This is a genomic window from Snodgrassella sp. ESL0323 (assembly GCF_013346865.1).
In the GTDB taxonomy this organism is placed as follows: Bacteria; Pseudomonadota; Gammaproteobacteria; order Burkholderiales; family Neisseriaceae; genus Snodgrassella; species Snodgrassella alvi.
This window is the reverse complement of record NZ_JAAEDT010000028.1, coordinates 1-57,671: the sequence shown is the minus strand read 5'-3', so window position 1 is coordinate 57,671 and position 57,671 is coordinate 1. Positions and strand designations below refer to the sequence as shown.

The 57,671-nt window shown below is 41.7% G+C and carries 46 protein-coding genes and 1 pseudogene (1 of these 47 running past the window's edge); 23 read left to right on the top strand and 24 right to left on the bottom strand.

The features are described from left to right. The 3 genes in view from atpG to GY065_RS11600 are tightly spaced (at most 33 nt apart) and all read left to right on the top strand, a layout consistent with a single transcriptional unit that may run on beyond the window. Positions 1 to 559, top strand: partial view of a F0F1 ATP synthase subunit gamma gene (atpG, locus tag GY065_RS11610; protein ID WP_025331623.1) — the 3' portion only. Its footprint begins 317 nt before the window's first position; the window shows 559 of its 876 coding nt (coding positions 318–876); the start codon falls outside the window, past its left edge; its stop codon occupies positions 557 to 559. A 33-nt stretch (positions 560 to 592) separates the two neighbouring features. Then, positions 593 to 1,990 carry a F0F1 ATP synthase subunit beta gene (gene atpD, locus GY065_RS11605; RefSeq protein WP_084548194.1) on the top strand — a complete coding sequence of 466 codons (1,398 nt, stop codon included), beginning with the start codon at positions 593 to 595 and terminating at the stop codon, positions 1,988 to 1,990. 10 nt (positions 1,991 to 2,000) lie between these two features. Continuing rightward, the gene (locus GY065_RS11600) at positions 2,001 to 2,423 is read left to right on the top strand and encodes a F0F1 ATP synthase subunit epsilon (RefSeq protein ID WP_041881260.1); all 423 of its coding nucleotides are present in this window, start codon (positions 2,001 to 2,003) and stop codon (positions 2,421 to 2,423) included. Positions 2,424 to 2,746: 323 nt separating this feature from the next. On the opposite strand, the gene GY065_RS11595 is transcribed toward GY065_RS11600, so the two are convergent. The 5 genes and pseudogenes from GY065_RS11595 to GY065_RS11575 form a co-directional block, all read right to left on the bottom strand. Beyond that, positions 2,747 to 3,490 carry an SDR family oxidoreductase gene (locus tag GY065_RS11595; protein WP_174834231.1) on the bottom strand — a complete coding sequence of 248 codons (744 nt, stop codon included), beginning with the start codon at positions 3,488 to 3,490 and terminating at the stop codon, positions 2,747 to 2,749. Positions 3,491 to 3,639: 149 nt separating this feature from the next. Next, positions 3,640 to 3,966, bottom strand: a complete 327-nt coding sequence (locus GY065_RS11590) for a carboxymuconolactone decarboxylase family protein (protein WP_194241863.1) — start codon at positions 3,964 to 3,966, stop codon at positions 3,640 to 3,642. Between the two features lie 29 nt (positions 3,967 to 3,995). Then, positions 3,996 to 4,394 (bottom strand): cupin domain-containing protein, encoded by a 399-nt coding sequence (locus GY065_RS11585; RefSeq protein ID WP_174834230.1) that lies wholly within the window; start codon positions 4,392 to 4,394, stop codon positions 3,996 to 3,998. A 321-nt stretch (positions 4,395 to 4,715) separates the two neighbouring features. Continuing rightward, positions 4,716 to 4,886: pseudogene (locus tag GY065_RS13660) on the bottom strand (hypothetical protein); the annotation flags it as partial. A 174-nt stretch (positions 4,887 to 5,060) separates the two neighbouring features. Continuing rightward, complete coding sequence (locus GY065_RS11575; RefSeq protein ID WP_174834229.1) at positions 5,061 to 6,629, bottom strand: hypothetical protein; 1,569 nt, start codon at positions 6,627 to 6,629, stop codon at positions 5,061 to 5,063. A gap of 331 nt (positions 6,630 to 6,960) precedes the next feature. Between GY065_RS11575 and GY065_RS11570 the strand changes: the two genes are divergently transcribed. The 3 genes from GY065_RS11570 (at position 6,961) to GY065_RS11560 (ending at position 8,555) form a co-directional block, all read left to right on the top strand. After that, positions 6,961 to 7,389 carry a MerR family transcriptional regulator gene (locus GY065_RS11570; protein WP_025331616.1) on the top strand — a complete coding sequence of 143 codons (429 nt, stop codon included), beginning with the start codon at positions 6,961 to 6,963 and terminating at the stop codon, positions 7,387 to 7,389. A gap of 121 nt (positions 7,390 to 7,510) precedes the next feature. Then, positions 7,511 to 8,035 carry an NAD(P)H-dependent oxidoreductase gene (locus GY065_RS11565; protein ID WP_100126116.1) on the top strand — a complete coding sequence of 175 codons (525 nt, stop codon included), beginning with the start codon at positions 7,511 to 7,513 and terminating at the stop codon, positions 8,033 to 8,035. 112 nt (positions 8,036 to 8,147) lie between these two features. Continuing rightward, on the top strand, positions 8,148 to 8,555 hold the full coding sequence (locus tag GY065_RS11560; RefSeq protein WP_174834228.1) for a GNAT family N-acetyltransferase: 408 nt from the start codon (positions 8,148 to 8,150) through the stop codon (positions 8,553 to 8,555). 269 nt (positions 8,556 to 8,824) lie between these two features. Here GY065_RS11560 and GY065_RS11555 read toward each other — a convergent pair whose 3' ends face one another. From GY065_RS11555 to gyrA, 3 genes are all read right to left on the bottom strand, one after another. Then, positions 8,825 to 9,466, bottom strand: coding sequence for a rhodanese-like domain-containing protein (locus GY065_RS11555; RefSeq protein WP_025331614.1), 642 nt, complete (start codon positions 9,464 to 9,466; stop codon positions 8,825 to 8,827). 243 nt (positions 9,467 to 9,709) lie between these two features. Next, entirely contained in the window at positions 9,710 to 9,907 is a 198-nt protein-coding gene (locus GY065_RS11550; protein WP_078475503.1) for a (2Fe-2S)-binding protein, read from the bottom strand. Positions 9,908 to 10,074: 167 nt separating this feature from the next. Beyond that, the gene (gyrA, locus tag GY065_RS11545) at positions 10,075 to 12,678 is read right to left on the bottom strand and encodes a DNA gyrase subunit A (protein WP_174834227.1); all 2,604 of its coding nucleotides are present in this window, start codon (positions 12,676 to 12,678) and stop codon (positions 10,075 to 10,077) included. Between the two features lie 420 nt (positions 12,679 to 13,098). Between gyrA and earP the strand changes: the two genes are divergently transcribed. The 5 genes from earP (at position 13,099) to GY065_RS11520 (ending at position 18,174) form a co-directional block, all read left to right on the top strand. Next, positions 13,099 to 14,295, top strand: a complete 1,197-nt coding sequence (earP, locus tag GY065_RS11540; RefSeq protein WP_244621534.1) for an elongation factor P maturation arginine rhamnosyltransferase EarP — start codon at positions 13,099 to 13,101, stop codon at positions 14,293 to 14,295. A gap of 43 nt (positions 14,296 to 14,338) precedes the next feature. Next, positions 14,339 to 14,899 (top strand): elongation factor P, encoded by a 561-nt coding sequence (efp, locus tag GY065_RS11535; protein WP_025331610.1) that lies wholly within the window; start codon positions 14,339 to 14,341, stop codon positions 14,897 to 14,899. Positions 14,900 to 15,038: 139 nt separating this feature from the next. Further along, the gene (locus GY065_RS11530) at positions 15,039 to 16,424 is read left to right on the top strand and encodes an MATE family efflux transporter (protein ID WP_174834226.1); all 1,386 of its coding nucleotides are present in this window, start codon (positions 15,039 to 15,041) and stop codon (positions 16,422 to 16,424) included. After that, a complete protein-coding gene (gene murB, locus GY065_RS11525) occupies positions 16,421 to 17,470 on the top strand; it encodes a UDP-N-acetylmuramate dehydrogenase (RefSeq protein ID WP_174834225.1) in 1,050 nt (349 codons plus the stop codon). The genes GY065_RS11530 and murB overlap by 4 nt, the downstream gene beginning before the upstream one ends. A 50-nt stretch (positions 17,471 to 17,520) precedes the next feature. After that, positions 17,521 to 18,174 (top strand): TetR/AcrR family transcriptional regulator, encoded by a 654-nt coding sequence (locus GY065_RS11520; protein WP_174834372.1) that lies wholly within the window; start codon positions 17,521 to 17,523, stop codon positions 18,172 to 18,174. Between the two features lie 279 nt (positions 18,175 to 18,453). Here GY065_RS11520 and GY065_RS11515 read toward each other — a convergent pair whose 3' ends face one another. Continuing rightward, positions 18,454 to 19,458: an MBL fold metallo-hydrolase gene (locus tag GY065_RS11515; protein WP_174834224.1), complete on the bottom strand. Its 1,005-nt coding sequence runs from the start codon at positions 19,456 to 19,458 to the stop codon at positions 18,454 to 18,456. Between the two features lie 258 nt (positions 19,459 to 19,716). On the opposite strand from GY065_RS11515, the gene GY065_RS11510 reads away from it, so the two are divergent. From GY065_RS11510 to GY065_RS11500, 3 genes are all read left to right on the top strand, one after another. After that, entirely contained in the window at positions 19,717 to 21,132 is a 1,416-nt protein-coding gene (locus GY065_RS11510) for a hypothetical protein (RefSeq protein ID WP_174834223.1), read from the top strand. Positions 21,133 to 21,442: 310 nt separating this feature from the next. Next, complete coding sequence (locus GY065_RS11505; RefSeq protein ID WP_174834222.1) at positions 21,443 to 22,084, top strand: hypothetical protein; 642 nt, start codon at positions 21,443 to 21,445, stop codon at positions 22,082 to 22,084. Positions 22,085 to 22,138: 54 nt separating this feature from the next. After that, on the top strand, positions 22,139 to 22,738 hold the full coding sequence (locus tag GY065_RS11500) for a hypothetical protein (protein ID WP_174834221.1): 600 nt from the start codon (positions 22,139 to 22,141) through the stop codon (positions 22,736 to 22,738). 492 nt (positions 22,739 to 23,230) lie between these two features. On the opposite strand, the gene GY065_RS11495 is transcribed toward GY065_RS11500, so the two are convergent. Then, positions 23,231 to 23,887, bottom strand: a complete 657-nt coding sequence (locus tag GY065_RS11495) for a PQQ-binding-like beta-propeller repeat protein (protein ID WP_100116614.1) — start codon at positions 23,885 to 23,887, stop codon at positions 23,231 to 23,233. Here GY065_RS11495 and GY065_RS11490 point away from each other — a divergent pair. Continuing rightward, positions 23,886 to 24,143: a hypothetical protein gene (locus tag GY065_RS11490; protein WP_100116615.1), complete on the top strand. Its 258-nt coding sequence runs from the start codon at positions 23,886 to 23,888 to the stop codon at positions 24,141 to 24,143. The genes GY065_RS11495 and GY065_RS11490 overlap by 2 nt on opposite strands. A gap of 639 nt (positions 24,144 to 24,782) precedes the next feature. Beyond that, complete coding sequence (gene pta, locus GY065_RS11485; RefSeq protein WP_244621533.1) at positions 24,783 to 26,480, top strand: phosphate acetyltransferase; 1,698 nt, start codon at positions 24,783 to 24,785, stop codon at positions 26,478 to 26,480. Between the two features lie 817 nt (positions 26,481 to 27,297). Here pta and GY065_RS11480 read toward each other — a convergent pair. Beyond that, a complete protein-coding gene (locus GY065_RS11480) occupies positions 27,298 to 27,570 on the bottom strand; it encodes a DUF3079 domain-containing protein (protein WP_025331601.1) in 273 nt (90 codons plus the stop codon). A 169-nt stretch (positions 27,571 to 27,739) separates the two neighbouring features. On the opposite strand from GY065_RS11480, the gene GY065_RS11475 reads away from it, so the two are divergent. From GY065_RS11475 to GY065_RS11465, 3 genes are all read left to right on the top strand, one after another. Next, complete coding sequence (locus GY065_RS11475; RefSeq protein WP_174834220.1) at positions 27,740 to 28,855, top strand: FAD-dependent oxidoreductase; 1,116 nt, start codon at positions 27,740 to 27,742, stop codon at positions 28,853 to 28,855. Then, the gene (thiS, locus tag GY065_RS11470; protein WP_037394784.1) at positions 28,855 to 29,049 is read left to right on the top strand and encodes a sulfur carrier protein ThiS; all 195 of its coding nucleotides are present in this window, start codon (positions 28,855 to 28,857) and stop codon (positions 29,047 to 29,049) included. Before GY065_RS11475 ends, thiS begins: the two co-directional genes overlap by 1 nt. Positions 29,050 to 29,415: 366 nt before the next feature. Then, a complete protein-coding gene (locus GY065_RS11465; protein WP_172350012.1) occupies positions 29,416 to 29,943 on the top strand; it encodes a DUF1440 domain-containing protein in 528 nt (175 codons plus the stop codon). A gap of 198 nt (positions 29,944 to 30,141) precedes the next feature. Here the strand turns inward: GY065_RS11465 and GY065_RS11460 are convergent, their stop codons facing one another. From GY065_RS11460 to GY065_RS11445, 4 genes are all read right to left on the bottom strand, one after another. Continuing rightward, positions 30,142 to 30,789 (bottom strand): peroxiredoxin-like family protein, encoded by a 648-nt coding sequence (locus tag GY065_RS11460; RefSeq protein WP_174834219.1) that lies wholly within the window; start codon positions 30,787 to 30,789, stop codon positions 30,142 to 30,144. Continuing rightward, entirely contained in the window at positions 30,776 to 31,282 is a 507-nt protein-coding gene (locus tag GY065_RS11455) for a MarR family winged helix-turn-helix transcriptional regulator (RefSeq protein WP_174834218.1), read from the bottom strand. Before GY065_RS11455 ends, GY065_RS11460 begins: the two co-directional genes overlap by 14 nt. A gap of 937 nt (positions 31,283 to 32,219) precedes the next feature. After that, positions 32,220 to 33,665, bottom strand: a complete 1,446-nt coding sequence (locus tag GY065_RS11450; protein WP_174834217.1) for an SH3 domain-containing protein — start codon at positions 33,663 to 33,665, stop codon at positions 32,220 to 32,222. Between the two features lie 127 nt (positions 33,666 to 33,792). Further along, the gene (locus GY065_RS11445) at positions 33,793 to 34,083 is read right to left on the bottom strand and encodes a hypothetical protein (protein WP_157784931.1); all 291 of its coding nucleotides are present in this window, start codon (positions 34,081 to 34,083) and stop codon (positions 33,793 to 33,795) included. 617 nt (positions 34,084 to 34,700) lie between these two features. Here GY065_RS11445 and GY065_RS11440 point away from each other — a divergent pair. Further along, on the top strand, positions 34,701 to 35,486 hold the full coding sequence (locus tag GY065_RS11440) for a thiazole synthase (RefSeq protein ID WP_174834216.1): 786 nt from the start codon (positions 34,701 to 34,703) through the stop codon (positions 35,484 to 35,486). A gap of 240 nt (positions 35,487 to 35,726) precedes the next feature. Here the strand turns inward: GY065_RS11440 and GY065_RS11435 are convergent, their stop codons facing one another. Further along, the gene (locus GY065_RS11435; RefSeq protein ID WP_100116630.1) at positions 35,727 to 37,127 is read right to left on the bottom strand and encodes an amino acid permease; all 1,401 of its coding nucleotides are present in this window, start codon (positions 37,125 to 37,127) and stop codon (positions 35,727 to 35,729) included. 336 nt (positions 37,128 to 37,463) lie between these two features. Here GY065_RS11435 and GY065_RS11430 point away from each other — a divergent pair, with 336 nt between their 5' ends. Then, positions 37,464 to 38,756, top strand: a complete 1,293-nt coding sequence (locus GY065_RS11430; protein WP_174834215.1) for an MFS transporter — start codon at positions 37,464 to 37,466, stop codon at positions 38,754 to 38,756. A gap of 160 nt (positions 38,757 to 38,916) precedes the next feature. Next, on the top strand, positions 38,917 to 41,562 hold the full coding sequence (gene pepN / locus GY065_RS11425; RefSeq protein WP_174834369.1) for an aminopeptidase N: 2,646 nt from the start codon (positions 38,917 to 38,919) through the stop codon (positions 41,560 to 41,562). 129 nt (positions 41,563 to 41,691) lie between these two features. Here pepN and efeB read toward each other — a convergent pair whose 3' ends face one another. From efeB to GY065_RS11410, 3 genes are read right to left on the bottom strand one after another with little or no spacing between them, the layout of a single operon-like run. Continuing rightward, positions 41,692 to 42,981, bottom strand: coding sequence for an iron uptake transporter deferrochelatase/peroxidase subunit (gene efeB / locus GY065_RS11420; protein ID WP_174834214.1), 1,290 nt, complete (start codon positions 42,979 to 42,981; stop codon positions 41,692 to 41,694). 10 nt (positions 42,982 to 42,991) lie between these two features. Next, positions 42,992 to 43,885 (bottom strand): EfeM/EfeO family lipoprotein, encoded by an 894-nt coding sequence (locus GY065_RS11415; RefSeq protein ID WP_174834213.1) that lies wholly within the window; start codon positions 43,883 to 43,885, stop codon positions 42,992 to 42,994. Continuing rightward, positions 43,872 to 44,690, bottom strand: a complete 819-nt coding sequence (locus GY065_RS11410) for an FTR1 family protein (protein WP_174834212.1) — start codon at positions 44,688 to 44,690, stop codon at positions 43,872 to 43,874. Before GY065_RS11410 ends, GY065_RS11415 begins: the two co-directional genes overlap by 14 nt. A 143-nt stretch (positions 44,691 to 44,833) precedes the next feature. On the opposite strand from GY065_RS11410, the gene GY065_RS13420 reads away from it, so the two are divergent. After that, positions 44,834 to 44,959 carry a hypothetical protein gene (locus tag GY065_RS13420; RefSeq protein WP_255518379.1) on the top strand — a complete coding sequence of 42 codons (126 nt, stop codon included), beginning with the start codon at positions 44,834 to 44,836 and terminating at the stop codon, positions 44,957 to 44,959. A 112-nt stretch (positions 44,960 to 45,071) separates the two neighbouring features. Here GY065_RS13420 and GY065_RS11405 read toward each other — a convergent pair whose 3' ends face one another. The 5 genes from GY065_RS11405 to GY065_RS11385 form a co-directional block, all read right to left on the bottom strand. After that, positions 45,072 to 45,902, bottom strand: coding sequence for an FTR1 family protein (locus GY065_RS11405; RefSeq protein ID WP_174834211.1), 831 nt, complete (start codon positions 45,900 to 45,902; stop codon positions 45,072 to 45,074). Positions 45,903 to 45,916: 14 nt separating this feature from the next. Beyond that, positions 45,917 to 46,252 (bottom strand): cupredoxin domain-containing protein, encoded by a 336-nt coding sequence (locus tag GY065_RS11400; protein WP_078475522.1) that lies wholly within the window; start codon positions 46,250 to 46,252, stop codon positions 45,917 to 45,919. Between the two features lie 107 nt (positions 46,253 to 46,359). After that, entirely contained in the window at positions 46,360 to 46,905 is a 546-nt protein-coding gene (locus GY065_RS11395) for an iron transporter (protein ID WP_025331586.1), read from the bottom strand. A gap of 585 nt (positions 46,906 to 47,490) precedes the next feature. After that, positions 47,491 to 47,847 carry a hypothetical protein gene (locus tag GY065_RS11390; RefSeq protein WP_174834210.1) on the bottom strand — a complete coding sequence of 119 codons (357 nt, stop codon included), beginning with the start codon at positions 47,845 to 47,847 and terminating at the stop codon, positions 47,491 to 47,493. A gap of 977 nt (positions 47,848 to 48,824) precedes the next feature. Further along, a complete protein-coding gene (locus GY065_RS11385; RefSeq protein ID WP_371731966.1) occupies positions 48,825 to 57,620 on the bottom strand; it encodes a YadA-like family protein in 8,796 nt (2,931 codons plus the stop codon). Positions 57,621 to 57,671 lie beyond the last annotated feature (51 nt).

The window sequence follows — 57,671 nt, the reverse complement described above, 5'->3', positions numbered from 1 at the left end:
ATGTGAGCAGAATGGTCTGGATGCAGAGATTGTGTGTCTGGGCGGTAAAGGGCTGGCAGCCTGTAACCGTGTAGGTTTAAATGTCATTGCCAGTGCTGTGGGTTTGGGTGATACACCTAAAGTAGCTACATTATTAGGTCCGTTAACGGAAATTTTCCAGCGCTATGCCGAAGGTAAACTGGATGCTATTTATCTGGTTTATGCCGGTTTTATCAATACTATGCGTCAGGAAGCACGTCTGGAAACCCTGTTGCCGATTGGTCAGAACGTTCTGGATGAAGTATCTGAAAGCAAAGAGTTCGGCTGGGAATATGTATACGAACCATCACCACAGCAGGTGCTGGAATTTTTAGTCCGCCGTTATTTAGAGTCTGTGGTTTATCAGGCCTTATCTGAAAATATGGCTGCCGAACAGGCTGCACGTATGGTAGCGATGAAAGCTGCTACTGATAATGCAAGCAATGCCATTAAAGAATTGCGTCTGATATATAACAAATCGCGTCAGGCAGCGATTACCACAGAGTTGTCAGAAATTGTGGCCGGTGCTGCTGCTGTTTAAGCGGCACAGGTCAAATAAACTTAGGATGCGATAATGAGCCAAGGCAAAATCGTACAAATCATTGGTGCGGTAGTGGACGTTGAATTTCCGCATGATTCTATCCCCAATGTGTATGACGCTCTTAAACTGGTTGATACTGATTTAACTCTGGAAGTTGAACAGTTACTGGGTGATGGTATTGTACGTACCATTCCGATGGGTACTTCTGATGGTCTGAAACGCGGTATGGCCGTAATCAATACCGGTGCTCCGATTACCGTACCGGTAGGTACAGCGACTCTGGGCCGGATTATGGATGTTTTGGGTCACCCGGTAGATGAAGCAGGTGAAATCAAAACCGATACTACCCGTTCTATTCATCAGCAGGCACCGAAATTTGATGAACTTTCCAGCTCTACTGAATTGCTGGAAACTGGCATCAAGGTGATTGATTTGCTGTGCCCGTTTGCTAAAGGCGGTAAAGTTGGTCTGTTCGGTGGTGCCGGTGTGGGTAAAACCGTAAACATGATGGAACTGATTAATAATATTGCTAAAGCACACAGTGGTTTGTCTGTGTTTGCCGGCGTTGGTGAACGTACCCGTGAAGGTAATGACTTTTATCACGAGATGAAAGATTCCAACGTACTGGATAAAGTAGCGATGGTGTATGGTCAGATGAATGAGCCACCAGGTAACCGTCTGCGTGTGGCATTAACCGGGCTGACCATGGCGGAATATTTCCGTGATGAAAAAGATGAAAATGGTAAAGGTCGCGATGTATTGCTGTTCATCGATAACATTTACCGTTACACACTGGCCGGTACTGAAGTATCTGCATTATTAGGACGTATGCCGTCTGCTGTGGGTTATCAGCCGACACTGGCTGAAGAGATGGGACGCTTACAGGAGCGTATTGCTTCCACTAAAACTGGTTCTATCACGTCTATTCAGGCCGTATATGTACCTGCGGATGACTTGACTGACCCGTCTCCGGCTACTACTTTTGCCCACTTGGATGCTACAGTCGTGCTGAGCCGTGATATTGCCTCTTTAGGTATTTATCCTGCTGTAGATCCGCTGGATTCCACTTCCCGTCAGCTTGATCCTGCTGTAATCGGTCAGGAACATTATGATGTTGCACGCGGTGTACAGACTACTCTGCAAAAATACAAAGAATTGAACGATATTATTGCAATTCTGGGTATGGATGAATTGTCTGATGAAGACAAGCTGACTGTAAACCGTGCGCGTAAAATTCAGCGCTTTTTGTCACAGCCTTTCCACGTAGCGGAAGTATTTACCGGTGCGCCGGGTAAATATGTATCTCTGCGTGATACTATTGCCGGCTTTAAGGCTATTCTGAGCGGTGAATATGATCACTTGCCAGAACAGGCTTTCTACATGGTAGGCAATATCGAAGAAGCCGCTGAAAAAGCGAAAACCCTAAACTAAGGAGCACTTGATGAGTACCATGCAAGTGGAAGTGGTGAGTAATGAAGAAAGCATCTACTCCGGAGAAGCAAGTTTTGTAGTCGTGCCTACTCTGGAAGGTGAGCTTGGTATTTATCCTCGCCATGAACCCATTATGAGCCTGGTGCGTCCTGGTGCCTTGCGTTTGACAGTGCCTGGCCAGAAAGAAGAAATTCTGGTAGCCGTATCAGGTGGTGTCCTGGAAGTACAGCCGGATAAGCTTACGCTGTTGGCGGACGTGGCCGTTCGCAGTGAAGAAATGGATCAGCAGCGTGCCGAAGAGGCTAAAAAAGCAGCAGAATCAGGTATACATGAAGCCAAAGATGATGTTTCTCTGGTAAAAGCACATGTGGCTTTAGCTGCGGCAATTGCCCAACTGAAAACGCTGGACTACTTGCGCACGCATCGAAAATAAACAACTTTGATGGCAATCAATCTATAACTATCTGATTGCCTGACTGAGATGTTGAAAAGCCCGGACAATTTGTCCGGGCTTTTTATATCTGCACAGATTCAATGGAATGTTATCAATAATGAACTCATTAGATAAATATCATTTAGTTGTTTAATGGTATTTGAATATGCTGGACATTTTATTGTATACAGGCAACTATGTTATATATGAAAAAAAGCATATATATGATCGTGATTTATCCCGTATCAGCAAATGTAATAAGAGTGTAATATCGGCTCAAACAGATGGATATTACACTCTTGTTGGTAAATCACATTCAACTTCTATGCTTGTTTAGTCGGATAAATAGTTAATTCACTAATATTGGTATCTTCAGGTTGTTCAATAGCAAAATTTACTACGCGTGCAATGGCGTCAGGGCTGATGCCTACCTGTTTATAGAGTTCAGTCATACTTTGTAAAACAGCAGTATCGGTAATGCCTTGTAAAAGCTCGGTATTAATTGCAGCCGGATATAGGGTAGTGGTGCGAATATTGGTTTGTTCGGTTGCACTTTCCTGCCGGATAACTTCCATCAGATTGCGTACAGCAAATTTGGTGGCTCCATAAACACCACAACTCATAAAGCTTTTGATACCGGCTATAGAAGAGGTGGTAATAATATGTCCCGATTTTTGTTTAGTAAAAATCGGCATCACTGCAGCTATACCGTTTAGCACACCTTTCAGATTAATATCAATCATGTCATTCCACTGCTGAGTTTGAACGGCACTGATTGGTGAGTTAGGCATGATTCCGGCGTTATTGAATATCACATCAACGCCCTGAAAATGTTTTTGTGCCAGTTCGACCAGTGTCTTCAGTTGTTCCGGTTGGCGCACATCTGTAACCTGATAAACTGCCTGACCGCCAGATTGAGTAATTTCCTGTTTCAATAATTGCAGTTGCTGTTCACGGCGTGCTGCCAGAACAACTTTAGCTCCGTTCCGAGCCAGTAAGCGGGCTGTTGCCGCACCAATACCGGATGATGCACCAGTAATAATAACAACCTTATTCTGAACACTCATATTTATTCCTTTGCATATTGTAAAATTGAACATTACCGGCAGAAAATTTAATAAACCGGCATTTACTGTCTTCAAAAAAATCAGAATAGTTTGCAAATAAGTCTTTAATCTGACAATTAATTTGTTTGATATGATGATTATTGCACAGATTACTTTTTAGTATCGTGATATATTTCTTTAGCCAGATTAAATGCTGACCATGCTTTGGGCCAGCCAACATAAAAAGCCAGATGAGTGATAATCTCAACAATTTCAATTTCAGTAATACCGTTTTGTCGTCCGATGTTTAAATGCGCGCGTAACTGCTCAAAGTTACCGGCACTGATCAGTGCGGCAATAGTAATCATACTACGCTGGTGTGCTGGTAATTGCTGTTCGCGAGACCACACCTCTCCAAATAGTACATCATCATTAAAATGTGCAAACTGGGGAGCAAAATCACCTAATAAATCATGGCCTGCTGTCTGTTTTTTCATGATTTTCTCCTATAGATTAAAAAAATCAGTTAAAGATTGTTGTAATTACTGCTGTCTACCGGTTCCAGCCATTCACTTTGACCTTTAGTAATGGCTATATGGCTGAACCAGCTGTCTTTAGTGGCACCATGCCAGTGTTTGACTCCGGCATGAATGATTACCGAATCCCCGGGATTTAGCAGTTGCGCTGGTTTATCTGCTTCCTGATACCAGCCTTGTCCTGCTGTAACAAGCAGAATCTGATAGCCATGCAGATGTTTGTGCCAGTGATTATGGCAGCCCGGCTCAAAAGTAACATTGCTTACATCGACATCTACCTGTTCATCGATAGCGGCTAAATTAGATAAATAGCTTTGGCCGATAAAATATTGTGCATAATTAATATTAATCTTGCCTTGCGGAAAGATTTGTTTGAATGCTGTAGACATGGCTAACTCCTGTTGTTATCAGTATTTAAGTATAAAACTTAAAGTTAACTTTAGCTCAAGAGTTATTTTGTATTGAACCAGAACCATCAACTTTAGATATAGTTTTAATTATGCAAAGATTAAAGTTATAAGATTGTAGATTTAGTTTTAGAAGTATAGCAGTTGTTTCAAGAATATCTATCTTCATCATAGATGTAACGAAAATATGCTTTTTAAATATATTTGGTGTCACGAATTTCTTATTCTTTGAGATTTTGTCTACTATCTTTTTTGACTATTCGGACTGATTTATTATATTGATAGGTTTGCTTAATCTTTTACTCAAAAGGCGTAGTATTCGATTTTCGAAGCAGTTGTAAGGTTTTTTTCAAATCCAACATGTAAATCCCATTTATCATTAAATGGAAGAGTCAAAAGAGAAGCCGGATTCTCAATTAATAAGTATTTAGCAAACGGATGAACATATATAAAACCCATATCATAATCACTACTTGGTAAAGGAAATCACTAAGTGAGGCTGCCAGATTCGCAGGCAAAATAATTTTGATATTATTTAGCTGCTCTAATGTAGTCAGTTCTGTTTAATACGATTTTGCCTATGTAATAACATCTCTGTTAATTAATTTTATAAAGATTGCCTTAATAATAAGGCTATTAATCATTGTTTTAAGTTAATAACGTGATGATTCTGTGTTTAGTTTTTTCATCAGGTTCAATAATTGCCAGTTCTTGAATTGCGGTTTTAATTCTTTCTGACCAAGATGATCGATCCCAAGCTTCTATAGTATTTAATGCTATATTTCGGTTTTGTATTACCGGGCTATTCAAGCCGATTAATATTAAGTCTTCTCCAATACCGGGAAAATGATTGAGTTCTTGTAAAATCAAATCTAATAAATTATGTGTGTCAATTTCTGTTTCATATTCATAGATTAATGCAGGGCCTGTTGCGATTTTAGCAAAATCATATTGTTGATTAGCTAATTGAATAACTTGCTTTATTCTCGGTAATGAATCACTTAGTAGTAAATAAGGCCACTGATCGCTATGATAATTTTTTTGATGTTCAAAATGTGCTTCCCATGCATCAAAGCCATATTGTGTATAAAGGTTTGCAGCCAGCTGAAATTGTTGCGTATTATTAGTTGTCAGCGTATTTTTAAGCAAGTCTAACCATTTATCTTGCTTAATAACCTCATTTGCTTTGTTGATTATTTGATTTTTGATTTGCGTATCCCAGTTAGGATAATAATGGTTTACTTTATTAACCACAAAATCGTGTAATAACCAAACGGTTCGTAATATTTTCAGATCCGTTAAATTTGGTAGATTGAGTAAATGAGTTAAATAATTTAGACAAACTTTAGCACCAGCAGCATAGTTATGCATATCCTGAGTGGGTCCGCCGTTTATCAGCGCTTCAATAATTTCACTTGTGGAGCTGATTAATTCACTATCAATGGTTTCAAGCGCTAAAGCTTTATCTAATTCACCTGACGTTGCACAGGTGTAAGCAAGATATTCATTCATCAAACTATTTCGATAGCCGGATCTTAGTAACCAGTCTTTTGTTGATGATGATAAGGGATATGTTACTAATCGATAAATGATATGGATACGCCCCCAACCATCAATTTTTTTTGCTAATGTCAGCAAGGCATTTTCAATATCGGTTTCAGATGATAGTGTATTTTGTAATGCGCCAGCAGAATATAATGAAAATTCTTCATGCATACCAAATAACAAAAATAATTTTGTTTGTTCGGTAGTAAAACATCCTAATATGGCAATACTGAATTTAATGATTTCACGATCCGGACTATTAAGTGCTAGCCAATAAATAAATTCGTATAATTTATCAAAATCAATAATGAGTTTGGGTATTTCCTCAGTTAAATCTTCAATATAACTTAAGGTTCGTCCTGTTTGGACTAGGGTGTAAAGTGTTTCGATATCTGATTGATTAGGTTGCGCAGTTATTTTGGCGAGTAATACTAAAATTTTTTCTACACAACTTTGTTCTGCAGAGGCACTATGATAATTTGTAATTCCATCCCTCATTCTTGCTGCCTGTTTTATTTTTCTACTATCTAAGGAGTGATCAGGCAGAATTTTGGCCGTTTCGGGAAGTTTATCCGCGTTTTGATAAGGGAGTAAAAACTGATAAATACTGGTTTTATGGTTATCCCATACCAATGGAAAGTGTTGGCAATTAATATTATTCAGATATTCCATTATTTTTCAGATTTTTAATATTTTAGAGTTTTATGTATGGTGTTAATCTCTGGTAAAAATTAAGTACAGTTACCAGTACTGTCTGATTTTGCTGTGGTGGTTTGATTATACCTTAGCAATATATTAAGCATATACTTTCCTGTATTATTAGCTAAATATCTATTTTGAATTATCTTTTTTATTCATTATCAAAATTTTATTGCTATTTTTATACAGATTGATTCTTTATTTTACGCATTAAATTGGTTTTGCCTGATTTGCTATTACTTAGTCTTTAATATGAAATGATATTTTAAGTTGTTTGAGCTTTATTTTAGTGATAGGAACAAGAATGACAGAGTCACAACAATACAGTATCCGTGCTTTTGCGGATATATTCGGATTAACGCCGGCAACTGTTCGGTATTATGAAAGTCTTGGGCTGATTTCTCCGCAGCGCTCTGTCAATCAGCGTCGTTTCTATACCGAAAAGGACGTTGACTGGATGCGTTTTATTTTGCATCTGAAAAATACCGGTATGAGTATGGAACAGCTTCAGCAGTATGTGTTGCTGCGCAGTCAGGGTGATGTAACTATTGCTGAACGGCTGGAGTTGTTGTTACAGACCCGTGATGATTTTTTGCAACAGCAGGCAAAACTGCAAAAACATCTGCAGATTTTGAATGACAAGATTGAATGGTATCAGCGACGGCAGCAGGGTCTTTTATCTGAGCAGGTGAGTTTTGCTGAATATTTAATCAGCAACGGCCATAGTCTGTAATACTGTGCTCTGTCTGGCTAAAGTGCAGGCTGTACTGTAAACTGAAATTCGGATGTGTTCGGATAAGCTAATTTTTATTTATATTTAGTAATCAAACAACCAAGGGAAATAAAATGAAAAAATACTGATTATTGTAGCGCATTCTGATATTGAACATTCTTTAGTCAATAAACGCTGGATTGAAGAAGTAAAAAAATTTCCGGAAAAAATTACGGTGCATGAGCTGTATAAGTCTTATCCGGACGGTAAGATTGATGTGGAGAAAGAGCAGGCTTTGGTAGAGGTATATGGTAGTCTGATCTGGCAATTTCCGGTTTACTGGTTTAACTGCACGCCACTAATGAAACAGTGGTTTGATGATGTTTTAACCTACGGATGGGCATATGGTTCCCGCGGGACTCAGCTTAAAGATCGAAAAATCGGTTTGGCTGTTTCTATGGGAAGTTTGGAACAGGATTATCAGGCATCTTATGATTTAACGGCAGTTCTGCGTCCGTATGAAATGACTTTACATTATGTTAAAGCAGATTATCAGGGTGCATTTTCTTTGTTTGGCGCTAATACAGATGTTTCATTAGTAACAAATACCCCGCAGGCAATCAATCAAAGTGCTGCTGATTATATTAAGTTTCTAAACACATTTTAAAGTATGCTGAACCTTGAACAGGGTTATTAGTTGGTTTCATCTGTACAAATTAGTTTTTTGCTGTATCTATATGTGAAGTTAATACTTTGTTCGTTTACTGGAGGTATTATGTATGAATAATATTGCTTACCGTTCTAATATCAAACCCGAACTCGAAGAAACGCTGAATCTTTACCGAAATTGCAGCCTGGGGGAGCGGCGTCCGATTACGGATAAATCCCGTTTCCAGTCTATGCTGAATAATGCAAATTTAATTATTACAGCATGGGACGGACAGAAGTTGGTAGGTATTGCGCGCTGTTTAACTGATTTTGTTTATATTACTTATCTGGCTGATTTGGCTGTTGATGAGCACTATCAAAAGCAGGGTATTGGTAAGCAGTTGATTCGGGAAATTCAGAAAAATACTGGAGAGAATGCCGGAATTGTTTTAATTGCTGCGCCACAGGCTGTCGATTATTATGGTCATATCGGTTTTACTGCTCATACATCTGCATGGGTTTTAAAGAAACCGTTATGATAGTAAATACAGTTCGTTGCTATTGATTATTCTTTTGTCGTGCCGGGTGCCGGACAAGCAGGTTTGGCCGATAATCACAAAATAAGTGCAGAGCTATGATTGCGGATTCCTGTTTTGCTCCTGAAGGTGATATTGGTATTTGCCTGCAAGTTAATAACTTAGTATGGTTTCAATTAACAGAGAGAAAAAAAGTAAGTACGGAACTTATTCTGACTATTCATGTGAATAGTCAGAATAGATGGGTTTAATGATTTGTGCAGGTAAATGATTTATTTAACTTCGCTACCTTCAAATTCTAATCTTTTATCGTTAACAGAAACGAGATCTGCTAATTCATAAACATTACGATAGCCATATCCGTATAGATTAATAAAGGTAGGTATATTAAGGGCTAAACTGATCTTATCACGATAAGATGGCAGTCCGTTCAGGTCTGTTGGTGTTACTGCCATTTTACTGGCAAAGTTTTCCTGGTCATCTATAAAATTATTATTGCAATAAATGAGAATGGTTGTATTTTTATCTGGAATTAACTCGTATAGGCTAATCTGGTTGTAATCGGAGAAATTCAGATGAATGGCTCCTTTCAAATGCTTTCTGTCATACATTTCTTTGGATCTGGAGTCCAAAATAATAGTTTTTGAATTTTTGGATTTGGCCAAAAATTGGTTTAAAGGAAGAAGTCTTTTAGCTCTGTATTGTTTTACTTCTTCGGCTAATTTCATGTAACCATCAAAATCTATCTTGCTGCTGACTGATTTATCCTGAGCTATAAAATAATTCGATAAACGATTAACTTCAGCCTTATTAACTTTGGTAGTGGTTTTTGCAGTAGCAGGTAATGATAATGTAATTAATATCGCTAAGCTTGATGTAAGAAAATAGTGTTTTATCTGATTATTCTTTTTCATTTATTGCTCCCTTTAAGTAAAAAACAAAACATTAAACATAATAGACAAACCAAAAGGCTTATGTGTTCTTATATGCCTATTTGTTGATTTATGTAAAATATATGGTTTTGTTGATTTGGGTAGTGCAAATAATTATAAATAAGTTATCTATATTTAGTTAAAAAATAAAAATATGAAATGGTTGATAAATAAAGAATGTAGTAAAGAAAATAGCGGTTAATTATTCGTATAAGTATCAAATTTTTATGTGTTATCCGCTTTGGTGCAATTAATCTGACGATCCTGATGGCAGGAGAGGAATGAGCTGGCTAAATCAGCACAGCAGCCACAACAAGTGGCTACACCAAGCTGAGCCTGTAAATCAGTGAGACTTGAGGCGCCTGCAGCAACAGTTTCTTTTATCTGGCGATCAGTAATGGCATTGCACAGACAAACGTACATGTTTTGTCCTTTGTGTGTGTTTGGTTTCTTTTGTGGATAAAGATGATAGTGGATTTCATTATTATTATCAAGTAGTGGATTTTATGCTGTCTGAAAGCTGATTATGTTTATACCGGTAAAAATAAAGCCGACTGGGAAAGTCGGCTTTATGCTTTTAAATGTCGGAATTAATCTTCTGGTGTCTCCAGTATATCTACTTCGTTATCGCTGTTTTCTTCTGCTTCAGCAATACGTTCCAGACTGACCAGTTTTTCACCTTCATCCAGATTAATCAGTTTAACACCGGCAGCAGCACGACCAGTGGAACGGATCTGATCGACTTTGGTACGAATCAGTACACCGCCACTGGTAATCAGCATCAGGTCGTCGCTGTCGGCTACGAGTGTAGCGGCTACTAGGTCACCATTACGTTCACCGGTATCGATGGCAATTACGCCCTGAGTACCACGGCCGGAACGACGGTAGTCATCAACAGCAGTGCGTTTACCAAAGCCGTTGGCTGTGGCGGTCAGTACCAGTTTGTCGCTATCTTCTTCAGCATCATAGGCCAGCAGGCTGATTACCTGATTATTTTCAGCCAGTTTCATGCCGCGTACGCCGCGGGCACTGCGTCCCATCGGACGAACATTGTCTTCACTGAAACGGACTGCTTTACCACCATTGGAAAACAACATGATGTCGTGTTTACCGGCAGTTTTAACCGCACCAATCAGATGGTCACCTTCATCTAATCCAAGAGCGATAATGCCAGCTGAGCGCGGACGTGAAAAATCGATTAGTGATGTTTTCTTAACGATACCCTGTTCAGTACACATAAAGACGTATTCATTTTCGCTGAATTCACGTACCGGCAGAATGGTGTTAATTTTTTCACCTTCTTCAAGCTGAATCAGGTTGTTAACCGGCCGCCCACGGCTGTTGCGGCCGCCTTCAGGCAGTTTGTATACTTTAATCCAGTGGCACTTACCCAAACTGGTGAAACACAGCAGGTAGTCGTGTGTATTGGCGATAAACAGAGTTTCAATAAAGTCTTCATCTTTGGTGGCAGTTGCCTGTTTACCACGACCGCCTCGCCGTTGTGCCTGATAGTCATCTGCCTGCTGGGTTTTGATATAGCCGCCGTGAGTCAGTGTAACCACCATGTCACGTTTCGGTATCAGGTCTTCATCGGCAATATCGCCACCAAAAGTGTTGATTTCGCTGCGACGTTCATCCCCGAATTGTTGCTGGATGGCAGTCAGCTCATCATGAATAATCTGGTTGATACGAGCCGGTTTGGCAAGAATATCTAGTAAGTCGATAATATTATCAAGAATAGTTTTGTATTCATCGACAATTTTATCCTGTTCCAAACCGGTAAGACGTTGCAGGCGCATTTCTAGAATGGCCTGTGCCTGCGCGTCGGAGAGGAAATAGCCGTCAGCACTCAGACCGGTATTTTCCGGTAAATTCTGTGGCTTGATTAATTTTGCATCAATATCGCTGCGTACGAGCATGTTTTTAACCAGATCAGGACGCCATGCCCGTGAGGTTAAAGCGATTTTGGCTTCTGAAGGGGTAGGAGATGATTTAATCAGGGCAATGATTTCATCGACATTAGACAGAGCTACTGCCAGACCTTCGAGCAGGTGACCGCGTTCCCGTGCTTTACGCAGGTTAAACATGGTACGCCGGGTAACAACTTCGCGACGGTGACGCAGAAATTCATTCAGAATCTGTTTCAGGTTCAGCAGGCGCGGCTGACCGTCTACCAGAGCCACCATATTGATGCCGAAACTGTCCTGAAGCTGAGTTAATTTATACAGCTGATTAAGAACAACTTCGGTATTTTCATTGCGTTTGAGCTCGATAACCACACGCATGCCGGATCTGTCCGACTCGTCGCGCAGGTCTGAAATACCTTCGAGAATTTTATTGCGTACCAGTTCGCCGATTTTTTCGACTAGTCTGGCTTTATTTACCTGATACGGAATTTCATCAATGATGATTGCTTCGCGTTCATCATGATGTCCGATAGGTTCGATATGGGTTTTACCACGAATAATGACGCGACCGCGACCGGTACGATAACCTTCACGCACGCCTGAAAGTCCGTAAATAATACCGCCAGTCGGAAAATCCGGGGCAGGAATCAGATCGATAAGCTCGTCAATACTGAGATTTTCATTAGCCAGCAGGGCTTTGGCACCGCCTATCACTTCGTTAATATTGTGCGGCGGAATGTTGGTAGCCATACCGACGGCAATACCGGAAGAACCATTAATCAGTAATGTCGGAATACGTGTTGGCAATACCGCTGGCTCTTGTTCTTTGCCGTCATAATTCGGGACAAAGTCAACAGTTTCCTGTTCGATATCAGCCATTAGCTCATGCGCAATTCTTGTCATGCGGATTTCGGTATACCGCATAGCAGCTGCACTGTCGCCATCAACGGAACCGAAATTACCCTGTCCGTCGACCAGCAGATAACGCATGGAAAAATCCTGCGCCAGACGTACGATAGTATCGTAAACTGCTGTATCGCCGTGTGGATGGTATTTACCAATAACATCGCCGACAATGCGCGCAGATTTTTTGTAAGGCCGGTTCCAGTCGTTATTCGCTTCGTTCATTGCATACAGCACACGACGATGAACCGGTTTTAGCCCATCGCGTACATCAGGAAGGGCACGTCCTACAATCACGCTCATGGCGTAATCCAGATAGGAACTGCGCATTTCATCTTCAAGTGATACTGCTATGGTTTCTTTGGCAAAAAGTGCATCAGACATAATGGCTTTACTACTTTAGAGAGCATGGTTTATTTTACCATAATGGTGATTAGTTTCTGATTATTTTTCATGACGCAGATGATCTGGCATAAAAAACCTTGTTGTTAAAGGGGTTAAAGATATGCCCACAATATTTGTGGATAAATCTGTGGAAAATGAAAGATGAGCAGGCATAATTGCCTATAAATCAAGACTTGCATGTGCTTGCTTAAAAAATAAGCCCGAAAATAAAATTGTTTAAAAACAATTATTTAAAAAAATAAATTGCATACGTGTGGCTATTTTTGCTTTTTATAGGGTTCAGTATGCGCTGCTTAATTCATGTGGATAAAATCAGTTTGTCAAGTTTGTTTTATGGTTGACAAAAGGATAAATAGTGAGAATGTGTGAGTAAATTGTGCTGTGTGTAAGGAAATTTTAATGCATGTTTTAAATTTACCTGAAACTATGCTGTCGGATGAGTCTATGGCAGAGGCTTGGGTATTTGTACGGGTAATTGATAATTATGGTGATGCGGGCGTAGGCTGGCGGCTAAGCTGTCTGCTGGCTGAATATATGCACATGCATGTGCGTTTGTGGATTGACGATACTGATGCACTTAATAAGTTAGTGCCGGCATCGGAACAACAGACACAGATTACTATCGAAGCATGGCAGAGCGATGCCATAATGCAGCAACAGCTGTCTGCTGCTGCCGATCCGGTACTGGTAATAGAAACGTTTGGTTGCGAGCTCCCGCCTCAGGTACTGGAGAGAATGAGTCAGTGCCGGCCATTGTGGCTGAACTGGGAGTATCTGACCGCCGAAGACTGGGCGGTAGGTTTACATGCTATGTCATCGTTGCAGCCTAATGGTCTGGAAAAATATTTCTGGTTTATGGGTATTGATGCGGACAGTGGCGGTTTGTTACGGGAACCGGATTATCTGGCTGAGCGGGAAAAATTCAGACAACAGCCGAAGCTTCAGCAAGCATTCAGGCAGGAATATGGTTTGCCGTTACAGCATACAGGGCAGTTATGGCTGGTATTTGCTTACACTTCCGGTCAGTGGGCACAATGGATGGCTATGTGGCAGCAGGCGGATACGCCGGTAACGTTGTGGCTTGCCGGCGGACAGGTCATTGAAAGTTTACGTGCGGCAAAATTAATTGCACCGGAGGAGCTACAGCAGGAAGGGGATATCTGTGAGCTGGGGAACGTGACGCTGGTACGTATTCCGTTTGTGCCACAGGCGGCCTTTGACCGTTTGCTGTGGCTGGCAGATGCGGCTATTGTGCGCGGTGAAGACAGCCTTGTCCGGGCATTATGGGCAGGATTGCCGTTTTTCTGGCATATTTACCGTCAGGATGATGATGTCCATCTGCAAAAGCTGCATGCATTCTGGTTTAAGGCGATGCAAGGCTGGCCGGCAGAGCTCAGACAGGCATTTACTGTTTTGTCGGATGATCTGAACGGAGCAGGGGCTGTGAGTTCGTTAAAACGTGAACAGGCATGGCGGTATTTGTGCGTGCATTGGCAAAATTGGGTAAAATCGGCTTATGCGTGGTCAGAAATGCTGCATGCGCAGGACAATGCGCTGGAAAAACTAGCCAGATTCAGCCATCTTCCGTTAAAATAATATACTTATTATTTACTGAACATTTTTGGAAGTTAGATTAAAGATGAAAACCGCACAAGAATTGCGCCCGGGTAATGTATTTATGGTGGGCAATGATCCGATGGTTGTGCAGAAGTCCGAATACAATAAATCCGGTCGTAATGCTGCCGTGGTAAAAATGAAACTGAAAAACCTGCTGACTGGTGCTGCTACAGAAACGGTTTATAAAGCCGATGAAAAATTTGATGTGGTAGTGCTGGATCGCAAACAGTGCACTTACAGCTATTTTGCTGATCCGATGTATGTTTTCATGGATGATGAATTCAATCAGTATGAAGTGGAAGCAGAAAACATCGGCGATGCCATCAAGTTTATTGTAGACGGCATGGAAGAAAAATGCGAAGTAACGTTCTATGACGGCCGCGCTATTTCTGTAGAACTGCCTACTATTATCGTGCGTGAAGTGGAATATACTGAACCGGCAGTAAAAGGTGACACTTCTGGCAAAGTAATGAAAAATGCACGTTTGGTAGGTGGTGCCGAGATTCAGGTAGCTGCTTATATTGAAAATGGCGATAAAGTGGAAATTGATTCACGTACTTTTGAATTCCGTAAACGCGCTTAATTGATTTTCTTGCTGGCAGGCTGTCTGAATGATTTCAGGCAGCCTGTTTTATTGTTGGCATCGCAGCAGTAAACTGCCTGATGAATGTGATGATCTACGGTATTTTGTTGTTTGTATTGTTTAATTTTGTAGGTGAAACATGTTGTTTGAACTGAATCAGCACGGCCGGGGCGAGTTGCTGGCTGAATGTCGCAGATTGCTGCGGCTGGCGTTGCCGATTCTTATTGCACAGGTAGCGCAGGTAGGTGTAGGCGTAGTCGATACTGTAATGGCCGGTCATGCCAGTGCCAACGACCTGGCCGGCGTGGCTCTGGGTTCGAATGTATTTATTACGTTGTATATTACTTTTCTGGGAGTGATGACGGCATTACAGCCAATACTGGCACAGTTATACGGTGCCGGTAAAACAACGGAAATCGGAGAACAGGGACGGCAGGGAATATGGTTCGGACTGTTTCTCGGTGTTCTGGGTATGCTGTTGCTGTGGGCAATGATTATACCAATGCAGCACTGGCTGAATATGGGTGCATATGTGGATGCAGTATTTGGTCAGTTTGTATTTTATATTGCACTGGGTATGCCGGCAGCGATGATTCACCGGGCATTTTATGCTTTTGCCTCTTCTTTAAACCGCCCCAAATCTATTATGGTGGTGAGTCTGATTGCACTATTGCTGAATATTCCGCTTAATTATATTTTTGTCTACGGAAAATTCGGAATGCCGCAGATGGGAGGAGCCGGCTGTGGTCTGGCCTCAGCTATCTGTTTCTGGCTGAATGCCATTGCACTAGGCATATATATTATACGGCAGCGGTATTTTGCACCTTTTGCTTTGTTCGCGCGCTTTGAGTGGCCGCGCTGGCGTACACAGGCTTCTTTGTTGCGTTTGGGTATTCCGATCGGAATGTCGTTTTTTCTGGAAGTGAGCCTGTTTACTTTTATTAGTTTGCTGATTGCCCGTTTCGGGGTCACTCAGGTGGCAGCGCAACAGGTAGTAATCAGTATTACTTCTTTAATTTATATGTTGCCGCAAAGTGTGGGCATTGCGCTGGCTGTATGTGTGGGTCAGGCAGTCGGAGCACGTAACTGGCAGCGTGCCCGCTTTGTTTCCGGAGTAGGGTTATGTATGGGTCTGCTTGGTGCCTGCTTTACCGGGATCATGCTGCTGCTGTTCCGGCATTTCTGGGTAGGCTTATATACAGCTGATCAGGAAGTGATTTTATTGGGCGGTACGCTGTTGATTTTTGCAGCAGTTTTCCAGTTGTCTGATGCTACACAGACAATTGCTTCCTATGCCTTGCGCGGCTATAAGCTGACTAAGATTCCGATGGTGATTCATGCATTCAGTTTCTGGGGGCTGGGTCTGGGTTTCGGCTGTCTGTTTGGTTTGTATTTCGGTATGGCGCTTTATGGTTTCTGGCTGGCTCTGGTGCTGGCATTGACAGGTGCGGCTGTGGCACTGGTGTGGTATCTGCACCGGAAAAGTGAAAAATTTATGCTGACAGATGCAGAAGGCAAATCATGATAAATGTGATTGAACATGCAGATTTACAACCGCTAAATACTTTTGCTCTGCCAGTGCGGGCACGCTGGCTGGTCACATTAACGAATACTGAACAGTTGCCGGATATTTTGGCACTGCCTCAGTTTGAACGGCAAAGTGTGCTGTGGCTGGGTGGCGGGAGTAATATTTTGTTTTGTAAGGATTATCCGGCACTTGTGGTGCGTGTGGCTAATCGTGGTATCAGGCTGGTGGCGGATGATGGTAAACAGGTTATCGTAGAAGCTGCGGCCGGTGAAAACTGGCATGAATTTGTTCAGTACACGCTGGAACAGGACTGGTGCGGCCTGGAAAATCTGAGTCTGATTCCGGGTACAGTAGGGGCGGCACCCGTACAGAATATCGGCGCTTATGGTGTTGAAGTACAATCCTGTATTGAGGCTGTACAATGTTTTGACCTTGAAAGTCAGCAACTGTGCTGGCTTAGCCGGAATGAATGCAGCTTTGCTTACCGGGACAGTGTATTTAAGCATGGCCAGCAAGGACGTTATGTCATTGTGGCGGTACGGTTTGTATTATCCCGCAGTTTTACACCACAACTGCATTATGGTGATTTAGCTCAGGTGACCACAGAGCTGGCACAGGGGCAGCCTTTAACAGCCAGTATCGTTGCACAGGCAGTTTGCCGTATCCGCCGGCAGAAGCTGCCTGATCCGCGAGTGCTTGGCAGTGCCGGCAGTTTTTTTAAAAATCCTATTGTGGCGGCTGAACTAGCAGAAAGCCTATTAAAACAATATCCGGCTTTGCCGCATTATCCACAGTCTGACGGGCAGGTAAAGCTGGCAGCAGGCTGGATGATAGACCAGTGTGGCCTGAAAGGTTATCAGCTTGGCGGTGCGGCAGTTCATGAACAGCAGGCTTTGGTGCTGGTTAATAAAAAACAGGCCAGCGCGGCCGATGTAGTTGCTCTGGCTAAATATGTTCGTAACTGTGTAGCACAGCATTTTCAGGTATTGCTCGAACCGGAACCGGTCTGGCTGCCGGAAATTTTGCCGCATGCGGCTGGTTAAGAGAATATCTGTATGCTTTGCTCGGTGATAAACTGCATAATCAGAAAGAAATTAATATGGTGAAAGAATCACGCCCCAATACGTATAACCGCATTATTGATGCCAGTCTGAAACTGTTTAATGAAGAGGGTGAACGCAACATCAGCACTAATCATATTGCTTCTTTTCTGGGTATCAGTCCGGGCAATCTTTATTATCATTTTCGTAATAAAGATGAAATTATTATGCAGTTATTCAAGCGCTACAGTGAGAAATTACTGTGTTATCTGCAGCAGGTCAGTCTGCCACAGGACACAGAAGCGATTAAGAACTATATGCTGGGTGTTTATGATGTAATGTGGCAATACCGTTTTTTATTCAGCGATTTAAATGCAATGCTTTCACGCAGTGCCGAATTATTGGGTGAACACAATAATTTCACCCGGGTTCGTGTATCACCGCTACTGCAAAGTCTCTTGCAGCAACTGACTGATATCGGTTTTATACAGACGGATGAAGTTGCTCGCAAGGAAATGGCGGTGAATATTTGGCTGATAACCAAATACTGGTGTGATTATGACAATGCCTTGTATGAACGCAAACTGACTGAAGCTTCTAAATTTCGTGGTACCCACCAGACTCTGACTCTGCTGAGACCTTATGTTACTCCTGCCTACCGGGAAGAATTCAGTCGCATGATGAATGATTTGCATAATCAGGTGTGAAAATAAAAATAAATAAAAGTTGGTTTAGCTTACACAGAATTTTAAATGCGATATTTTTACCAGTATTTCATTTGTTCAAGTTAAGAAACTATACTATTTCTGCACGCATATTTATAAAGTTGTACTGATTACTACGGCAATGAATTGGTTAGTCCGTATTTCAGATGTAGCAGACTGAAATTTAAATAAAATTAAAGATAATATTTTTTATTTTGCAATCTGTGAGTTCCGTTCGGAACGATATGCTGGGGATGAAATTTCTTATTATTATTATTTAATTTAATCAGGAATAGGGCGGCTGGCTCCCATTTTGATACTTTCAAAACGGCTGTTGTCCAGCTGCTGTTGTACACAGGCCTGAGCTAGTAGCTGTGGTGGTTCATCTATGGGTTCATCTGCCAGTTCGAATGCACCCCAGTGCATGCCAACTGCCTGACGGCATTGAAGTATTTGAAAAATCGTTACTGCCTGATAAGGATCTATGTGCTGATTATGCATAAACCAGCGGGGTGCATAAGCTCCTGTCTGGATTGCAGCCATGTCTATCGGGGCAAATCGCCCGGCAATCTGCCGGAACATCATCTCACTGAAACCTGTATCTCCGCTGAAATAGGTAGTACTTCCCGCGGCTGTCTGCATTATCCAGCCACACCACAGAGTATGATTGCGGTCAAAAATGCCGCGCTGGCTCCAGTGATGTGCCGGTACAGCATGAAACCGGATATCTTTTATTGTTATTTGTTCCCACCAATCCAGTTCAATGACATTACGTACGCCCATACGTTCCAGTTTATTTTTCAAACCTAGGGGAACAACGGCAGTTATGGACGGAAAACGTTCGGCTAACTGGCGGATACTTGCCTTATCCAGATGATCGTAATGGTTGTGTGACAGTGCGATAACATCTACTGAAGGCAGCTGGGCAATACTTGCTGCAGGCTGAGTACGGCGTTTGGGACCGGCAAATGTTACTGGTGATACCCGCTGTGAAAATACTGGATCGGTAATAATGGTACATTGCTGCAAACGTATCAGCAGTGTGGCATGGCTGATCCACCATAGCCGGTTGCCGCTCAGTGTAAAGTCCGGTTGCTGATACCAGTCGCTCGCAAAACGCTCATATCCGTTTTGCGGTGGCTTAGGCAGATGATGAATATGCCTTTCCCAGTTCCAGCGACAGACTTCCAGGGGTTTGATAACTGTAGGTTCCAGATTGCAGAAACCATAAGGCGTATGGTGACTTTTAGCCGGGTTGTAATATGGGTTTCTTTTCTTAAATAACATTATCTGTTGTCTTTAGCTGATACAGCTACGGCAATATATTATAAGTTTAAGTGCTTTAATGCTGTTTGCTGGAATTATTTTAACTTAATTATAAATCATTCAGGTAGGATATACCGAAATTGTGACGATGGGATAATGTTATGCACAGAATGAAATCAGGATAGCAGTAAAGGCATTTGTCTGTTTTGTTAACGAGTGTTAATATGCGCCTTTTGTATTTTATCATGCGCCTACTTTCGCGCCTCTGGAGATCGATAAATGAAAAAAATTTTACTGGTCTTTTTATGTCTGTTGCTGACAAGCTGTACATTACCGGTTAAACCGGAGGACAAGTTCAAAACCGGTGATTATGTAGGCGGAGTGAAAGTTTTGGCTAATAATTTCAACGCTAAGGCTAAGAAGCTTGAGCAAAAGAATAAGCCATGGAAAGAAAAGGATATTCTGTATTTGCAAGTTACCGTTGGCGGTCTGGTGGAAATGGCGCAGAAAAACATTCAGCAGTCTGCCGTTTCTGATTATGAATTACGGATTAAAAGCTATCAGCTGTTACTGGCGATAAAAACCGAGCTGGAAGATAAAAGTTACAGCCCTTATCTTGAAAAGTATTTAAGTCTGTATACAGTAGACGGTCTGAAAGAATCCCTGGCTATACAGTTCTATCAGCAGGCTAATGCAATTGTGGCTGCAAACAGTGCTGATTATTTGCGCAAGGCTAAATTATACCGCCAGGGCTATGAATATTTTAATTACAAGGATATTAAAAAGCGCGCTGATGATAATCAGAATATGTATTATAAAACTGCTGCTCAGGAATATTACACCGAAGCACAGGCTAATGTCAGAGACAAAAATTATAAACAGGCAGCAGATAATTTCCGCAAAGCTCATGATGTTTATCTGCCTTTGGGCAATTATAAGGACAGTGCCAAATTGGCCGCTATTTATGAAAAAAAATGGCGTACTGCTGAGGCGGAAGGTCACTACCAGCAGGCGCAGGGTATTGTGCGCAAAGCAAGACTATTGAGTGAATACCGGCAGGCAGCGGCATTGTTCCGTGCGGCCAGTAATGTGTACAGTCCTTATGGTAACACCTATAAGGATTCTGCCAGACAGGCAGATGTATATGAACGTAAAGGGCAGGTACAGATACTTATCCGCGGAAATGACTATCTGGCTTCCCAGATACGTTCCGTACTCCAAAAAAGCTATGTGAGCTTTGTAAACAGCCCGGCATCAGCTAATCTGGTGATTGATGTAAGTATGGGCCGCGGTCATTTTCAGCAGTATAAGGATAATATTCAGACCAATGATAAATATGAAAATCTGAAAGTGGGTACAAAAAAGGTAGCTGATGAAAATGGTAATATGATTGAGCAATCTGTTTATGAAGATTTTTATTTCAAACAATATAGTGTGAAGACAATTAATGAAGCGGTAACGAATGCTGAGGTGCACACAAGCGGATTGTATGAATTAAACCGCAGCTACAGTGGGAAAAGTACTTCATCACAAACCTATTACTGGTTTGACGGACATGTTCCCAGAAAATATACGGCATATACAAAAGGTACATTGCTTAGTCGTGATGAGCAGTTAGATGAGGCACGTACTAATCTTTGGTCTCATATGCGCGGAGACATTGCTGAAATGAGCAGAGCACTGGCAAATCTATAGTTGTTTAAAAACTATTTTTAATTGTCAGACAGCAGGAATTACTATGGATATTTCAAATATTAAAAAACAAGATACTATATAAGGGGGAATACAAGTCTTGATATCAAATTCATCTTGAAGAACTGGATGTTAATAGACAAAATCCGTGGATTGATGTTTTGTATAAATTTGGCTGAACAAATATGTTGAGCTGGAGCTATAAAAAAGCAATAAAGTGTACCTTTAAACTATATCCCAAACATACAGAAAACCATGATCATTATTTGCACGTTCAATTTTATAACATGAAGAAAGTTAAGGAAATCAAAGAATGAAATACTTAATTTATCCGATTATTATCTGTTTTATTGTGTTTGGAAATGTTAATAAGGCAATTGCAGATACTATAAAAAATGAACTTAAGCATTATAAAAAAATAGACTTACCTTATTCATCAAATGAAACAACTGAATATTATTATTGGAAAGGTGACGACTATGTTTTATATATATCTCCAAATCCTAAAATACCAATAAGGTTCTCAGCTAAAGAATACGCCTATACACCCAAATTAGTTAGATTTTCTTATAAAAATTCTTTTTATTATCCTGCGATTTATTTTAATTATAAAAATATTTTATATAAGGGTATTATTTATATGGTCTATGGAACATATGGCGATGATGCAATATTTTTCTTTCAATTAAATAGTTATGATAAACAAGGAAATTTTATTGATGCTATAACATTAGATGAACGGCTAAATGCTGAAGGTGAAGCATTATGGTGGAGTGATTTTAAAATACAGGCCGATGGACGAATAACAGTAAATAAAATGGAGCAAATGCTTATTGATGATAATGGTGATAACTTAAAAGCAGGTGATATTCATGTTTTAGCAAAAATTGAATATCAGATGGGTAGTTCTGGTACTTTTAAAAAAATCAAAGAAACAGTTATCCGTCAAAGATAAAATCAAAAATATTTATTTGATTAACTCAATTTATTTTATAACTAAGGAGAGGTGGTGAAAATATCTCATTATTTAGGTTGGTTATTATTAGTCAATTTATCATTTTGTTTTTGTTATGGTCAAACTTTTATTATTGATAAAAAATATACTGGTGCTCCATTTGTAAAAGATGTTAATTTGTCTGAGCTAATTGATAATTGCGCAATAAATGATGAAACCAGTATGAAATTTACTAATAAAAAACGTGAATTAGATAGAAAACGTTGTCCTTTGAATACCACTAAATTTGATTTTACTAAACTATATGATTTAATTGATAAAAAAAAGACCATCTATCGGGATGGAGATTTTGAACTTGTTATAAATAGTGAAAAATATGAAACAGCCAATTACTTTGATTTTTCACTCAATAAAATTGTATATGAAGTAAATTTATCACTAGTTTATAAACAAGAAGTTAAAAAGCAAATTCTATTAGCTAGCTATTCTTATAATACTATTGCCGCTTTATATTTAAGTAGTCAATATTACTATATAGATCTTGATGGGGATATCTATCTATTATCATTAGATGAATACAGTGACCATATTGATTCAGTAAATAAATTTCATTATAGAATAGATAAAGATAATTTAGATTTTGTTGAGCTATGATTATTAAAACCTGATCAGATTAATAGCAATTAAAATTATAATTACCATTACAATATATGATTTTATAGAATGAAAAAATCAAAGTATCAAATATTTAATTTATCCTGTTATTATTTGCTTAATTTTGTTATGTAGAATTAACACTAAAATTGCAGATACTTTTAAAAAAATGAACTCAAGCATTACATTATAAGAATAAAGTTACCCTTTTCCTCTAAGTAATTAAAAAATTCTATTACTAGGCGGAATATAAATTGTATTTGTCTTCTAATTTCCATTTAGTTATCTATTAGATAGGCAATAGTTTCAATAAACAGCTCAAACCAGTTTCTAAAACAAAACCTGAATGGCTTATAAGGTCATTCAGGTTTTTTTACATAAGTATCTTTTAATTATCAGACATCTGATCTGCGAATTTCCTGTTCACAGAGTTGTTACGTATATAAGCTATATAAACATTTAAGTAGCCAACACTCATTCTTCGTTTTAATCCTATTTAGGATTAAAAGCATAAACAGTGCCATCCTGCCATGTACCTATGTAATAGCGATTATTATGTAAGGCCAATGCTACTGCTCCCGGTAAAGAGGTAACTAATTTACGTACAGTCCCGGTTTTAATATCAACTGTGCGTACCATATCAGCGCCATTATCAATCACTGCAACCACATTTGGCGAAACAGTGACAATACCTACTCCCGGCCGGTTGAAGTCTTTGCCCAGCTCTGTTTGCTGACCATTCGGGCGGATTAAGGTCAGGCGACCACTATACTGGGAAACAACCAAACTGTTATCCGGTAACTGTGTTACACCAACCGGAGTGGATAGACCGCGTGCAATAATTTCCTTGCGACGGTTGTTTAAATCAAGAGACACAATTTCTCCGGTGGAGCGGTTGGTAATCAGTAAATTTCCAGAATTGGAAAAAGCAATACCTGTCGGAGTATGGTAGCCATCAGAAATTTTTTCAGCTTTGCCGTCAGCAGTTATTTTGAGAATATAGTCATCACTGTATGATGATACGTAAATATTATCCTCTGCATCAATTACAATACCGGCAGGAGAAGAAATATTGGAATAAATAGTTTTACGCTCACCGTCGGCAGTTATTTTAGTGATTGAATTGCCAGACCAGTTGGTAACATACATGGCATTTGAGCTATCAAAAGCAATACCGGTGGGCGCACTAAAAGAAGTTGCTACAGTGGTTAATCCAGCAGTATTATCTGCTGATGTTTTGGATGCAGCTGCTCTGGTAGTATTATTTGCTGACGTATTGGATGCAGTTGCTCGGGTTGTTGAGCTGACCATATCGCTCCTTCCGTATAGATATAAAGTACATAAAGTAAAACAAGCAAAAGCAATGGAATATAAAGAGATTTTTTTCATCATGAGTACCCGCTAAAAGCTAAAGAAAATGTGAACACCATAACACTCAGAATAGCTGAGAAATTGCTAATGGCCATTATTCATGCTTAAGCTTACTAAGCAAAAATTGCTTAGCTTTTGTTTCTGCAATGCTATGGCTTACTTAAAGCGAAAGCCGGTATAGCTATTTTCTGGGCAAGAGTCAGAAATAAATGATTCATAATTTGCCATCATCATTCTCTGAAATTTAAATGCCCGAATAATGCATGAATAAAGCCTGTCAAAAGCGTATATAAAAAACAGAAAATACAGAAATACGAAATTAGCGATATAAAATAAATATCAAAGGCGAAACTCAGCAATAGCAAAAATAAACATATACAGTTATTTGACAGATTTGGATGATTTTATTAGTTCAAACTAATGTTTTTTATAATAATTTTTGAGTAAAAATTAGTAATGCTGTGCTGATGCTGCTGCCTGACTCAGGCAGGAAATAATTGAGCAGATAATGACTTATGACTTGGTTAGTGGTTGCAATATCCGGCCGGCTTATGTTTTTTCATGCAAAAATTGATGTAACTTATAATATAGCGCAGCGAAGTAAATTATAATCGTTAGCGATAAAATAAGTGCAGTATTTGCTGCTAGTGTAATTTAAATGAAAGGGATGTTTATGTCACAATTTTTGCTGGTGCCGACAGGAACTCAGACAAATATAACTGCTGTAGGTTTGGGCGTGGCGCAGGTATTTGTACAAACAGGTCATGTGCCTTTGTACTTTAAACCAATTGCTGAAGATGTGGCTAAGGATAATACATCTGAACTTGTACAGGCTGTCTTGAATCAGAAATTACCAGTACTGCAATCTCTAAATAATCTGGATGAACGTGTATATCAGGGACAGGCAGATGATGTAGTAGAAGAATTTGTTGCTGCTTTCCACGAGATGGACGAAATTAAACACGATGTGGTTGTTATTGAAGGTGCAATACCTGAAGCAGGCCGTACATATCTGCCGGCACAGAATGTGAAAATTGCGGCTGCACTGAATGCCCGGGTAATTCTGGTAGCAGCAATGGCCGGTCAGACAGCAGCGGCGGTGGCTGCACAATTACAACTGACTTTGCATGATTATGCACACGGACATACTGAAATCAGTGGATTTATTTTAACTGCGGATGCACAGAATGTACCGTCTGCCGGTTTTGCTGCGGATGTTCAGGCTGAACTGGCTAAACATGGTAAGCAGCTGGAATGTATCGGTCTGGTTACTGTACCAGCAGATGTACAGGTTGCACAGGCACAGGAAGCTGCTAAAGCGGTAGCGGCACAATTAAATGCAGATGTGCTGGGCAGTGAACTGGCGAAACCTGTAGCAACACATCTGGCACCGGCAGCGTTTCGCTATCAGATGATGGCACGTGCCCGTGCGGCGAATAAACGCATTGTTCTGCCTGAAGGCAATGAACCGCGTACTATTGCTGCGGCTGCAATTTGTGAAAATAAAGGTATCGCCCGTTGTGTGCTGCTGGCCAAAAAAGCAGAAGTGGAAGTAGTGGCTCAGGCTAAAGGCATTACTTTGCCTGCATCTCTGGAAATTATTGATCCTGACAGTATCCGTGAACGTTATATTGCTCCAATGGTAGAACTGAGAAAGAGCAAGGGTCTGACTCCGGAACAGGCTGCTGAACAGTTACAGGATACGGTAGTTCTGGGCACAATGATGCTGGCTACCGGTGATGTAGACGGTCTGGTATCCGGTGCTGTACATACAACAGCCAATACTATTCGTCCGGCTTTGCAGCTGATTAAAACTGCGCCGGGGGCCAGTCTGGTATCCAGTGTATTCTTTATGCTGATGCCGGATCAGGTTCTGGTATATGGTGACTGTGCTGTTAATCCGAATCCTACAGCTGAACAGCTGGCTGATATTGCTATTCAGTCTGCCGATTCTGCTAAAGCATTCGGTATTGAACCCAAAGTAGCAATGATTTCATATTCTACTGGCTCATCCGGCAGTGGTCCTGATGTTGAAACTGTTACCGCAGCCACCAAACTGGCACAGCAAAAACGTCCTGATTTACATATTGACGGTCCTTTACAATATGATGCTGCCAGCGTACCAAGTGTGGGCAAACAGAAAGCACCGGACAGCAAGGTAGCCGGTCAGGCAACTGTATTTGTATTCCCTGATCTGAATACGGGTAACACTACTTACAAAGCAGTACAGCGCAGTGCACATGTGCTGAGTGTTGGTCCGATGTTGCAGGGTCTGAATAAACCGGTAAATGATTTGTCACGTGGTGCCCTGATTGAAGATATTGTGTATACCATTGCACTGACGGCAATTCAGGCAGTACAGATGAACTAAGCGGGATATTACAAGCCCGCAGGCATTGTAATTTTGTTATACAGCAGGCAGATGATAGTAATATCATCTGCCTGTTTTTTAAATTCTGGTAATAAATTTTAATAAATCTATTCTTTTGAGAAATTTTATCAATAATTTTAGTTATAAAGAGATAGATTGTTGTCTTTTGGTGCTATATATTTACAAACTATTGCCAAAATTGAATTCATAAATTACAGTTTATTACACAGACGATGATCTGAAAAAAGCCAAGAATACAGAGGCATAATTTAAAGATAGAGGAAATATTACGGTATTAAATACTCGCCTGCAGATATTTGCAGGCGTTTTATTTTTATTTGCTGTTATTTTGAAATGAGAACCATTTCTGCGCGCACATGCCGACTTGGTTGCTGTCCGCTGCTGGTCACTATTTGCAATATTGTTTCAGGTATTGGTTTAGCTGAAAGAATCTACCATTTTAAATAAATATAATATATACAGGTTTGGAATTTTACCAGAATACAGTTTTTATACTGTAATATCGTCATTCAGAATCATTTTATTTTGTATTGCACAGCCACTATTTTCTGTAATATGAATAGCGTGGTAATTTTTCAGGTCTGTTTTCAATCTTGTATCTGGTTTAAAAATATATTCATATGATTTTTAATCATAAATCTAGTTTAATGCTCAGTCCGGTTCATGTTGAATTGACTTAGCATGATGTGCGCCACATGTTTGTGTGTTTCAAAATTATGAGCTGGATTAAAGAAATTGTTTTTTTGCGACATGGGTTCTGACAGGTAAGTGTATTTGCTGTTACATTAGGGACAGCTTACTTTTTTAACGCCAGTTTGATATGCGGTTTATGTGGTTTCTCTTCCGGTAAAGAGGGTTTACCGGCGGCGGCAATCTGTGCGCGCTGTGCTTCTGAAAGCAAGCCAGACCAGTCTCCGTCTAGATACCATTGCTCGCCGAAATCTTCGCAGGGATGCGGAATACGGATGCAACCATTACCACATTGCAAATCATCAGCACGACAATATTTATCACAACCCCAGCAGATTCGTTCGGGATGTTTCGGGTGTAACGGAAAAACCTTGGCCATGATGATGCATACTTGTAACGATTAATATGAAGTTATACCTGCAGAGATAGTTTTATTCAAGGAACAGTTAAATGAAAGCCGTGTAATATTTTGTCTGGATGAGGTGCTGATGGTACCGGATGCAGGCTGAAATTGAATACAAATTCTAGTCAACAAAAATGGGTGCACGATGAAACAATATGATGTTGCAGTGCTGGGAGGCGGTTTATTGGGACGTCTGACTGCCTGGTTATTGGCAGAGCAGGGTTGTAAAGTAATATTATTTAATGCCGGTAAACGTAATGGTGAAGGCGCTGCTGCTTTTGCAGCGGCAGCTATGCTGGCACCTACAGCTGAAGCAGTAGAAGCAACGCCGCTTGTGGTACAACTGGGTTATACCAGTCTGCCTGTCTGGCGCCAGTGGGTGGATTCGTTTCCAACACCGGTATTTATGCAGCAAAATGGTTCATTGATTGTATGGCATCCGCAGGATCGTGCGTTAGCAAAACAATTTACTAATCACTTGCAGCGTGCCCATCAGGATAACAGCGTCTGGCAGATGTGGGATAAACAGGCAATCAGTGAGCACGAACCACAGCTGGCCGGACGTTTTAAGCAGGGACTGTTTTTACCGACCGAGGGGCAGCTGGATAATCGCCAGACATTACTGGCTCTGGCCGATGTGCTCGAGCAAAAACAGGTTAGCTGTCACTGGGAGCAGAGCAGTGATTTGGCTGAATGTGCCGGTCTGGCTCACTGGACGCTGGATTGCCGCGGCTATGGCGGCAAAAGTAACTGGAATAGCCATGGTCATAGCCGTCTGCGCGGGGTACGGGGAGAGGTGCTGCGGGTTTATGCGCCTGATATTGAGCTTAATCGTCCGGTACGGATATTGCATCCGCGCTATCCTATTTATATTGCACCCAAACAGAATAAGTTGTTTGTTATCGGTGCTACACAGATTGAAAGTGAAGATGACAGTAATCTGAGTGTGCGCAGCGGTTTGGAGCTGATGTCTGCTTTGCATACTGTTCATTCGGCATTCGGTGAAGCAAGGATTCTGGAAAGTATGGCCGAACTGCGCCCGACACTTAATCACGAGAGCCCGGAAATACGTTATGATAAGCAAAATCATGTAGTGGCTGTAAATGGTCTGTTCCGGCACGGTTTTATGATTTCGCCGGCAGTAAGTATTGCGACAGTACGGGTATTACAGGCCTTAATGCAGCAGCAATCCATTCCGGATGCGCCGGCACGTTATAATATTGATGTTTTACCGGAAAATGACAATGGAGAAACAGATTAATGGATATTAGTGTTAATGATGATGTAATTGATTTTAATGGTAATACTGTGGCTGATCTATTGGAGCAGCTGATGCCGGAATCACCATTTGCTGTTTCGGTAAATACTTGTTTTGTATCTAAAAAACAATATTCTGTTTATCAGTTGCAGCCGCAGGATAAAGTAGATATTGTCAGACCGGTAGTGGGCGGGTAGTACCCGCTGGTAGTTAAGTTTTATTTTGAAAACCCTGTTTGATACAGGGTTTTTGCTTATCTGACAACAGCCGGTTTATATCTGCCGGGAAGAATAATTTACTTTGTTTATCTATAAATGAATTGGTGGTTTGAGCAGTGAAAATTCGATGAGAGGTATTTGGATTTTCCGGTATACAAAATCAGTATATTGCTGATTAAACAGCCATTCAGATTTTTAAACAGTTATTTATGCTCTACTGGAGAGATATTCGGAGGGTAAATTTACTTGATTTAGCATTAAATATGCATTTACACTTGCGACCCCAATTTTGGGTTAATTAATAGAAAAAAACAGTAATCATTATTACATTAAGAGGAAATAATTATGTCTAATCTGTTTACTCGCACACAACCATCCAGTCGCAATTACGGTGTAGCCTTTTTTGCCGGTATTATGGGCGGTCTGGTTTCTGCTTTTGTGAAATCAGGTACGGAAGGAATAATGCCGCCACGAACCCCGGATCGTATAGCACCTCCCATTCAGATGATTCAGGATATGGGTATTGATATTCACAGCATGGTTTACACCTATTCAGATCAGGTAGTGAACTGGGGTGGTAGTACCATACATATTCTGTTTTCAATTGTATGGGCTATTATTTACTGTATGGCTGCTGAAATTTTTCCTAAAGTTAAATTATGGCAGGGTCTGGCTTTTGGTATTGGTGTAACTATTCTGTTTCACGGTATTATGCTGCCGGTGCTGAATTTATCTCCGGCACCATGGAATCTGCCGTTTGATGAATTGTTTTCCGAACTTATTGGTACGCTATTGTGGATGTGGACAATTGAAATCTTCCGCCGCGATTTGCGTAACCGCCTGACCGAAAAACCGGATCCGGAGTTTCAGTAAAACTCATCTGATTTATGCATGATGTACCGGCTTATATGCTTAAGGCCGGATACGATGTCTGTGTATATCTGTAACAATCGGGAAAATATTATTTAGCCGCTATTCCTGATGATACAGACATGCACGGGCATTATGTTAAGCACTTCAGCCTGCTGGCTTTGGCGCTTTGTGATGGATGAAATCATGATGATGGCAGGCTTAATCTTTTTTCAGTACTTTGATTAGTTCCGAAGTGTCAGCTCTTTCCATGTAATTGACATTGATATAGGAAAAGATAACTTTTTTATCCTGGCCGATAATATAAGTGGCTGGTATGGGCAGCTGATAACTGTCATCGCCATTAAAATCCGGCAGATTTGCACCTAAGTTTTTGTATAAATTTCTGACATCCTCTGGTAGGGTAAATACCAGACCGTATTGTTTGGCTATCTGATTACCCGTATCAGATAAAATAGTCAGATTAATATTGTGTTCCTGTATTAATTGAGCGCTGATATCAGGTTTTTGCGGAGAAATAGCGATAAAGTGAACGTCTTGAGTATCGAGGATTAATTTCAGATTTTGGTTAAAGTGTTCTAATTCTTTAACACAAAACGGGCACCAGCTGCCCCGGAAAAAACTGAGAATGACTGGTTTTGTCTCCAGCAATTTATAGAGTTCGATTTTTTGATTATTTGTCGCTACCAGAGAAAAATCTGGTGCGGTATCTCCGCTTTTTATGGCATGGCAATCTAAATTCTGCGTAAGCATTTCTGATAATGAATTTCCCATTACATTCAATACTTCTGCAGGTAACTGGGTAAACATATCTTGCTGTATTGATTTTAGCTCTTCAATGACTTTCATTATGACTTTCCTGTTGTGAAACGTTTTGATGAATTTGTTGCAGAATTTTTTTAAATATCGTTAATTCTTCAGCAGATAAATTTTGGGTTATTTTTTCTATCCACTGGCTGTGCTGATGCAGAATTTCTTCTACCAGATTAGTGCCGGTATCAGTTAGCGAGACGAGGGAAATTCTTTTATCCTGACTGGCAGTTCTTTTTGAAATCAGTTTTTCATTAACTAATGAGCTGATTAGTGTTGTTGTTGATGCTTTGGTTATACCTAATAATTTAGCAATTTCTTGTAATGACAGCTCAGGGTATTCTTTTAACAATACTAAAATAATCAGCCTGCTTTCAGATAAATGAAATTGCTGCAGACGTTTGGCGCATTCAATATCAATAGTGTTTGCAACGGATAATAGAGTAAAGCATGTCTTAATTTTATCCAGATCTGCAATTTTTTCTTTTTCCAGAACATTACAAAAGGATAAATAACGGGTTTCAAGTTGCATACGGTTATTTCTATAAATTAGTTAGCGACCTTACTATTTTATTAATTATAGTATAGACTAGGAAAATTATTGTCAATAATTTCAGAATTGTATTGTTATGGTGAATCGATATGAATGGCTGTGTTTGATGTTTTCCGGATGTTTGTAACAATGAGGTTTTTAGTTTTTGTCACTTCGGTAAAGCTTTGTTGATTATAAGTGAAAGACTGAGCAAACAAGAGGTGTCTAGCTTGGATAGCAATGAAAAGGCTGAATTAATTGGATTCGCAAAGAAGTAAAAGTGCTAATAATGCAGCAGGGAATCTTAAAAAATTGATTACATACTGTAGTCCTTGTTAACGAATAGTATTTAACCCTAAAATTCAGGTATTAATTAACTCAGCCAAATAATCAAATTCTACAGATTTAAGAATGTCAGTATAAAACTCAGGCTCTGCTGCCCGTGAGAGCTCTTTCTTTACTTTGTGTAGTTCTATCCAATAATCGGATTCTATAAAACTTTTATAAAAATAATAGTATCATCGCCATTTTCTAATCATTTATGAAACCGCTCGTCTCTTATTATTAAAATATTTTCATCATCAGAATTATCACTAAAACTGCGTCCTGCAATACAGCAACAAGTGCTAAAAGGACATTCTTTGTTGGCTTATTATAATCTTCGTCATTTAACAAAAGCTACACAGTAATCTCCCAGCGTAACATACCAATCATTGTTAATGCTCCATTTATTTTTATCGGTTTTTACCACGGTTTAGATGTTTGCGGTTTGTCTTTTGACTGTTCGGTATCAGATAGTTCTGCCATGTTATTAAAGGTTTCTTTAATATAGTCTGGATAATCTTTCATATATCCTTATATATACGTCTACTGAACAGAAATAGGGCTGTCTTACCGCGTCAATACAAGCAATAAATACCGCTCAATATGCTGAATTTTAATGCGATTTATCTTTGTATATTCTTGTTCTATAATGCATTTTTCCATTTTTTAGCGTTCCTGTTGTTTCAGAGGTTTTACCAGATGGATCAGCATGACTTTCCCAAGTTTTAATCAATGTAAGTTGATTATTTATAAATCGATACGTTTCAGAATAATGATCACAACAGCTACCACGCATTGAGGTAATCACTGTATGGTTTTTAGAATCAAACCCTAATTGTGGCATGGATGAGAGTTCTTTATTAAATACAAAGTGTCGCGTTTTAGGATAGTATAAAAAATAATTATCTGTATTATTAGGGCCTGCTCCACCTGATGAGCCATACATCAATAAGTCGGGGTATTTATCGAAATTGGCATCTACGAGCCTTATTAGCTCATCAGACTTAAATGCATTCGGATCGTTTTCATCACTAATTTTTGCACACGTGAGAATATCACGATCTTGTAGTACATGGACGTAATTTTTAATTGGTTCACACGGGTAAATATTACGTAATACTTGGACGCGATTATTTGTTTTACGGTCTATCACGGCAATGGCGACAGGAGAGTTAGTAGTTTCATCTACCGCGACCAGAAAGCGAAATAGTGGTGTCTTAGCTTTTTGAGGGTACCACTGGACTTTTATTAGATCATCACGATTAATCCAACCGCGTGTAATGACACCATCAGCAGAGATATCATCCACTTGATACCAGTCAGGAGTTTTTAATATAAAAGCGACAGAATTTCCTTTGTAAAGTTGTTTAATAATAGGGGATTTTTGATTTGGTTCTTGATACAGGGGCATATCTTCATTAAGGTATAAAATGTCCTGATAAGGTTGTGGTGTTTCTAGTTTAAACACATCATTATAATAAACTTGCCTGTAATTTTTTATGGTGATGTCAGGGGCGCATCCATCCGACAAACATGGGAAATCTTTCTTAGCAGGTTTGTGCTTGGCGGGTGTGTATTGTGAATCTATGTGCTGTTTTTTACTAACCCAGCGGATAGCAAATGATTCCTGATCCCACTTAAATAAGGGTTCATGTGACACTATGTTTTCATCTGCTTTGTAAGCGTAGCAATAAAGATTAGATTTACTCCATCTACTTGCCCATGTATACCTTTTACAAAAAGCGTTTGCGTCTTTTTCAGTAGCTGCTGGGTTCTCCTGTTCAAGAAACATCATTTTATTTTCTGAAATATCTCGGTTATCTGATACCTTAGCACGTGAAACAATAGCATATTTTATCTGGGATGATGCAGGTATAGCATGCTGTATCTCTACTTCTGTCTTTTCGCCGGCAGTGATGTTACCAGTTAGATGACTTGTATCTACATCATTTTGCCAGTCTTCTGGGATAAGACGGTATATCCCAGGTCTTAGGGAAACCTCTGCAAAGGTAAGGGAAATATATAAAAAAAACGAGATAAAAGAGATAGTTTTCTTCATGGCTATAGTATGTATCTTAAAAGATCATTCCTAAAGTTAGAAAATAAGTAAATTTTACCATAATATGCCATATAAGATTTTTCTATTATTTTGTTTTAAGATTAAGCTTATACATTCTCCTACGACCTCACTCCCGACATAAACAATAGCCCTCATCTAAAAACTCAGTATGCAAGCATATATAATCATACAGGCGATGATGGTATTCAAATAATGAGTTAATCCACTCGTCTGGTGTTTTGATAAACAGTGCTCTATGGGTATAGCTTAAGGTATTGTCGTAACGATCTTTAATTTGGCGAATACCGAATGATTTATTCATGTAATAACCATCCCATCTTTTGAGATTAATTTGTTGTGGATTGACCTTGTTTAAGTTGGCGTAATCAAAAAGAACACTGTTAGGAATGCGTAACATACTAGCATCAGTTGCTTCTAAGGTTGTATAAGTACCCGCTTTAGGCTCAAAGTCTAATTGAAAGAAACTATCGGCTGATTGTGATTACCAGCTGTTACATTCGGGTATTGTTTTAGCCTCAAACTTTTCCATTTTACCGTCTGGCAAGCGGACAATAACCATTCGAGTACCAACTGGCTTATCGCGCCTAGTAAATTATATGTCAGACTTTAAATAACATCTTTGTCGTCATAAGAATTTATTTATTTTTTAGATATTTTTGAAATTTTTTGTTTCATCGCTAGGATAAACTCAATTGTCGTAACTATGTCGGAAAAAAAATAGCTGCAAACGTTTTCATTTATTAGGGCTAATATTTACCATGACATTTATTACACAGGGTTTTTGTTTCCTATCATGATAAAAGTTATATGTGCGGTGCTTTGATATTTGAAATAAAAATATTAATTATGATAATTAGATGTATATGCGCCGGGTAATAATAGCAAATGTCGTTTTAGGTGAAAATAAGTGAAAAGTTATTGTTTTTGTTATAAAGTATAAATACTTTGTGCAGTTTGCCTTTATAGCTTGTAGTTAGAAGATTTTTATTTTTTATGTTAACGGGGGAAGTGAATATGGCTTTACAACTTTATGATGAAGAGTTTAATAGTCGTTTGTTGTTAGGCACTGCTGCTTATCCCACACTCGAAGTACTGCGTACGGCAGTAAGGAAAGCGCAGCCGGCTATGATTACGGTTGCTTTACGCCGGCAGAGCGCAACTTCGGCAGAGCATGGGCAGGGTTTATGGGGATTGTTGCAGGAGCTGGCTGTACCGATTCTTCCTAATACTGCCGGTTGTCTGAGTGTAGATGAGGCGGTAACAACTGCGCAGATGGCTCGCGAGGTATTTGAGACAGACTGGATTAAGCTTGAACTGATTGGTGATGATGATACCTTGCAGCCGGATGTATTTCAGCTGGTGCGTGCAGCCGAAATCCTGATCAAAGAGGGTTTCAAGGTACTCCCATATTGTACTGAAGATTTGATTGCCTGCCGTCGCTTGCTGGATGCCGGTTGTCAGGCACTGATGCCATGGGCTGCACCGATTGGTACCGGTCTGGGACCAGTGCATGAATATGCTTTGCATGTCCTGCGTGAACGCTTACCGGATATTCCTTTACTTGTTGATGCAGGGCTAGGCTTACCTTCGCATGCGGCAAAAGTAATGGAGTGGGGTTTTGACGGGGTGTTGCTGAATACCGCAGTTTCACGTAGTGGCTTGCCGGTGATGATGGCAGAAGCGTTTGCATTTGCTATTAATGCAGGAAGAATGGCTTATGAAGCGGAGCCGGTAGTACCGCGAGACAATGCACAGGCCTCTACACCTCAGGTCGGACAGCCGTTCTGGCACTATGCTTAACTATGTTTTCATTTGTTACTGAATACTGAGCATGTGTGAAATGGCTTAGCGGTTATTACATAACAGCTGCTGGATAAGGAGAATTCTCCCAATAGCATTTAAAATTGAAGAGCAGCAAGCGGATTAAGATTAGTATTCAATAAAAGACCTAAAGCGTATATACGCTTTAGGTCTTTTATTAATTATTCTGTCCTGTTTAATTGATGCAGATAGTAATTAATCAGGACAAGTTTTTGGGTACTAATGATTCGGATGGTCTGTATCGGTATAGGTAATGCGTTTTTTCAGTTGCTGACGATACAAAGGCAGGAACATAGTCAGCAGAATAAACCACACTGGTGTGGCGATCAGACCGGTAAGCGTATCTTTATCCTGACTGAACAGGTATAGGACAAAAACAAAAAATATCAGGCAGGCATAACACATGGGTATACCCAGAGGCATTTTGTAAACTGAGCGCGCATGCGCTTCAGGATAAAGCCGGCGATAGCGCAGATAGGCAATCAGAATGACTGCCCATACAAAAATAAAACAAATACTGGATACGGTGGTAACAATTGTGAATACTTTCATCACGTCGCCTTCCGCATAAAGCAGGCCAACACCAATCAGCAGCAGAGCACAAGAATATAACAGACCGTTTTGCGGTACCCCGCTGGCGGACAGCCGTGCAAAAGCCTTCGGGCCAACGCCGTTTTTCGACAGGCCATACAGCATACGGCCGGTAGAATACATACCGCTGTTGGCGGAAGACAGTGCAGAAGTGAGTACAACAAAATTAATAATAGTGGCCGCAGCACTGATGCCAATCAGGGTAAACATATTGACAAACGGGCTGCGGTCGGGGGCGACCATATTCCACGGGGTAACCGTCATAATAATGGTTAGTGCCAGTACGTAGAAAATAATGACACGCACCGGTATTTTGTTAATGGCAGCCGGCAGGGTGGTATTAGGATCATCTGTTTCTGCTGAAGCGGTACCGACCAGCTCAATGCCGACAAAAGCAAAGATAGCAATCTGAAATGCGGCAAAAAAACCTGACCAGCCATGAGGCATCCAGCCGCCGTAAGACCATAAGTTACTGATTTTGGCTTGAATGCCGCTGGGGCTGGTAAAGCCGGTTAGTAATAAATAGCCGCCACAGCCGATAAGCGCGAGAATCGCCAGAATTTTAATCAGGGCAAACCAGAATTCCAGTTCGCCGAAGAGTTTGACCGATAACAGATTCAGTGCCAGCAGGATGGCAATGCAGATAATGCCGGGCAGCCATAATGGCACTTCCGGCCACCAGAACTGAGTATAGCCGGTAATCGCTACGATATCTGCCATACCAATCACTACCCAGCAAAACCAGTATGACCAGCCGACATAATAGCCTACAGTCGGATTCAGGATATCGGTAGTGAAATCGACAAAAGATTTGTAATGCAGATTGTGCAGCAGTAATTCACCCATGGCACGCATTACAAAAAACAGAAATGCGCCGATGATGACATAGGTAAACAACACAGATGGTCCGGCCAGGCTGATCGTACGGCCTGAACCCATAAACAGACCAGTGCCGATTGCGCCACCAATAGCAATCAATTGTAAATGTCGGTTTTTCAGTGTGCGTTTTAACTCAGGTGGTCGGCTCATAGTGTATCCTTTACAGACTGGAAAACAAAAATAGAAAACATGGTTTTATTTTTAGAAATGTATACTTTGATATAAAGTTAATTATGATAAATATGTATGCTGCTAAATACAGGCCGATTTATTAGGATGTTTGTATCCATATACTGACATAAGCATATTTTGCAAGATGTAGGCCAGCCTGAATTTATAATACTTTATCACAATTTATTGATGTAGCCGGCAATATCTGAATATAGTTGTTGAGAATGAGAAACTGTTGTATTAAGGTAGGTGTTTTATTGGCAGAGCGTTACAAAAAGACGGGATAACAGATAATTGAGGAAGGAGAACATATCCATGCGCGCCATCCGGACCGGATTAGTGGTGGGCTATGGTTTTATCGTGATGTTTATCAGTACAGCCATAAAAGGAGTTTATCAGGTTTATTTTACCAGTCTGGTAAATCATTATGCTGTGAGTATTGAAACGATGGCTCTGGTTGGTGGTTTTTTTGGTCTTGCCCAAGGTGTTTATTCGATATTAGTCGGTAATCTGTGTGACCGTTGCGGAGCCGGCCATGTCCTGTTATCGGGAATGCTGGCTGCTGCCTGTGCCTTTTTACTATTTTCCTCTAGTAACAGTTTCATGACTTTTGTGCTGGGGTTTCTGCTGCTGGCTGCATATGCCGTTGCTGCCCTGACTTTTGTACCGGTCAGTATTCTGATTGACAGATATGTGACACCTGAGCGGCGCCAGTTTGCGTATGTGCTGGCCACTAACGGTATTGCTGCCGGTCTGATGATATTGTCTCCTCTATGGATTTATCTGGACGGTTATATGTCTTGGTCGATGCTGTGTGCTATTCTAGCCGGCGTATATGCTTGTCTGGCTATTGTTCCGGCATCGTTAAGCAGGGTAGAGGGTATCGGTACACCTATAAAAATGCCTGTAAAAACAAAGGTGAAGTCAGTAGGTATGTCCCTTGAATCTCAGCCATCCGCTCGGAATATTATCGCACCTTTACCCCGTTACTGGTATCTGGACCGTCGGTTTGTGCTGTCTGCCTTAGCTTTTTCCGGCTGCGGTACGTCAATGATTTTTATTGATGTACATTATGTTCCGGCAATACAGGAAATATTAAGTCATAATGAAACCGCCAATCTGTTTACCGGTACTTCACTCAGTCTGCTGGGGCTGGCAGAAGCTGTAGGGAGTATACTGATTGGTTATCTGGTGGCTAAAAAAGTATCCCTGCCTTTATTGCTGTGTTTGCTGTATATCGTGCGCTGTATAACGCTCATGGCACTGGCTCTATGGCCGGAACCAATGATGGTGCCGCTGTTCGGAATTTTTTTCGGAATAACTTATATGGGAACCGTCATTATTATTTCCCGTCTGGCCGGTTCTATTTTTGGTTATCGGCATAAAGGTTTTATTTTTGGTGCATTTTTTCTGATTCATCAGATTAGCGGTTTATTAACCGCCTGGTTTGGCGGTTTGCTGCGGGTATATTGCGGTAGTTATTTTCCGGTTATCTGTTTTGTTGCCATATGGATGGCATTATCAGCGGCAGCCTCTTTCCTGTTATCTATGCTGAAAAATAATGGTAGTTCTGGTAACGGTGGTCGTTATCAGGTTAAATATGAATAATAATTGCCAATTCTGCTATTAATAACTGGTAGGAATTGAGAACGGCGAACATGACCGTATTTAAAGATAATTATGTTGCCGGACAGGGCAGTGATGAGGTTGATTGTATTGATGGCAGTCGTACAATAACCGAAACAGATTTGAATAAAGAGTGTTAATGATGAGTGAAGAAAAAGTGGTTCATTATCTTAAAGATTATCAGGCACCGGATTTTGCGGTGGCTGATATTAATCTGACTTTTACTCTGGATGAAGCTTATACCACAGTAATTAATCGTATGACTGTTGTACCAAAGCAGACGCAAAAACCTTGTGTGCTTGATGGCAGTGCGGAACTATTGCAGATTGTTTTAGATGGTAAATCCTTATATCCGCATGAGTATGCTGTGGAAGATGAAAAGCTGATTATTCATACGGTACCGGACAGACAGTTTGTGCTGGAAATTACGACCAGACTATATCCGGCACAAAATAAAACGCTGATGGGTTTATATGAATCCGGTGATAATCTGTATACCCAGAATGAGCCGGAGGGCTTCCGTAAAATTACTTATTACTTTGACCGTCCGGATGTCATGAGCCAGTTTACCACCACCATTATTGGTGACAAAGAGCAGTATCCGGTTATGCTGTCTAACGGTAATCTGATTGATAGTGGTGAGCTGGATAATGGCCGTCACTGGGTATGCTGGCGTGACCCGTTTGCCAAGCCAAGCTATCTGTTTGCTCTGGTGGCAGGCAAGCTGGCGGTGCTCGAAGGCAGTTTTACTACCTGTAGCGGTAAAGAAGTGGCGCTGAAATTTTATACCCGTCCGGAAGACCGTGCTAAGGCAGGTTTTGCTCTGGAGTCGCTGAAGCATGCCATGCAGTGGGATGAAGAGCGCTTTAATCTGGAATATGATTTAAATATTTTTATGGTGGTAGCTGTTGGTGATTTTAATATGGGCGCCATGGAAAATAAGGGTCTGAATATTTTCAACACCAAATATGTGCTTGCCAGCAGTGATACAGCTACAGATGCTGATTTTGAAGCGATAGAGGGTGTGATCGGGCATGAGTATTTCCACAACTGGACAGGTAACCGGGTCACTTGCCGGGACTGGTTTCAGTTGTCGCTGAAAGAGGGGCTGACCGTTTTTCGTGATCAGGAATTTTCAGCCGACCGGGCCAGCAGGGCTGTACGCCGTATTCATAATGTCAGGGTATTGCGCAGTATGCAGTTTGCGGAAGATGCCGGTCCGATGGCACATCCGGTACGACCGGCTTCATACGAGGAAATGAATAATTTCTATACGCTGACTGTGTATGAAAAAGGTGCCGAAGTGGTACGTATGTACCATACTCTTCTCGGTGAAGCCGGTTTTCAGAAAGGAATGCAGCTTTATTTCCAGCGGCATGATGGACAGGCTGTTACCTGTGATGATTTTCGTGCTGCTATGGCCGATGCCAATGGTGTTAATCTGGAACAGTTTGCGTTGTGGTACAGTCAGGCCGGTACACCGCAGGTTAAAGCACGTGGTGAATATGATGCCGAAAAACGTACATTTAGTCTGCATTTGCAGCAATCTATTCCGCCCACACCGGATATGAATGAAAAACAGCCAATGGTGATTCCGGTAAAAGCCGGTTTAATCGGTAAAGATGGCTCACCAGTTTCGTTCCGGCTGGATAACAGTGAATCTGTGGTTGAGGAAACAGTACTGGTATTTAATCAGGCTGAGCAGACTTTTGTCTTTAATGATGTAACACAAGAAGTAATACCGTCATTATTGCGCGGATTCAGTGCTCCGGTGAGACTGGAGTATCCCTATAGTGATGCTGATTTAATGCTGTTACTGGCGCATGATAGTGATTCTTTTGCCCGCTGGGAAGCAGCACAAACTCTGTACCGGCGTGCCATTACGGCAAATCTGGCTGCACTTGAAGCCGGTCAGCCTGTACCACATCATGCTGCGCTGGCTGAGGCCATTACGGCGGCACTGAATGCTGATATTGATCCGGCGTATAAGGCAGTATTGTTGCAAGTGCCGGCTGAAGCAGAATTGTGGGAAGATGCTCAGAGTATTAATCCGGAGCTGTATGTTCGTGCACGTCAGGCACTGTTGCAAGATTTGGCATGCAGTATGGAGGATACGCTGACACACTGGTATCAGTGGGCTGATGAGCAGGAACAGAACAGCAAACATTCTGCTCCGCAGGAGTACCATCCTGATCTGGCTGGTATTCGCAGCTTGCGCAATACTTTACTGCAATGGGGCGTACAGGCCAGAGCAGAGTTATTGCAAAGCATTGCTGCCGAGTATCCGCAGCGTGCTACCAATATGACTCATGAATTCGGAATGCTTCTGGCCATTAATCATTTGGCTGATACAAAGCGTAATGAGTTATTAGACCAGTTTGCTCAGCGCCATGCTCATGATGATTTGGTGATGGATAAGTATTTTACTCTGATAGGCAGCAGCCAGCGTACGGATACTCTGCAACAGGTGCAGGCAGCATTACAGAACCACGCTTTCAGCTTAGAAAATCCGAATAAGGTACGTTCTTTACTGGGTAGCTTTAGCCGTAATATTCAGCACTTTCATGCAGCCGATGGCAGTGGTTACCGTTTTATTGCTGAGCATATATTGCACATTGACGGATTTAATCCGCAGGTGGCTTCTCGTCTGGTACAGGCATTTAATCTGTACGGCAGGCTGGAACCGCAACGCAAAGCCTTGATGGCTGAGCAGTTACAGCGGATTCAAAAACATGACGGGCTGTCCAAAGATAGTCGTGAAATTGTAGATAAAATATTATGTGGCTGAGGAATTGCTGATTTATTTAGTGATAAGCCAGATAAATGAAAGCACTACAGTTGATGCTGTAGTGCTTTTTTATTTCAGTATTTTATTTTTTAAGCCTTATAAACTTAAAAATATCTGTTTTGGTACTGTTTATTCTTCAAACAGCAGTCTGCCCAGATAGTCATTTTCTTTGGCCATTCCCGGTAAAACAAAGAAAAATCCGCCGCCGAATGGTTTGATATAACGTTCCATCGGTTCGCCATTCAGGCGATTCTGGGTATCAATAAAACCTTTTTTCAGGTCGTTCTGATAGGCAACAAAAATCAGACCCATATCAAGTTGCCCGTTGGGTAGTACACCCAGCGAGTAACTGAAACTGCGCCGGCGCAGTTTGGCTACATGCCGTTCAGGAATACGTGGTTCTGCACGGCGCATGTGTGAATCAAACAGAATGCGGTCGCCATGAGGGTCACTGTTCATTTTCGGGTCATCCATTTCATGCTGCATACCAATGGGTGCTCCGCTAGTTTTGTAACGGCCAAAATCATTTTCCTGATCTTCCAGCGGGGTTCTGTCCCAGAATTCGAGATTGAAGCGAATCAGACGGATTGCCTGATAACTGCCGCCCAGACACCATGCCGGTTCCTGGTTGTTCTTGGTTACCCATACCAGTTCATCCATCAGTTTGCTATCGTTAATGGAGCCATTACCGGTACCGTCTTTAAAACCAAACAGATTAATAGCGGTAGTGTGATTGTCGATATCTCTGGCCGGCAGAAATCCGTCCATTTTCCATACCGGCACCATATACTGATTACAATGACTAATCAGATCGCGCAGGGCATAAATGACACTTTCGCGGCTATTGGCACAGAACTGGATTGATAAATCTCCGCCGCACCATGCTTTTTCCAGCCGGTCGTTGGGAAAGCGGGGCATAGGAATCAATCTTTTGGGTTTGAGCTGAGACAGACCAAAACGTTGGTCAAACAGGCTGGCACCCACGGCCAGGGTAATTGTCAGTGAGTCGGGAGACAGATTTTGGCCAAGCAGCCCGGATTCTGCCGGAGGAAGCTGGTCATTTTTACCTGCTGTGAGTGTTTGTGGTCTGGTGAGATAGGCAATACGTTGTGAAATCCGCTGGAATAACTGTTGCAGCTCTTTTGTGTTTTTCACAGTAACGTTGAAAACAACAAAGATAGCTTCTTTGGTGTCGGGGGTGATTACGCCGGCCTGATGGCTACCCCAGTAATCAACGGCCTGATTGTAATCATGAGTACAGTTGCCGGCCGCATTGGCTGCTTTGACGGCACCAAGACTGGCGATACCCAGCCCTCCGGCCAGTAGCATTTTCATGCTATTGCGTCGCGTAGTGCTGGCTGGATTGTCTTCAGGCGAGGCAGTTGAGACAGGCTGATGTCTGAAAGTGTTTTTAGACATAACTTAAACCTTAATTAGGATATTTATAATAAACACGTATACTTAGTTGCGCCCTAAGCTGGGCCAGCCGTGCTGTCTGCGTACTTAGTAAGGAGTACAGGATATCGTGATCTGTCTGACTGAGCCGGCTGAAACTTTGGAATTGGTTCTGGGGCAGTTGATAATGCTGCAGAATGGCAAAAATCTGCTGGTAACCATGATTCAGTGCTTTACGCTGCTCTGCTGGAATAAAGTTCTGCAGATACTGGATGATTTGTGCTGAACCGGTTACATTGGCATGGATATCGGCCAGATCACTGTGGCTATACTGATTTTCTTTGCCGGCAAGTTTGGTTTGCAGAGTCATTTCCAGAAAGTCGGATGCTGACTGAACTACTTTGGCAATATCCAGATCATCGGCAGCTACACGTTTTTGTAAATCAATAATTTCATATTGCAGATTGCTGTTTTCTGCCTGAGCCTGCTTTAGGTCTTTGAGTTTAAATAAATCATATTCTAAACGGTGAAAACCGCTAAAATTTGGATCATCGGTACCTTGCAGATAATAATCAGCGCGCGAGTTAATATTCTGGTCAGCATTACCAAACAGTTTGACGATAACCCGTACTTGTTCGTAACTCTGATGGGCACGGATATAATTTTGTTGCGCCTGTTGCAGCTGTCCGTTTTTGCAGGCATTCTCAATTGCATTAAGATATTGCTGGGTGCTTTTTAATTGCAGTACAACTTCCTGCTGATAATTACGAATTGCTGACTGGTATTTTTCCGGAGTGGGAATATCCCCTTTTGCGACTACAGCATTAGAATCATTGATAATTGGTGCCCGTAAACCATGTGCAGCAGCAATGACAGGCACCAGTAAAGAGCAAATAATAAATAGTGCACGAAATTTATTCTGTGTCATTTAAACTTTTCCTTAAGAAGAGCTTTATGGCGATTAATAGCAGGAAACTAACAAATGAAATGATGCTAAACCATACGGGCGGGGAATTATAGGCAGAAATTAAGGCGGGAAAGCTGTCGGACAAAAAGCTATTGTCAATAAAATGTGAGATTTGCACTGCCGGCCACATCACAATATCAGAAGGGGGTTCACTTTGTGTCGACAGATATACACCCGCTTTGACATATGGGGGGAAAATCACAACTAACAGTATAATGCTGGTTATGATAAGGTATTTTTTCAACTGTATGCGGCGGCTGATTACAACAAACGGATAAAATGTCAGGACAGATACTGCAATGCCGGAAATTACTGTAAGGTATAAATTAGTATAATCAGAATTATTCAGCTGCCTGATCTGACTGGACAATAATAAGATAACTTCATTGCCTGCACAGGCAATAGTAAGAGCTACTATGAACATAGCTGTTGTCCATGAACGGGCCATCTGCTGAGCTTTTTTCTGTTCCTGTGCCGATCCCATGCTCAGGATATACTCAAACATCCAGAACACTACTAAAAATGTCAGTAAAGAAATCAATATCAATATGCTCATCATAAGCATTTTTTGATTTTTATCGGGAATATATCTGAACAAACCACTGATAATTGCTGCCAGGAACAGTACACCGAGTATCAAGCCGCTAAACAGATGGCGCATCCCGCTTTTGCTGTCTGGATTATGCTTAATCCATGAGTAAATAATGCCGACAACAATCAGTGTTACAAAGCATTCACGCCAGACAATAAAAAAGGTTTGTTCCATTCTAAATCTCGTTTTATTTTAAAATTAATTGATTTAAAGACCTGTTTCAATGAAATTTATAGTTACAGGGTTTTTCAGTGCAATTGTAGCAACTGATGAAGCATTGCGCCGATCACTTTTTATTGTGACAGCAGGGGACAAACGTGACATATCTTTTGTTCGTATTCACCATATTGCGACAAGTAACAGATATGGTTGATAAGGGCGTTAAATGTCTGGGGCATGATTTTCAGCCTGAGCTAATTATCAGTAATGCTAGAGAAGTATAAGGCTGTATAAAAGCAATCAAATCATGATTGAATGGTGCCGGTAAATCATATGCTGAAGAAATAACCGGCACATGCCCAAAGTAAGTAAATCAGATATGCAGCAGGTTCTGCCTTATCTGGATTTTTTCCTTAAAAACAATATAGCCATTAATAACCAGAATACACCAAAAGTAATGACGCTAATCCACATTGGCTGAGAGCGGTAGGCAAACAGTGAGGAAGCAAAACTGCCGATCAGACCGCTATCGTCAATAAAGTATGAGGTATCCCACGCCGGGCTAATGAGGAAATCAGGAATTGATACATCATGCTCCAGCAGCATATTGGTACCGTCTTCAACAGCTCTCAGCAATAATGAAATGGCCAGAAATAACAGGACAATACCGGTTATGGTAAAAAATTTTTTCCATTGGATGAAGCGGCTGGTTAGAATAAATGCATAAAATGTCAGCGCGGATACTGCTATGCCGATAAGTACGGCAAGACAGAAACCGGAGTAATTTTGACTGTTCAGCTGCATAATCTGGCCGGACAGAAATACGACAATTTCACTGCCTTCACGGGCAATGGCAATGGCTATAATAAACAGAGCTCCCCACCATGAATTGCGGGCTACTTGTTGTGCCATTTCCTGTTCCAGGGATGATTTCATATTTCGGGCGTGTTTGTTCATCCAGTACACCATTTGCACAATCAGTATGCAGGCAACAGCAGACATGCCCATCATAAACATGGTTTGATGGTCATCGGTAAGCGCTTTGAATACGCCGTTGATGATTAATGCCAGTATGACAGAAATCAGTACACCAAGCCCGACACCGCCAAACAAATAACGCATACCATGACTACTGTCAGGATTACGTTTAATCCATGCATATATAATGCCGACAACCAGTAATGCTTCGAAACATTCACGCCAGACGACAAAAATTGTTTGTCCCATTGTATTTCCTGCTTTTATTTTACTATTAACTGCCCTTTGGGCTTATTTAGATGAAAGTCATCGAAAAAGATATAGGTACCGGGTTTTTTCGGGGCAATGACGACCACTGATGAGGCGCCCGGGGCGAGTACTTTTTCTTTGACCAGCTGGGTACTTTCAAATTCGACGGGACCTTTGCCAATGTTGGTAACTTTAATGCGAATAATTTTGTTGGCTGGTGCATTGAGGGTTAGGGGAATAAGATCACCATCTTTCATTTTCAGTTCCAGGGTGACTTTATCGTCAGCAATGGCTGAAAATGAAAACATAAGACTGCATAAGCCCAATAGGATAAGAAGAAGTTTTTTCATAACAGATATTCTTACAGTGAAAGGTGTTGTGGCAGTAATAATGTAATAAGGGATTATTCAGCCAGTTGAAGCTAGAATAATCCCTGATCACAGCCAGCTAAATGCGATTAATAGCTGCCTTTGCGGCCTACACCGGCATAATCAAAATCCCAGCTAACTTCAAATGGTTTGAACCATGGTGCTACGCCGGTTTCTTTGTCAATATGGCGAGCCATCTGGTTGGCTGTTGGTGGGGAGATACGATAGGTAACACGATATTTGCCCAGACCATTCAGTTTGATGTTGTCACCATAGTGGGGACCGTCATTGGCAACCATAGACATGAATTTACCTGAATGTTCGAATTTGCCTTTAGTCAGTTTGGTAATGGAGTATTCAATATTCAGATTAGGAATCCAGTCTCCTTCGGCAAAGCCGTTAGGATTACCTTCTGTTGCATGAATATCGGCTTCCATGTGCACGTCGGATTTGCTAGCCGGCAAATGCATATTACTGTGATCCATGCCATCAGTGTCCATGGTAATTGGCGGCAGATATACACCGGAAATTTCCATTCCGTTTTTAATAATAGGTTTACCCATGGGGTATTCTTGAGCAAAGGCTGCCATTGATACAAGAGCGGCACTGGCGATAGCAATTTTTTGTAACAGCATTTTTTAATTTCCCTATTTATTCATATTGAAACAAATTGAATCAGATATGACTGCATATCAATTGATAAGGATTATCAATATACTCCTTTTACCAATGTTAGAAAATAATTAAATTATGTTTTTTACTGGTGTTTAATGTTATTTATTGTGGTGAAGATAACAGTAATTTTTTATCCTATCCGTAAAAGTGTCTTATAAATAACAAAATTATATTGATAATTGAATATATCCTTTATTAATAAATATATAGATTAAAAAAGCTGAAAACACCGACTGAAAATGGTTTCAGCCGTTATTAATATAAATCTGGTTGTTACCAGCCGGAAATCTGATAGAGAAATTTCTAAATTATTTGCTGTTGTGGCGTAGGCAAACTATTGATATATAAGTTAAGTAATGTTAAATTATGCTTGTGGTTGCGATAGCGCTGGTTATTGAGATGATCAGCCGGAACAGATTCCGGATAGTACCTTAATTGGTATGTGTTAGTTTGAAGCAGAAAACTGTTCGGGCTGGTTTGGTGGTATGAATAAACAGTTATCGAAAATAGTTGCCTATGGTGAAATTACTATAAGCAGAAAATGATTAGGTTCTGTGTACTGCCTGCCATATTTGTTGTGCTATGGGTTCTGTTCCCTGCCAGAGCAGGGGTTCCCAGTTACGCTGTTTGCAGAATGAAAATACCAGGGTTTCGGCTCTGATGATGCTGTTACAGGGCTTGAAAACCAGCAACCCGCTATCCTGCCAGTCTGAGTCAGCTTTGATGATATAGGGTGACAGGATATAGGCTGTATATTCGGTAAATTCCTCTGGTTCGTTATGCCATTGGCTGCCGAGTGATGTAGTTTGTTGTATATAATAAAGTGCAAAGGGGTATTGCAGTTGTAGATTGTCGTGCAATGCTGTGGATAGCGCATTCTTGTCAGGCGCAAGAAGTTTCATTGTTTATTCTCTCTTTGTATTTTATGCTAAATGAGTAATTGTATGAAGTAAGTAGTATATCTGTGTATCAGGACGACACCTGATTGTCAGTAGTTTTTGTGCAAACAGGTTAGATTGTAGTTTCTGAAAGGGGAGATTTGCTTTGTAGATGTTCATATCATTGCCCTTCTCTTTAATCATGAGACCGCAAGTGTGCTGTTAAACACAGATGGCGGCAGACAAATGGCAGGGTTGACAGACCGACAAAGAGAACCGGTAGGCGTAAAGCCTCCCTGCCACTGTCCACCATGAAAAAAAGCGGTGGCAATGGGTTTTTACAGACAAACGCTACTTTTTTAGGTAAGTAGCAAAAAGTCTGCCTCTTTGTTCAGCCTGTCAAAGCTGGTTACGCTATTGAACGTAACGTCTTTATCTTGCCGCTAAAGCAGGGAACTGTCAATTATTGACTCATAGATATGTATGAGTTATCTGATATGCATTTTCATTCTGGGTAAAAATGGTTTGTTTATCCGGATTATTAAGTCTGTTTTATGGCTGAAAAGCCAGTTTTTACTTGTTTGGCATATATTGCCGGCTATTATATATTTTGCATATTTTTATGATAAATGCGAGATTAAGCAGACGATTGTGCAATTAATTATTGTATACAGGACAGAATATCTTTAGCTGTAGCCATATTCGCTGAGCAGGCTGTGATGACTATTGAATAATATAAATGGATAATAAAGAGAAACCGGCTGCATATTCTTCGATTTAGTGTATTTGCAATATTTTTTGTTAATGGTTAACAGTTTTATTTTTAAAGTGTTGTTTTATTGGTATTAGAAGCGAATTGATATAACTAAAAAAATTGATATTTCATCATTCAATCTTTAGTATCAGGATAATGTCATTTTTCAGTGCTTTAATTTGTTATTTTCAGCAAAAAAATCGGGCATACCAGTGTATGCCCGATTTTGAAGCTATTTATCTGATAATTACCACTTATAGCCTATACCTGCATTAAAGCCGGTTTCACGTCCGGTAGTGGAGACACCTGCACCCCATGAGAACTTACCGGTATTGTTTGTGGCTTTGTAGTTAATACCAACTGCAGCATAACCATGATATGAACCCATGCCTACACCTACTGTCTGTTCACCGGCATTTAACTGCGGCAGATAAGCACCAGATAGTGCCATGGCCAGAGCAGTGCCGGAATAGGCACGCCGTTCTACACGATGTACGCGGTCGTTAACGTCATTGACGTAGCGGTTGATATTTTCCATGCGGGCATTAACACCTTTCAGCTGTGCCACATTGACTGCATCGGTGTCGGCAGTACCGGCAGCGACGCCTGTAATCTGACGGTAAACACCATTGGCGGCGTCACCCACAGACACAGCAGCTTGAGTGCTGGTGGTTGCCTGAATGGCTCTTGCCTGTTGTTCCGTGGCACTAACCGGAATATAGCCATTAATACCTGCTGCCGTATTGGCCACAGAATTGGCACCCAGCGCAATTCCGCCATTCTGAGTAACGCTGGCATGATTACCAATAGCAACGCCGTTTTCTGCACTGGCTGTTGCTTGTGAACCAATAGCTACAGCAGCCTTACCACTGGCAGCTGCTGCACCGCCTACAGCAATAGCGTCACTTCCGCTTGCTGAAGCCACAGCCTGAGTGGAATTAACTTTTGCATATTTGCTGCCGCCGTTATACAGATTGTTAATGGCATCGCCTACATTATTGGCTGTTACCGCAGTACCATCAGCATTGCTGGTTGTATAGCTTGGTGCAGTGAAACCACCTGTGCCGGCTCTGGTGAGCGGGTTGTAGCTAGCATTACCGCCCAGGCTGGCTGCTACTGCAGACAGGGCATCAGCTGTTGAAGTAGACAGTTTCTGGGTATCCGAAATAGCCTGATTGGCTTTTTCAGTTGCTTCATTGATCGCAGAAGCATTACCGCCACCACTGTTTTGTGCCAGCTTGCTATCCACTGAGCTGGAAAGACTTTGTAAATCCTGTTTCCATTCATTTTTCATTTGCCACAGCTGGCTGCCATTCACTGCCTCTGTTGAATTCTGGCCTGTATCACCAGAAGCAACATTGGTAATTTTCTGAGCAGTGCCGGAGCCATGGCTGGCATCGTAAGCTGACCCGTTCCATTGCAGGGCATTAAGCTGTAATGAGCTCAATGTTGTGGATATTCCTGCCGGTATGGTGCCGGAAGCAAGGTGAAGCTGATCCTGCAGACTGGACAGACTGGTTGAGGTGGAAGTAGACAGCGAATAGAGCTGACGACCATTTACTGCCTGATTAGATGTTGCGTCTACTCGTCCGTCCGCAATATTACTAATGGTTCTTTCGTTGCTTGCGTCACGAGTCAGCTGATTTGAGAAGGCTGTTGTACCATCATCAAAATGCACTGAGTTCTTCTGCAATTCGTCAATCAAACGTTTTGAGGTCTTAATATCATCCTGAGCAGTTTTAATATCATCCTGAGCAGCTTTGATATCTTTGTTCATCGTTTCTATCGTTGTCCTGCTCTCAGTAACTACCTGATCAACTGAGCTTGATACACTGCTAATGATGGAAGACGAAATACTATATAACTGTCCGGCATTCACTGCATCAGTAGAACCGTCTGCCAGCTGACCGGCAGCCACGTTGGTAATCTTCTGGGCAGCGCCGGAACCATGGCTGGCGTCATAAGCATTACCATTCCATTGCAGTGCGTCGCGTTGCAGATTACTGATGTTATTCACCGCAGAACTCAGGCTACTAGACAAAGTAGAGACATTACTGTTGGTAGTAGAAAGTCCGGTATTGTTACCGGCAGTCACAGTGGAGAGACTGCTGCTCAGTGAGGTGGACAGATTATACAGCTGGTCACCGTTAACGGCATCGGTAGAGCCACTGCTAAGTGTACCGTTGGCTACGTTAGTAATCTTCTGGGCAGCGCCGGAACCATGACTGGCATCATAAGCATTACCATTCCATTGCAGCGCATCGCGTTGCAGATTACTGATGTTATTGACCGCCGAGCTCAGACTACTAGACAAAGTAGATACATTACTGTTGGTAGTAGAAAGTCCGGTATTGTTACCGGCAGTCACAGTGGAGAGACTGCTGCTCAGTGAAGTGGACAGATTATACAGCTGGTCACCGTTAACAGCATCGGTAGAGCCACTGCTAAGTGTACCGTTGGCTACGTTAGTAATCTTCTGGGCCGCGCCGGAACCATGACTGGCATCATAAGCATTACCATTCCATTGCAGAGCGTCGCGTTGCAGATTACTGATGTTATTGACCGCCGAGCTCAGACTACTAGACAAAGTAGATACATTACTGTTGGTAGTAGAGAGACTGGTATTGTTACCAGCAGTCACAGTGGAAAGACTGTTAATCAGTGAGGTGGACAGATTATACAGCTGGTCACCGTTAACGGCATCGGTAGAGCCACTGCTAAGTGTACCGTTGGCTACGTTAGTAATCTTCTGGGCAGCGCCGGAACCATGACTGGCATCATAAGCATTACCATTCCATTGCAGAGCGTCGCGTTGCAGATTACTGATGTTATTCACCGCAGAACTCAGACTACTAGACAAAGTAGAAACATTACTGTTGGTAGTAGAAAGTCCGGTATTGTTACCGGCAGTCACAGTGGAAAGACTGCTGCTCAGTGAGGTGGACAGATTATACAGCTGGTCACCGTTAACAGCATCGGTAGAGCCACTGCTAAGTGTACCGTTGGCCACGTTAGTAATCTTCTGGGCAGCGCCAGAGCCATGGCTGGCGTCATAAGCATTACCATTCCATTGCAGAGCGTCGCGTTGCAGATTACTGATGTTATTCACCGCAGAACTCAGACTACTAGACAAAGTAGAAATGTTACTGTTGGTAGTGGAAAGTCCGGTATTGTTACCGGCAGTCACAGTGGAAAGACTGTTGCTCAGCGAGGTGGACAGATTATACAGCTGGCTGCCATTGACGGCATCGGTAGAACTATTGTTCACTGTACCGTTTGCTACATTGGTAATCTTCTGGGCAGTGCCGGAGCCATGGCTGGCATCATAAGCATTATCATTCCATTGCAGTGCATCGCGTCGCAGGTCACTGATGCTGGTATTAACCTCTGCTAAGCTGGTCGACAGCGTAGCTGTTGCGCCGGAAACTGTATCCAGACGGTCAATAGCACCATTCAGTCTGCCAGTCAGATTACCTACAGAAGAGGAAACGGTGTTCAGTTTCTCATTGGTGGTAAACAGCTGACCGCCTGTTACTGCCTCATTTGAACCCTGTTCAATTTTTCCGCCTGTAATATTGGTGATTTTTTTATAGTTTGCATCATAATTTTCACCATTTATTTGCAGGGCATTCTGATCCAGATCATTGATTTTATCTGTAGCAGAAGACAAATTATCGGAAATTCTGGAGGTGGATTCAGCAATACTGTTAATCCGCGTATTGGTCTTATTCAGGCTATCATTCAGATTCGCCACAGTAGAGCTTAAGCTGCCTACCCTCGAATTAGTCTGATTTAGCTGACTGCCATTGACTGCATCGGTGGAATCCGGGGCTAAATCAGCTTCGGCTACGTGGGTGATTTTCTGCGCCATAGTAGAACCATGGCCTGCATCGTAGGCAGATCCATTCCATTGCAGAGTATTGTCCTGCAGTCTGGTTACAGCAGCAGTTACTGAATTTACCGAAGTGGATACAGCATTAATACTAGAATTTGTAGTATATAGCTGGCTGCCATTCACTACATCTGATGAATCAGGTGCCAGTGAACCGTTTGCAACATTGGTAATTCGATACCGGGCATTGGTAACACCATGGCTGGCATCATAATAACTGTTGCCATTCTCTTCCTGTACCCATTGCAAGCTGTCTTTTTCCAGTTTGTTTACTGTATCGTTCACTTTGTGTACTGAGCTGGAAACGATACTTAGATTAGAATTAGTAGTAGATAACTGGCTGCCATTTACAGCATCGGTAGAGTTATACGTCAGATCACCGTTAGCTACATTGGTAATCTTCTGAGCCAGATTAGTACCATGGCTGGCATCATAGGCACCAGAGCCATCGGTGTTCTTTTTCCATTGCAGCGCATCAGACTGTAAAGCAGCGATATTGCTGTTTGCTGTACTGATATTACCATTGATATTGGTCATATCACCGGCACGGCTTACAACAGTAGACAGTGAGCTGAAGCTGGTAGCAGAAGAGGTGGATAACTGATAGAGCTGACCGGCATTAACCGCATCAGTAGAACCGTCTGCCAGCTGACCGGCAGCCACATTGGTAATTTTCTGTGCCTGACTGGTGCCATGGCTGGCATCGTAAAAGCCGCCGTTACCATTGACATTCTTTTTCCATTGCAGCGCATCAGACTGTAAAGCAGCGATATTGCTGTTTGCTGTACTGATATTACCATTGATATTGGTTAGATCACCGGCACGGCTTACAACAGTAGACAGTGAGCTGAAGCTGGTAGAAGAAGAGGTGGATAACTGATAGAGCTGACCGGCATTAACTGCATCAGTAGAACCGTCTGCCAGCTGACCGGCAGCCACATTAGTAATCTTCTGCGCCTGAGTGGTGCCATGGCTGGCATCATAAGCACCAGTACCATCGGTGTTCTTTTTCCATTGCAGCGCATCAGACTGTAAAGCAGAAACATTGCTGCTTACCGTATTCAGTTTACCGGTGGTGTTTAGAGCAGCGGTAGATAAAGAAGTGATACCGGAAGCAGAAGAGGTGGATACCTGATAAAGCTGGCTGGCATTAACTGCATCAGTAGAACCGTCTTCCACCAGACCGGCAGCCACATTAGTAATCTTCTGCGCTTGAGTGGTGCCATGGCTGGCATCATAGGCACCAGTACCATCGGTGTTCTTTTTCCATTGCAGTGCATCAGACTGTAAAGCAGCGATATTGCTGTTTGCTGTACTGATATTACCATTGATATTGGTCAGATCACCGGCACGGCTTACAACAGTAGACAGTGAGCTGAAGCTGGTAGCAGAAGAGGTGGATAACTGATAAAGCTGACTGGCATTAACCGCATCAGTAGAGCCGTCTTCCAGCTGACCGGCAGCCACATTAGTAATCTTCTGCGCCTGAGTGGTGCCATGGCTGGCATCATAAACACCTGAGCCATCGGTATTTTTTTTCCATTGCAGGGCATCAGCCATTAGCTGAGTAACATTATTAGTGATGTTGGTAACATTACCTGTATTGGCCGCCGCTGCGTTCAGATTACTCAGACTGGTTGAAGTGGTTGTAGACAAGCTGTAGAGCTGAGCGGCATTAACCGCATCAGTAGAATGCTCATCCAGTACACCGGCCGCTAAATTACTGATTTTCTGAGGACTGGATGTTCCATGGCTGGCATCGTAAAAACCAGAACCATCAGCATTTCCATGCCATTGCAACGCATTACTGAGCAGAGAGCTAACTTGAGTATTCAGAACATAAACATTGCTGGCAACAGTAGAAATATTACCAGTAGTAGCTACCGCTTCATTCAGATTACTCAGACTGGTCGATGTGATTGTAGACAAGCTGTAGAGCTGAGCGGCATTGACTGCATCAGTAGAATGCTCATCCAGTACACCGGCTGCTACATTGCTGATTTTCTGCGGACTACTTGTTGCGTGACTGGCATCATAAAAGCCTGAGCCATCAGCATTACTTTTCCATTGCAGCGCGCCACCGAGCAGAGTGCTTACCTGGTCATTTAAAACATTGACATTATGAGAGATATTGGCAATATTACCAGTAGTGGCTACTGCCTCATTCAAATTACTCAGACTGGTTGAAGTCGTTGTGGATAAGCTGTAGAGCTGGGCAGCATTGACCGCATCAGTAGAATGTTCATTAACCTGACCGGCGGCAATATTGGTGATTCTCTGCGCACGGTTGGTTCCGTGACTGGCATCGTAAAAACCAGAGCCATCTGCATTTCCATGCCATTGCAGAGCATCAATAACCAAATCATTCACTTTAGTAGTTAATGTACTGATATTACTGTTAACATTCGTGAGATCACCAGCACGATTTAAAGTGGATGATAATGTACTCAGTCCGGTAGATGAAGAAGTAGATAGCTGATAAAACTGAGCAGCATTGACTGCCTCAGTAGAGTATTCATCTATATGACCGGCAGCAATATTGGTGATTTTCTGCGCACGATTAGTTCCGTGACTGGCATCATAAGCTCCGCTACCGTCTACATTACTTTTCCACTGCAATGCATCAGATTTTAAAGCAGCGACATCGTTGCTTACCGTATTCAGTTTACCGGTAGTGCTTAGAGCAACAGTGGATAAAGAAGTGATACCACTAGCAGAAGAAGTAGATACCTGATAAAGCTGACCGGCATTAATCGCATCAGTAGAATTTTCATTTATCAGACCAGCAGCCACATTAGTAATCTTCTGCGCCTGATTGGTACCATGGCTGGCATCATAGGCACCAGAGCCGTTGGTATTCTTTTTCCATTGCAGCGCATCAGACTGTAATTCAGCAACAGAACTGCTCAGTGTACTGATATTACCATTTACATTGGCTATATCACTGACACGGCTCACAGCGGTAGACAATGAGTTAAAGCTGGTAGAAGAAGAGGTGGATAAATGGTAGAGCTGACTGGCATTAACCGCATCAGTAGAATTGTCTGCCAGCTGGCCGGCAGCTACATTGGTAATTTTCTGTGCCTGATTAGTGCCATGACTGGCATCATAAAATCCGCCAATACCATTAACATTATTTTTCCATTGCAGTGCATCAGACTGCAAAGCAGAAACATTGTTGCTTACCGTATTCAGTTTACCGGTGGTGTTTAGAGCAGCGGTAGATAAAGAAGTGATACCACTAGCAGAAGAGGTGGATACCTGATAAAGCTGGCTGGCATTAACTGCATCAGTAGAACTGTCTGCCAGCTGACCGGCAGCCACATTAGTAATCTTCTGCGCCTGATTGGTACCATGGCTGGCATCATAGGCACCAGAGCCATCGGCATTGTTTTTCCATTGCAGCGCATCAGACTGCAAAGCAGAAATATTGCTGCTTACCGTATTCAGTTTACCAGTAGTGCTAAGAGCAGCGGTAGATAAAGAAGTGATACCGGAAGCAGAAGAAGTAGATACCTGATAAAGCTGACCGGCATTAACCGCATCAGTAGAACCATTTATCAGCTGACCGTCTGCCACATTGGTAATCTTCTGCGCCTGATTGGTACCATGGCTTGCATCATAGGCACCGGAACCATCGGCATTCTTTTTCCATTGCAGTGCATCAGATTTTAAATCAGCAACAGAGCTGCTCAGTGTACTGATATTACCATTTACATTGGCCATATCACTGACACGGCTCACAGCGGTAGATAAAGAAGTGATACCGGAAGCAGAAGAGGTGGATACCTGATAAAGCTGACCGGCATTGACCGCATCAGTAGAATTGTCTGCCAGCTGACCGGCAGCTACATTGGTAATTTTCTGTGCCTGATTAGTGCCATGGCTGGCATCATAAAAGCCGCCGATACCATTAACATTATTTTTCCATTGCAGTGCATCAGACTGCAAAGCAGAAACATTGTTGCTTACCGTATTCAGTTTACCGGTGGTGTTTAGAGCAGCGGTAGATAAAGAAGTGATACCGGAAGCAGAAGAGGTGGATACCTGATAAAGCTGGCTGGCATTAACTGCATCAGTAGAACCGTCTGCCAGCTGACCGGCAGCCACATTAGTAATTTTCTGCGCCTGATTAGTACCATGGCTGGCATCATAGGCACCGGAACCATCTGTGTTCTTTTTCCATTGCAGCGCATCAGACTGTAAAGCAGAAACATTACTGCTTACCGTATTCAGCTTACCGGTGGTGTTTAGAGCAGCGGTAGATAAAGAAGTGATACCACTAGCAGAAGAAGTAGATACCTGATAAAGCTGGCTGGCATTGACTGCATCAGTAGAATCGTCTGCCAGCTGACCGGCAGCCACATTAGTAATCTTCTGCGCCTGATTGGTACCATGGCTGGCATCATAGGCACCGGAACCATCGGCATTGTTTTTCCATTGCAGCGCATCAGACTGTAAAGCAGAAACATTGCTGCTTACCGTATTCAGTTTACCGGTAGTGCTAAGAGCAGCGGTAGATAAAGAAGTGATACCGGAAGCAGAAGAAGTAGATACCTGATAAAGCTGACCGGCATTAACCGCATCAGTAGAACCATTTATCAGCTGACCGTCTGCAATGTTGGTAATCTTCTGCGCCTGATTGGTACCATGGCTGGCATCATAGGCACCGGAACCATCGGTATTCTTTTTCCATTGCAGTGCATCAGATTTTAAATCAGCAACAGAGCTGCTCAGTGTACTGATATTACCATTTACATTGGCCATATCACTGACACGGCTCACAGCGGTAGATAAAGAAGTGATACCGGAAGCAGAAGAGGTGGATACCTGATAAAGCTGACCGGCATTGACCGCATCAGTAGAATTGTCTGCCAGCTGACCGGCAGCTACATTGGTAATTTTCTGTGCCTGATTAGTACCATGGCTGGCATCATAAAAGCCGCCGATACCATTGACATTATTTTTCCATTGCAGTGCATCAGACTGCAAAGCAGAAACATTGTTGCTTACCGTATTCAGTTTACCGGTGGTGTTTAGAGCAGCGGTAGATAAAGAAGTGATACCGGAAGCAGAAGAGGTGGATACCTGATAAAGCTGGCTGGCATTAACTGCATCAGTAGAACCGTCTGCCAGCTGACCGGCAGCCACATTAGTAATTTTCTGCGCCTGATTAGTACCATGGCTGGCATCATAGGCACC

Coding starts and splice junctions, on each gene's coding strand:
- GY065_RS11600 (WP_041881260.1), top strand. CDS start 2,001: ATGAGTACCATGCAAGTGGAAGTGGTGAGTAATGAAGAAAGCATCTAC.
- GY065_RS11575 (WP_174834229.1), bottom strand. CDS start 6,629: ATGGAATATCTGAATAATATTAATTGCCAACACTTTCCATTGGTATGG.
- GY065_RS11465 (WP_172350012.1), top strand. CDS start 29,416: ATGTCTAATCTGTTTACTCGCACACAACCATCCAGTCGCAATTACGGT.
- thiS (WP_037394784.1), top strand. CDS start 28,855: ATGGATATTAGTGTTAATGATGATGTAATTGATTTTAATGGTAATACT.
- GY065_RS11555 (WP_025331614.1), bottom strand. CDS start 9,466: ATGAAAAAGAATAATCAGATAAAACACTATTTTCTTACATCAAGCTTA.
- efp (WP_025331610.1), top strand. CDS start 14,339: ATGAAAACCGCACAAGAATTGCGCCCGGGTAATGTATTTATGGTGGGC.
- GY065_RS11490 (WP_100116615.1), top strand. CDS start 23,886: ATGGCATTTGAGCTATCAAAAGCAATACCGGTGGGCGCACTAAAAGAA.
- GY065_RS11505 (WP_174834222.1), top strand. CDS start 21,443: ATGAAATACTTAATTTATCCGATTATTATCTGTTTTATTGTGTTTGGA.
- GY065_RS11450 (WP_174834217.1), bottom strand. CDS start 33,665: ATGAAGAAAACTATCTCTTTTATCTCGTTTTTTTTATATATTTCCCTT.
- GY065_RS11585 (WP_174834230.1), bottom strand. CDS start 4,394: ATGTCTACAGCATTCAAACAAATCTTTCCGCAAGGCAAGATTAATATT.
- GY065_RS11455 (WP_174834218.1), bottom strand. CDS start 31,282: ATGCAACTTGAAACCCGTTATTTATCCTTTTGTAATGTTCTGGAAAAA.
- GY065_RS11530 (WP_174834226.1), top strand. CDS start 15,039: ATGTTGTTTGAACTGAATCAGCACGGCCGGGGCGAGTTGCTGGCTGAA.
- efeB (WP_174834214.1), bottom strand. CDS start 42,981: ATGTCTAAAAACACTTTCAGACATCAGCCTGTCTCAACTGCCTCGCCT.
- atpD (WP_084548194.1), top strand. CDS start 593: ATGAGCCAAGGCAAAATCGTACAAATCATTGGTGCGGTAGTGGACGTT.
- GY065_RS11460 (WP_174834219.1), bottom strand. CDS start 30,789: ATGAAAGTCATTGAAGAGCTAAAATCAATACAGCAAGATATGTTTACC.
- GY065_RS11560 (WP_174834228.1), top strand. CDS start 8,148: ATGAATAATATTGCTTACCGTTCTAATATCAAACCCGAACTCGAAGAA.
- GY065_RS11475 (WP_174834220.1), top strand. CDS start 27,740: ATGAAACAATATGATGTTGCAGTGCTGGGAGGCGGTTTATTGGGACGT.
- GY065_RS11590 (WP_194241863.1), bottom strand. CDS start 3,966: ATGAAAAAACAGACAGCAGGCCATGATTTATTAGGTGATTTTGCTCCC.
- pta (WP_244621533.1), top strand. CDS start 24,783: ATGTCACAATTTTTGCTGGTGCCGACAGGAACTCAGACAAATATAACT.
- GY065_RS11415 (WP_174834213.1), bottom strand. CDS start 43,885: ATGACACAGAATAAATTTCGTGCACTATTTATTATTTGCTCTTTACTG.
- GY065_RS11445 (WP_157784931.1), bottom strand. CDS start 34,083: ATGTTACGCATTCCTAACAGTGTTCTTTTTGATTACGCCAACTTAAAC.
- gyrA (WP_174834227.1), bottom strand. CDS start 12,678: ATGTCTGATGCACTTTTTGCCAAAGAAACCATAGCAGTATCACTTGAA.
- GY065_RS11495 (WP_100116614.1), bottom strand. CDS start 23,887: ATGTATGTTACCAACTGGTCTGGCAATTCAATCACTAAAATAACTGCC.
- pepN (WP_174834369.1), top strand. CDS start 38,917: ATGAGTGAAGAAAAAGTGGTTCATTATCTTAAAGATTATCAGGCACCG.
- GY065_RS11440 (WP_174834216.1), top strand. CDS start 34,701: ATGGCTTTACAACTTTATGATGAAGAGTTTAATAGTCGTTTGTTGTTA.
- earP (WP_244621534.1), top strand. CDS start 13,099: ATGCATGTTTTAAATTTACCTGAAACTATGCTGTCGGATGAGTCTATG.
- GY065_RS11435 (WP_100116630.1), bottom strand. CDS start 37,127: ATGAGCCGACCACCTGAGTTAAAACGCACACTGAAAAACCGACATTTA.
- GY065_RS11595 (WP_174834231.1), bottom strand. CDS start 3,490: ATGAGTGTTCAGAATAAGGTTGTTATTATTACTGGTGCATCATCCGGT.
- murB (WP_174834225.1), top strand. CDS start 16,421: ATGATAAATGTGATTGAACATGCAGATTTACAACCGCTAAATACTTTT.
- GY065_RS11480 (WP_025331601.1), bottom strand. CDS start 27,570: ATGGCCAAGGTTTTTCCGTTACACCCGAAACATCCCGAACGAATCTGC.
- GY065_RS11570 (WP_025331616.1), top strand. CDS start 6,961: ATGACAGAGTCACAACAATACAGTATCCGTGCTTTTGCGGATATATTC.
- GY065_RS11510 (WP_174834223.1), top strand. CDS start 19,717: ATGAAAAAAATTTTACTGGTCTTTTTATGTCTGTTGCTGACAAGCTGT.
- GY065_RS11410 (WP_174834212.1), bottom strand. CDS start 44,690: ATGGAACAAACCTTTTTTATTGTCTGGCGTGAATGCTTTGTAACACTG.
- GY065_RS11550 (WP_078475503.1), bottom strand. CDS start 9,907: ATGTACGTTTGTCTGTGCAATGCCATTACTGATCGCCAGATAAAAGAA.
- GY065_RS11430 (WP_174834215.1), top strand. CDS start 37,464: ATGCGCGCCATCCGGACCGGATTAGTGGTGGGCTATGGTTTTATCGTG.
- GY065_RS11405 (WP_174834211.1), bottom strand. CDS start 45,902: ATGGGACAAACAATTTTTGTCGTCTGGCGTGAATGTTTCGAAGCATTA.
- GY065_RS11395 (WP_025331586.1), bottom strand. CDS start 46,905: ATGCTGTTACAAAAAATTGCTATCGCCAGTGCCGCTCTTGTATCAATG.
- GY065_RS11390 (WP_174834210.1), bottom strand. CDS start 47,847: ATGAAACTTCTTGCGCCTGACAAGAATGCGCTATCCACAGCATTGCAC.
- GY065_RS11515 (WP_174834224.1), bottom strand. CDS start 19,458: ATGTTATTTAAGAAAAGAAACCCATATTACAACCCGGCTAAAAGTCAC.
- GY065_RS11400 (WP_078475522.1), bottom strand. CDS start 46,252: ATGAAAAAACTTCTTCTTATCCTATTGGGCTTATGCAGTCTTATGTTT.